Below are 57,465 nucleotides of genomic sequence, written 5' to 3'. Positions count from 1 at the left end.
AGGTGAACCGGATCGTGTCCGGCGACACCACGCTGTACGTGTGCTCCACCGGGATGACCTGCAACGACGGCACCCGCACCCAGGCCACCGCAACGGTGTGCGTGGTGCCCGGCGCCGCCCCGAGCAGGTTCAGCCGCCGGATCGGCAGCGTGTTGGTCAGCGCCGTGCACTCCAGGTCCACGTCGTACGCGTCGGCGAGCCGGTCCGAGTCGACGATGCCGGGCAGCGACGCCGAGCCGAAGCGCCCCTGCTCGCTGGTGACCACGCGCCAGCCGCGGTCGGAGCGTTCGAGTTTGACCTCGCGCTGCCAGCCGGCGCCCTCGGTCTCCACCGTCACGGCGTCGGTGACGAAGCCCTCGCCGGTGGTGAGCTGGTAGCGGCAGGAGTGGGCGACCGGTTCGGCGGCCACCGCCTGCCCGTGCGCGAACAGTCGGTCGGGTCGCAGGTCGACCAGGGCGATGTCGGCTCCGACCTCGACCATCCGGTCCCACAGCAGGGCGCGCGGCAACGGGCTCATGCCCTGAGGTTAGGGGAAGGAAGGGCACCTTCTGATCGCTTTGCGAGGTAAAGGTGCCCTTCCCCCGGTGGCCCGCACTGCGGATGCGAGCATGGGAGCCGTTCGCCGAACGGGGGAGGGTTCATGGGCGTGCTGGTGGTCGGGGACGAGGTCCTGGTCCGGCTGGTCAAGCAGGGCCGGGAGAAGATCAGCTACGCGGCGCGGGTGCTGCACGACGACGGCGTGCACCTGGTGGTGCAGGCGCCGTTCGCCGGGGACGGGCCGCGTGACTTCGGGTTCGTCAGCTTCGACCCCGGCGACCTGTTCACCGAGCACTACTGGCGCGACCGCTGGTACTCGGTCAAGGAGGTCAGCGGCCCGGACGGGCCCAAGGGCTGGTACTGCGACGTGACCCGCCCGGCCGAGACCGGCACCGCCGGGCTCGTCGTGGAGGACCTGGACCTGGACCTGTGGGTGTCGGCTGACCGCGCCCTGGTGCTGCGCCTGGACGAGGACGAGTTCGTCGCCAGCGGCATCGAGCAGCGCGACCCCGAGGCGGCCGCGCAGGCCAGGCTGGCGCTGGAGGAGCTGGTCGAGCTGTCCGGCGACGGCTTCGCCGGGCTCGGATAGGCGGCGTCGGCAACTTTTCCCGTGCGGCGGGAACCGGGGCGGCCCGCGGACGGTCACAGCAGGCATGAAGGCAACTCTTGCAGTCCGAGCGGCGCTCGCGTCGCTGCTCGTGCTCGGCGCCGCGGGCTGCGCACAGGCCGCCGACGGTGCCGGTAAAGGCTCCGACGACCAGTTCGCGTTCCCCGGCGGAGACACCGTCGCGCTGCGCGTCGAGCAGGTCGGCGGGTTCGTGCCCCCGGCTTACCTGGCCAGCCGCATCCCGATGCTGACCGTGTACGCCGACGGCCGGGTCATCACCGAGGGCCCCGTCACGATGATCTACCCCGGTCCCGCGCTGCCCAACATCCAGGTGCGCCGCATCTCCAGCGGCGACGTGCAGAAGCTGGTCGACCAGGCCGTCAAGGCCGGGATCGGCACGAAGCAGGACCTGGGCCAGCCGGGCGTCACCGACATGCCCGACACCGTGATCACGGTGCACACCGCCGACGGCGACAAGAAGACCACGGCGTACGCGCTGAACGAGGAGATCCGCACCGACGGCCTGTCGGCCGATCAGGTGGCGGCCCGCCGCAAGCTGCTGGACCTCGTCAAGGCGCTGACCGATCTGGACACCACGCTCGGCAAGGGCGCGGTCGGCCAGTCGGAGCCGTACCAGGCGAAGACCGTCGCCGGTCTGGCCAGCACCTACCAGGCCAACCCGGACGCGGGCAAGCAGGCCGAGGTCGCCTGGCCCGGCCCGGCGCTGCCCGGCAAGGCGTTCTCCGAGGGCCTGGACCTGGGCTGCGTCGCCGCGACCGGCGACCAGGCCACGGCGGTGCTGGCGGCCGCCGCGAAGGCGAACCAGCTGACCCCGTGGACCTCCGGCGGCAAGACGTACTCGGTGGCGATCCGGCCACTGCTGCCCGACGAGGCGGACTGCGCCGCGCTGGCCTGGTGACCCCCGGCCGCTGACGCACGCTGGCCCGCGCGCTCCCCTCCTTCTGCCATGGGGAGCGCGCGGGCCGGACGTGTCAGGCGCGGGTGCCGCGACGCTGGTAGAGCAGCGCGCCCGCGCCCATGGCCAGCGGCCACAGCAGGTACCAGCCGGTGGTCAGCGCCAGGGCGGTCACCGCGACCAGCGCCACCATCGCGCTGCGGTGCGCGGCGGTGCCGCGCGGCAGCAGCTTCAGCGCCGAGGCGGTGCCCAGGGCGTACACGGCGACGAAGGCCCCCGTGGCCAGCAGCACCAGCGGCTTGGCCCCGGTGCCGGTCACCGCGACGGCCACCATCGCCAGCGCGGACAGGCTCGCGGTGACGGCCAGGCTGCGCCGCGGCACGTCCCCGGCGCGCGCGCCCCGGGCCAGCCACCCCGGCAGGGCCCCGTCGCGTCCCAGCGCCGCGCCGAGTTTGGCGGCGCTGGCGTAGTACGCGTTCATGGTGCCGAAGGTGAGCAGCAGCGCGGCCGCGGCCGCCAGCGCCCCGGCCGGGCCGCCGAGGCCGATCTCCAGCAGCCGCGCCAGCGGCGCGCCCGTGCCCGCCTGCGGGCCGAGCACCAGGATGCCGACCCCTGCCACGGCCAGGTACAGCACCCCGACCACCACCACGGCGATCCCGGCGGCGCGGGGCAGGTCGCGCTGCGGGCGGCGGAAGTCGGCGGCCAGGTGCGTGATCGCCTCCCAGCCCGCGAAGCTCCACACCAGCAGTGCGGCGGCCGGGGCGACGGCCAGCCAGCCGTGCGGGGCGAACGGGTGCAGGTTGGCCGGGTCGCCGTGCGGTGCCGCGGTGACCACGGCCGCCACCAGCAGCGTCACCAGCAGCACCGCGAGCACGAGCTGCACCCGGCCGGAGACGGTGACGCCGAACAGGTTGGTGACCGTGACGGCCAGCATCAGCGCGGCGGCGGTGAGCAGCACGGTGCGCTGCCCGCCGCCGACGGCCGCCTCGACGTACGCGCCCGCGAAGACCGCCGCGGCCGGTGCCCCGGCCGGGACCGCGAAGTAGAAGCACCAGCCCACGGCCGCGGCCCAGCGGGGCCCGAACGCGTTGCGGGCGTACGTGGAGACCCCGCCCGCGTCGGGGAAGCGGGCGCCCAGCGCGGCGAAGGTCAGCGCGAGCGGGGCGGACAGCAGCACCAGGCCGAGCCAGGCCAGCAGCGACGCCGGTCCGGCGGCCTGCACGGCCAGGGCGGGCAGGGCGATGACGCCGGTGCCCAGGACGGCACCGACGTAGAGGGCGGCGCCCTGGGGGAGGGTGAGGCGGCCGTGCGCGGCGGGGGAGCGGTCGGCAGCGGCGGTGTCAGGTCGCTGCAGGGTTTCGGTCATTACGTCACTCTCGGGTACGGCAGCTCGGCGCACCAGTGGCAGGAATGCCGCAGTGCGATAGGATCCTGCCATGGCGTCCAGCACCGCCCGGCGGCACGCGGTCGCCGTCGCGATCACCGACGATCTGCCCGTGTTCGAGCTCGCCGTGCCGTGCGAGGTGTTCGGCATCGACCGCGCCGACCTCGCCGACCCGTGGTACGAGCTGCGCCTGTGCGCCGCCGAACCCGGCCCGCTGCGGGTGCGCTCCGGCCTGCTCGTGCAGACGCAGTACACCCTGGATGACCTCGTCGCGGCCGACACCGTGCTGATCCCGGCGTGCAACCGTGCCGTGCAGTGCGGCCCGCCCCCGGCCCTGATCGAGGCGGTCCGCGCCGCCCACGCCCGGGGCGCCCGCATCGCCTCCATCTGCAGCGGGGCGTACGTGCTGGCCGAGGCGGGGCTGCTCGACGGCCGCCGCGCCACCACGCACTGGATGAACGCGCTCGACTTCGCCCACCGCTACCCGCAGGTCCGCGTCGACCCCGAGGTGCTCTACGTCGACGAGGGCGACGTGCTCACCTCGGCGGGCACCGGCTCGGCCATCGACCTGTGCCTGCACCTGGTGCGCCAGGACCTCGGCGCCGCCGTCGCCAACGAGGTGGCCCGCCGGATGGTGGTGCCGCCGCACCGCGAGGGCGGGCAGGCGCAGTTCGCCCAGCCGCTGGCCCGCGGCGAGGCCCGCTCGGACATCGCCCCGGTGCTCGGCTGGGCCCGCGAGCGGCTCGACCAGCCGCTGAGCGTGGCCGACCTGGCCCGCCAGGCGCATCTGAGCCCGCGTACGTTCGCCCGGCGCTTCCGCGACAGCCTAGGCGTCAGCCCGTTGCAGTGGCTGCTGGAGCAGCGCATCCGGCGTGCGCAGGAGCTGCTGGAGACCACCGACGAGCCGGTCGAGCGGATCGCGGCGCGGGTCGGGTTCGGCACCGCGGTCAACATGCGCGCCCACTTCCGCCGGTTCACCTCGGTGCCGCCGCAGACATACCGGCAGGTGTTCCGGCGCGGCACGACCGTCCCACCCGTCGCCGCAAGATAAGTAAAGAACCTTTAGAGTTGCGACAACCGGCCCCGCGATCTCGGGCGTTCAGGCTCGCATGAGGACAATCACCACCGCCCTGCTGCGCCGTACGCTCGCCGCCACCGCCCTGATCGCCGTCGCGCTCACCGCGGGCTGCGGCAGCGGCGGCGCGACCGGCACGGCCTCGCCGTCCCCGCTCGACCCGACCGCCGCCGCCCGCCAGCGGGTGCTGGACGAGGCCAACGTCGCCTGCCTGGCCGACCGCAGCCCGCTCGTCGTGATCACCGACGTCAAGCAGAACATGACCGCCGCGATCGAGGTCGGCACCGGCGACACCGGGGTGGTGCTGCTGCACCAGGCCGAGAGCAGCGCCTGCCAGTGGTACCCGTTCGCGCTCACGCTGCGGCAGCAGGGATACCGGGCCCTGTCGCTGGACATCAGCTCGCGCGACGCGGTCGAGGTGGCCCAGGCCGGGATCGCGCACCTGCGCGCCGAGGGGGTCAAGCGGGTGTTCGTGTTCGGGGCGTCGCGGGGCGGCACCATCGCCCTGGCCGCGTCGGCGGGCACGGTCCCGCCCGTGGATGGGGTGGTCAGCCTGTCGGCTCCCACGGTGTACGACGCCGACGCCCGTACCGCGGTGAAGTCGCTGGCCGTGCCGACGATCTTCGCGGCGGGGGAGCTGGAGGGCGGGTTCACCGACCAGGCCAAGGAGCTGTACGGCTTGTCGGTGTCCCAGCACAAGAAGCTCGTCATGCGCCCCGGGGCGGACCACGGCGTGGCCCTGCTCGGCGGCGACCTGGACGCCCTGCTCCTGTCCTTCCTGACCGACCCCGCAACGGCGACCCGCTGACCGCCTGATCAGCACTGCACCCACCCCGTCAGCCCCGCCCCGCCGTCGCCCCGTCCCGCCCCGTCCCGCCGTCGTCCCGCCCCGCCGTCGCCCCGTCCCGTTTTTCATAGACGTTGGCCTATCTCAGCGAATACGAGTAGATCGAACTCGATGGGATAGGCCAACGTCGATCAAAAAAGGGGGCGGGACGGAGCGCGCCAGAGTGAGGGCGTGGTGCGGTCAGGCGGGAGTCCGGGCTCGCTCCCAGTCGGAGCGCAGCAGCTCGTACTCCACGTCCCCCTGCTCCCCGCCCGCGATCTGGTCCGGCCACTCCAGGAAGTACGTCCGCACATACCGCAGCCCGCACTTCTCCATCACCCGCCGCGACCTGATGTTCACCGTCATCGTGTTCGCGGTGACCCGCTCCAGCCCCAGCTCGCCGAACCCCTTGCCGATCAGCGCCAGCGACCCCTCCGTTGCGTACCCCCGCCCCCAGGCCTCCCGCCGCAGCCGGTACCCCAGCTCCGCCTCCCCGGCCGGCGTCTGCTCGGTACGCGTCAGCGCGAACCACCCCAGGAACGCTTCACTCGCCCGCTCCACCGCGGCCCACCACCCGAACCCGGGGAACCGCCGGTACGCCGCCAGCAGCTCCGGCAGCCGCCGGTCACGGATCTCCTCGCGCGCCGTGGCCCGGCCGCCGGTGAGGAACTCCATCACCGCCGGGTCGAGGTCCAGGCCGTACAGGTCGTCGACGTCGGCTGCCGACCCGGTGAACGGCCGCAGTTCCAGCCGCTCGGTACGCAGGTAGATCTCCACCGGGGCATGGTCGCACGGTCCCCGACCCGCCGGCCCCGGATTCGCCGCCCGGACGGCCCAACCGGCGTCCCGCGACGCGGCGCAGGCAGCCCCGCGCCGGTGCGGGTCACCAGCCGTCGAGCCGCCCGGTGTGCCCGTCGCAGGTGGCGCTGACCCAGCCGCCCGGCGTGCCGTAGAAGTTGGTGCTCTCGACCTGGCCCTGGCCGTCGCCGTCGACGCGCACCGTCACCGTCCCGAACACGTCCGGCCCCTCGGTGCTGTCGAGGGTGCAGCGTACGGTCGTGTCAGCGTCGAAATCGGACAGCGATACGCCGATCTTGTGGCAGGCGCTGCCGGGACAGCGGTTGTCGTGCGGGTCGCCGCCCTGGAACACCGTGACGGCCGGCTTGGGCGTGAACGGCGGCCACTTCACCGCGGCGGCCAGCGACAGGTACGCCAGCAGCGTGCCGAGCAGGGTGCCCGCGATGGTGACGATGGTCGCGGTCTTGCTCAGGCCCGACGATTCCTCGGTGGACATGCGGGGGTGCTCCTACGGCCGGGGGCGGTTGCCGGAATCGTAGCCAGCCGACCGTCGCCGACCGTGAGCGGGCGGTGGCTCAGAAAGCGGAACGGCGGGCGTCCTGGAGTGGACGCCCGCCGTTGCGCGGCAACAGCCGGGTGGATCAGCCCAGGCCGCTGCGCATGGCGGTGATCAGTTCACCGCCGGTGGTGTCGCCGGACAGCTCCCAGAAGAAGCTGCCGCCGAGACCCTGCGTGTTGGCGTAGGACATCTTGCCGTTGATGGTGCTGGGGGTGTCGTAGCTCCACCAGTTGCTACCGCACTTGGCGTACGCGGTGCCCGCGACGGTGCCGGTGACCGGGCAGCTGTTCTTGAGGACCTTGTAGTCCTCGATGCCCGCCTCGTAGGTGCCAGGTGCCGCGCCGGTGGCGGTGCCGCCGGGGCCGGCCTGGGTGACACCGGTCCAGCCGCGGCCGTAGAAGCCGATGCCGACCAGCAGCTTCGAGGAGGGCACGCCCTTGCTCTTCAGCTTCTGGATGGCGGCGTCGGTGTAGAACCCGGCCGTCGGGATGCCCGCGTACGACGTCAGCGGCGAGTGCGGGGCGGTGGGGCCCTGCGCGGCGAAGGCGCCGAAGTAGTCGTACGTCATCACGTTGTACCAGTTGATGTACTGCGAGGCGCCGCCGTAGTCGGCCGCGTCGAGCTTGCCCCCGTTGGAGCCGTCGGCGCTGATGGCCGCGGTCACCAGGTAGCTGGAGCCGAAGCGGGTGCGCAGCGCCGACATCAGGGTCTTGAAGGAGGCCGCGCCGCTGGTGTCACAGGACAGACCGCAGGCGTTGGGGTACTCCCAGTCGATGTCGATGCCGTCGAAGACGTCCGCCCAGCGCGGGTCCTCGACCAGGTTGTAGCAGGAGTTGGCGAACGCGGTCGGGTTGGCCGCGGCCTGGCCGAAGCCGCCGGACCAGGTCCAGCCGCCGAAGGACCAGAGCACCTTGATGTTCGGGTACGCCTTCTTGAGCTTGCGCAGCTGGTTGAAGCTGCCGCGCAGGGCGCCGGCGTCCCAGGTGTCGGCGACACCGTCGACGCTGCCGGCGGCGTCGTACGCCTTGTCGTAGTCGGCGTAGGCGTCACCGATGGCGCACTGGCCGTTGGTCACGTTGCCGAACGCGTAGTTGATGTAGTTCAGCTTGCTGGCCGAACCGCTCGTCACGATGTTCTTGACGTGGTAGTTGCGCCCGTAGATGCCCCACTCGGCGAAGTAGCCGAGGATCTTCTTGCCACCGGGCGGCGGCGGGGACTGCGACACCGTCGGCGACGGCGACGGGGAGGCCGAGCGTGACGGCGACACCGACGGGCTCGGGGTGGCCGACTTCGACGGCGACGCCGACGGGGACGCGGGCGGCGACGACGGCGGGACGCCGGGGCCGTCCAGCGAGAAGTCGTCGGCGTAGTACGTGCCGGTGCCGTACCAGCCGTGGACGTTGATGGTCAGCGACGTCTGCGAGGCACCCGTGGTCAGGTTGAGCGACAGCTGGGTGTACGCGTTGGCCGAGGCCGGGTTCCACGTCTCGGTGCCACCGGTGTAGCCGAGGTACACGTAGCCGCCGCCCCCGCGCACCCAGGCGCTGAGCACGTACGCCGTGTTCGGCAGGACGGTGACGGTCTGGCTGCACTGGGCGTGGTCGGACGCGCTTGCCGCGCCCGCCAGCGCCTTGGTGCCGCCGTGCACAGGAGTGCTCACGACGCTGCCGAGACCGCCGGAGCAGGCCCAGGGGGAGAGACTGCCTGTCTCCAGGCCGGGGTTGCTGACGAGGTTGGCTGCCGACGCCGCGGTCGAGATCGCGAGCGAGGCACCCATCGCCATCAGCGTGGCGGCGGTGGCCGCCAGCACCCGGTATCGGGTGCTCTGAGCTGGGCGTTTCATGAGGTTCCACCTACCTTGGAGTTCGCAGGCTTTCATGTACTCGTCAACGTAAATTAAAGAAACCTAATAGTAAAGACTCCTATCAATGATCGTTAACGTTCTACGCCCGCCGGAGCGGTGCCCGAGACGGCGCCCGGCGCTCCCGGTGGCAACATGGTGAGGTGCGGGAAGTGGCGATAGATCGGCTGGCCGACCTCGTCGGCGGCGGCGACGTGACGGTGCTCAGCGGCGCGGGGCTGTCCACCGAATCAGGTATCCCCGACTACCGGGGCCCCGACGGCGTGCAGCGCCGCGGCGCCCCGATGACGTACCAGACGTTCACCCGCGAGGCCTTCGCCCGCCGCCGCTACTGGGCGCGCAGCCATCTGGGCTGGCGCAGCATCGCCCGCGCCAGCCCGAACGACGGCCACCGCGCCGTCGCCGCGCTCCAGGAACGGGGACTGCTCGCCGGCATCGTCACCCAGAACGTCGACGGCCTGCACCGGGCCGCCGGTGCCGACGAGGTGGTCGAACTGCACGGCAGCCTCGACCGGGTCGTCTGCCTGGGCTGCGGCGAGCTGAGCACCCGCCAGCGGCTGCACCGCCGCCTCGACACGGCCAACCCCGGCTACACCGCGCAGATCACCGCGATCCACCCCGACGGCGACGTCGAGCTCACCGACGATGAGGTCGCGGGCTTCGCCACGGTCGACTGCGAGGGCTGCGGCGGCATGCTCAAGCCCGACGTCGTGTTCTTCGGCGAGACGGTCCCGGCCGTGCGCGTGCAGCACTGCTTCGACCTGGTCGAGCGCTCCCGGCTGCTGCTGGTGCTGGGCAGCTCGCTGACGGTCATGTCCGGCCGCCGCTTCGTCATCCGCGCGGCCAAGCACGGCATCCCGGTCGCCATCGTCAACCGCGGCGCCACCCGCTCCGACGACACCGCCACGCTCCGCCTCGACGCCCCCCTCGGCACCGTCCTCCCCACCCTCCTGACCCACCTACCCCGCCCCTCCACCACCCCCGTGTGAGCCCGTACGCCCCAACACCGGCCAAGTTGCCGGGCAGTCGGGCGAAAGTGGGGACGTGATCCGCCCGACTCGCCGGCAACTCGGCGGATCTCGGGGCGCTCCGGTCCCGGCAACGCGGCGCCCACCGGCACACCCCCGGGTCCGACATAGACGTTGGCCTATCACATCGACTGAGACGAGATCGGACTCGATGTGATAGGCCAACGTCTATGTAAAGCGGGGTGGGCAGCCGGGCGGCCGGGCAGCGGGGCAGCGGGGCAGCCGGGCAGCCCGGCGGGTCGCTGCGGTCAGAGAAGGTAGCGGTCGGTGAAGGAGTTGCGGAAGCGGCCGTGGGGGTCGAGGGCGGTGCGCAGGGCCAGGAAGTCGGGTAGGCGCGGGTAGGACGCGCGAACCTGGGCCGGGTCGAGGGTGAAGACCTTGCCCCAGTGGGGGCGGGGGGAGAAGGGGGAGAGGGCCGCCTCGACCGCGGCCAGGACCGGGGCGACAGCGGCCGCGTCCGCGATCCAGGTGAAGTGGAAGGCGACACTGTCCCGGCCATACGCCGGACTCAGCCACAGCTCGTCGGCGGCCACCGTACGGATCTCGCTGATCTGCAGCACCGGCGCGATCAACGGCGCGATCGACGACAGAGCCGCGTACGCCTCCACCGCCCGCCCGCGCGGCACGAAGAACTCCGACTGGAGCTCGTCCCCGCTGCTCGGGGTGAAGTCGAGCCGGAAGTGCGGCAGCCGCTCATGCCACGGCCCGGCCAGCCCCTGCTGGTCGGTGCAGTTGACCGGAGACATGCTCGCGATCGGATGGCGCGCGCCGTCGGCCGCAACCGCGCCGTGCCAGCGGCCCGGGGCGGCGAACCCGTCCCCGGCGCTCTTGACCCACACCTGGTCGATCCCGCGCCCCGACCACGAGGTGAACAGGCTCACGCTGTACGCCGCGTCCAGCACCTCGTCGAAGCAGTCCGCGACGGCGGCGGCGGGCAGGCCGTCGTACACGAACTGGCGCACCTCGAACGTCGGCACCAGGTCCAGGGTCAGGTGGGTGACCACTCCGAGCGCGCCCAGGTGCACCACCGCCCCGGCGAACCGGTCGTCGGCGGGGTCCAGGGCCAGCTGGTCGCCGGTGCCGGTGACCAGCTCCAGGCCGGAGACCGCGGTGGCCAGGTTGCCGTTGCGGCGGCCGGAGCCGTGGGTGCCGGTCGCGCAGGCCCCGCCGACGGAGATGTGCGGCAGCGAGCCGAGGTTGCGCAGGCCGAACCCGGCCGCGTGCAGGATCGTGGCCAGCTCGCCGTAGCGGGTGCCGGCCGAGACCCGTACCGTGGCGGCTTCTCGGTCGATCTCGGCGACGGGCGGCAGCCCGGCGACGCTGACCAGCTCGCCGGTCGTGTCGGCGAGCTCGTTGAACGAGTGCCCGGTGCCCAGTGCCCGGACCCGGTCGGATCCGGCGACCAGCGCCCGCAGCTCGTCCACGGACGACGGCCGGCGCACCTGTCCGGCCTGGAAGACGACGTTGCGGGCCCAGTTGGTGACAGTCACCTGAGCAGCGTAGATCGGGGCGGGCCCGGCGCCATGAGAGGTGACGCCCGACCCGCCCCGTGGGACTCCCCGCGGTGGTGGGGAGTCAGCCCGCGATGCCACCAGCCCTAATGACCTCGCGGTACCACAGCGCGCTGTCCTTGAGGATGCGCTGCTGCGTGTCGTAGTCGACCCGGACGATGCCGAAGCGTTTGCCGTAGCCGAAAGCCCATTCGAAGTTGTCCAGCAGCGACCAGACGAAGTAGCCGCGCAGATCGACTCCGGCCGCCAGCGCCTCGTGCGCGGCGGACAGGTGCAGCCGCAGGTACTCGGTGCGGTCGCTGTCGCGGACCCGGCCGTCGGCGTCGACCTCGTCGACGTAGGCTGCGCCGTTCTCGGTGACGTACAGCGGCAGGCCGGGGTGGTCGCGGTGCAGGCGCAGCAGCACGTCGCGCAGGCCGGTCGGGTCGACCGTCCAGCCCATCTCGGTGCGCGGCCCCGGGGTCTGGTGGAACGCGATGTCGGTGGTCGCCGGGTAGGGCGAGTTCTCGTCCGGCGGCTGAACGCCCGCGCTGACCAGGTCGGGGGCGTAGTAGTTGACGCCGAGGGCGTCGATCGGGGCGGCGATGGTCGCCAGGTCGCCGTCGTGCACGAACGACCAGTCGCTGACCGCTGCGGTGTCGGCGACGACGTCGGCCGGGTACTGCCCGGTGGTGATCGGGTCCAGGAAGATCCGGTTGAGCAGGCCGTCGATGCGGCGCGCGGCGGCGAGGTCGCCGTCGGCGCCGGTCAGCGGCCGGACCGCGCCCTGGTTGAGCGCGATGGAGACCTGGGCGCCGGGCACCGCGGCGCGCAGGGCGCGGGTGGCCAGGCCGTGGGCGAGCAGCAGGTGGTGGGTGGCTTTCAGGCCACCATCAGCGCTGGTACGGGCCGGAGCGTGGTGCCCGGAGCCGTACCCGAGGAACGCCGAGCACCAGGGCTCGTTGAGGGTGCACCACAGCTTGACCCGGTCGCCGAGCTTCTCGGCCATGACCGCGGCGTACTCGGCGAAGCGGTAGGCGGTGTCGCGGTCGAGCCAGCCGCCGCGGTCCTCCAGCTCCTGGGGCAGGTCCCAGTGGTAGAGGGTGGCGGTGGGGCGGATGCCCGCGTCGAGCAGCTCGTCGACGAGCCGGTCGTAGAACGCGACGCCGGCCGCGTTGACGGCCGGTCCGCCGCCAGGCTTGATCCGCGGCCAGGAGATGCTGAACCGGTACGCCGACAGTCCGATCTCGCGCATCAGCGCCACATCGTCGCGGTAGCGGTGGTAGTGGTCGGCGGCGACGGCGCCGGTGTGCCCGTCGGCGACGCGGCCGGGCGTGGCGCAGAAGGTGTCCCAGATCGACGCGGTGCGGCCGTCCTCCGCCACGGCGCCTTCGATCTGGTACGCCGCCGTCGCCGCGCCCCACCAGAAGTTCTGGGGGAACTGCAGCGTCTGCCGCGTGGCGGCGGCGGGTTCCTCGGTCTGCGTGGGCATGGATTACCTCTCGATGTGCCGGGCAGCGATGCGGGAAACGCAATGGAGAGCGCTCTCCCACTTGGCCAAGGCTCCCGGTTGGACGGCTCGGATGTCAAGAGCCCAACGGCTCTTCTCGTAACGGTCTTGCCAAATCCATCGGTCAAAACGGATTGATCCGGGCGAGTCGGCACCGATGATCGTCGCCGTCTTGACACTGAGGAAATTTGGGCGTAACACTCGGAGAGCGCTCTCCATCGTGGCCCGAACGGGCCCGGAAACCGACTCCTCCGAACGCCCCGATGAACAGGTAGGAGCTCCATGACACCCGCCCTCACCAGCCCGGGCGCGAGGCGACTGCCCCGCCGGTGGCGGATCGCGATCCCCGTCGCGATCTCCACCATCGTCTCGTCCCTGGTCCTGATCGTCCCCTTCGCCACGGCCAACGCGGCCGACACCCTCATCTCGCAGGGCAAGCCCGCCACGGCCTCCTCCGTCCAGGGCGCCGACCTGACCGCGGCCAACGCGGTCGACGGCAACGCCGGCACCCGCTGGGGCAGCCAGTGGAGCGACCCGCAGTGGCTGCAGGTCGACCTGCAGGGCAACGCCACCATCAGCCAGGTCGTGCTCCAGTGGGAAGGCGCCTACGGGACCGCGTTCCAGATCCAGACGTCCAACGACGCCACCAACTGGACCTCGATCTACAACACCACCACCGGCACCGGCGGCACCCAGACCCTGAACGTCACGGGCTCGGGCCGCTACGTGCGCATGTACGGCACCGCCCGCAACAGCGGCTACGGCTACTCGCTGTACGAGTTCAAGGTCATCGGCAGCATCGGCGGGACCAACCCGTCGCCGTCGGCCGGTGCCTGCGGCACCACGAACGTGGCCCAGGGCAAGACCGCCACCGCGTCCTCGGTCGAGGTCGGCACGCCCGCTGAGGCGTTCGACGGCAACACCGCCACCCGCTGGGGCAGCCTGTTCGCCGACCCGCAGTGGCTGCGGGTGGACCTCGGGCAGTCGTACGCGATCTGCAAGGTCGAGCTGGTGTGGGAGGCGGCGTACGCGACCGCGTTCCAGATCCAGACCTCGCCCGACGGCAGCAACTGGACGTCGGTCTACTCCACGACCGCCGGCACCGGCGGCACGCAGAGCCTGACCGTCAACGGCACCGGCCGCTACGTGCGCATGAACGGCACCGCCCGCGTCGGCGGCTACGGCTACTCGCTGTGGGAGATGCGCGTCTTCGCGGGCGGCACCCCGCCGAGCCCGAGCGCGTCGCCGAGCACCTCGCCGAGCACCTCGCCCAGCCCGTCCGGCAACTGGACGACGGTGTGGGAGGACAGCTTCGACGGTGCGGCCAACACCTCGCCGAGCGCGGCCAACTGGCTGCTGCGCACCGGTACGCAGTACCCGGGCGGTGCGGCGAACTGGGGCACCAGCGAGATCGAGACCGCCAGCGCGTCGACCGCCAACGTCTACCTGTCCGGTGACGGCAAGCTCAACATCAAGGCGATCCGCGACGGCGCGGGCAACTGGACCTCGGGCCGGCTGGAGACCCAGCGCACCGACTTCACCCCGGCCGCGGGCGAGCTGACCCGCTTCTCCGCGGTGATCCAGCAGCCCAACCCGGCCAACGGCCTGGGCTACTGGCCCGCGTTCCGGTCCACCGGCGCGGCGTACCGGGGCAACTACAACAACTGGCCCGGCGTCGGCGAGACCGACATCATGAGCGGCGTCAACGGGCGCAGCCAGCTGTCGAACACGCTGCACTGCGGCACCGCCCCGGACGGGCCCTGCGGTGAGTACAACGGCCGCACCTCGGGCCTGGCCAGCTGCATGGGCTGCCAGACCGCGTTCCACGAGTACGCGCAGGTCATCGACCGCACCAAGACCGACGAGGAGATCCGCTTCTACCTCGACGGGGTGCAGACCTACGTCGTGCGCGAGAGCCAGGTCGGCGTCGCCGCCTGGGACGCGGCCGTGCACCACGGCTTCTACCTGCGGCTCGACCTGGCCATCGGCGGCCTCTACCCGAACGCGATCGCGGGCGAGACCGTGCCGACCCCGGACACCAGCTCCGGCGGCGTCCTCGCCGTGGACAAGGTGACCGTGTCGCGGCAGGTGGGCGCCACCGCCCCGGCGATGACCGACCCGGCCGTCCCGGCCGGTCCGAGCGTCGTCAAGGTCACCGGCACCCAGGGCAACTGGCAGCTCCAGGTCAACGGCGCGGCGTACCTGGTGAAGGGCCTGACCTACGGTCCGCCGCAGGGTGCTGCCGACGGCTACATGCGCGACCTGAAGAACATGGGCGTCAACACCATCCGCACCTGGGGCGTGGACGACACGCAGACCCCGGTGCTGCTGGACACCGCCGCCCGCCAGGGCATCAAGGTGATCGTCGGCCACTGGCTCAACCAGGGCGCCGACTACGTCAACGACACCGCGTACAAGACCTCGGTGAAGGCCGAGATCGTGGCCCGGGTCAACACGCTCAAGAACCGCCAGGGCGTGCTGATGTGGGACGTCGGCAACGAGGTGCTGCTCACGATGCAGGACCACGGCCTGCCGGCCGCCGAGGTCGAGGCGCGGCGCAACGCGTACGCGGCCTTCGTCAACGAGGTCGCGATCGCGATCCACGCCGCCGATCCGAACCACCCGGTCACCTCGACCGACGCCTGGGTGGGCGCCTGGCCGTACTACAAGAACAACGCTCCGAACCTGGACCTGTGGGCGATCAACTCCTACGGCGCCATCGGCGGAGTGAAGCAGGCCTGGATCAACGGCGGCTACAACAAGCCGTACGTGGTGACCGAGGGCGGCCCCGACGGCGAGTGGGAGGTGCCCAACGACCTCAACGGGGTGCCGACCGAGCCCACCGACGTGCAGAAGAAGGCCGGTTACACGGCCAGCTGGAACGCCATCCTCAGCCACCCAGGCGTGGCGCTCGGGGCCACCGAGTTCCACTACGGCCTGGAGAACGATTTCGGCGGCGTCTGGCTCAACACGCTGACCGGCGGCTGGCGCCGGCTCGGCTACCACGCGCTCAAGCAGGCGTACTCCGGCACGGCCTACGCCAACACCCCGCCGGAGTTCTCCAGCCTGACGCTGTCGAACCAGACCACGGTGCCCGCGGGCGGCACGTTCACCGTGTACGCCGGGGCGTCGGACCCCAACGGTGACGCGATCCGGTACAACCTGATGTTCAGCAACAAGCACATCAACGGCAACACCGGCTTCTCCAACGTCCGGTTCACCCAGCTCGGCAGCAACGAGTTCCAGGTGACCGCGCCGGAGCAGCTGGGCGTGTGGAAGGTGTACGTGTACGCCTTCGACGGCTACGGCAACGTCGGCATCGAGCAGAAGTCGTTCAAGGTCGTGCCGCCGACGGTGCCGGGCACCAATATCGCGCTGAACAAGCCGTGCACCGCGTCGACCTACCAGCCGACCGGCACCAACGGCCCGCAGCTGCCGTCGTACGCCACCGACAACAACTACGGCACCCGCTGGGCGAGCGAGTGGGTGGACACGGCGTGGCTCCAGTGCGACCTGGGCTCGGTGAAGTCGTTCAACAACGTGCTGCTGGCGTGGGAGACGGCCTCGGCCAAGTCGTACCAGGTCCAGGTCTCCAACGACGGCACGAACTGGACGACGGTCTACTCGACCACCAACGGCAACGGCGGGTTCGACGTGATCCCGGTCAATGCCAGCGGCCGGTACGTACGGATGAACGGTCTCACGCGCAACACCGCCTACGGCTACTCGCTGTGGGAGTTCGGGGTCTACCAGGGCTGACCTGGTCGGCGTAGAGTGCGGCGGGCGGTCCGCGAGGGCCCCCGCCGCACCATTCTGCGCAGGTGGGGGAGGGAGAGCGCTCTCCGCCTGTGCTATAAATTCGCTCATGAGCAGTGACCGACCCCCAGCGCCGCGGCTGCCCACCCTAGAGGACGTCGCGCAGGTCGCGGGCGTGTCCCGGGCGACCGTCTCCCGCGTGATCAACAACATCCGCAACGTGGATCCGGCGCTGCACAAGACGGTCTGGGACGCGGTCACCGCCACCGGCTACGTGCCCAACCGGGCGGCCCGCTCGCTGGTCACCGGCCGCACCGGTGCCATCGCGCTGGTGGTCTCCGAGGCGGAGAGCCGCACCGCGGACGACCCGTTCATGGGCCGGTTCTTCTCCGACCCGTTCTTCGGCCGCGTGGTGGGCGGCGTGCTCAGCGTGCTGCGCCCGGTCGGGGTGCACCTGGCGCTGACTTTGGCCGGGGACGAGGACGCCTGCCAGAAGATCGTCGCCGACGTGCGCCAGGGCCAGGTCGACGGGGTCGTGGTCATCTCGCTGCACCCGCACGACCCGCTGCCGGGGCTGCTGGCCGAGGCCGCGGTGCCCGCGGTGCTGTACGGCCGCCCCGCCTCGCCCATGCCGATCAGCTATGTCGACGTGGCGACGTACAACGGCACCCGGCAGGCCGCCGACCACCTGGCCTCGCGCGGTTGCCAGCACGTGGCGACGATCTCCGGCTCGGTGGACATGCCCGCCGGTGCGGACCGCCTCAACGGTTTCCGGGAGGCGATGGCCAAGCACGGCTTCGCCTACGTCCCGTCCTACGACGGGGGCTTCACCCAGGATGGCGCCGAGCAGGCCGTGGAACAGCTGCTGCGGGAGTATCCCGAGGTCGACGGCATCTTCGTGGCCAGCGACGTGATGGCCCAGGGCGCGCTGATGGTCCTTCGCGATCATGGGAGACGTGTTCCCGAGGACGTTGCGGTGATCGGCTTCGATGACTCCAGTGCCGCGACCACGGGCAGGCCGCCGCTGACGACCGTGCGCCAGCCGGTCGAGGACATGGCGGCCGAGATGGCGCGGCTGCTGCTGGCCCGGATCGACCAGCGCGGGCACCGCACCACGTCGGTGATTTTCGAGCCCGAACTCGTGGTCCGCCAGTCCGCCTGAGCATCGACGAAACAGCCTAAGGCCTGGTCGTTCCAGGTCTTTTCGGCGTGCGCGCCCGAGGCGCGTAACGGAACGGTAATGGCCCCTTGACACGGGCGGGGCAGGAGAACATGCTCCTCTGTGGGAGAGCGCTCTCCAATCGCACTACCGCACCACCTCCGCGCAACTGCTTGAAACACCCCCTAAACCTTCCTGTCTGGAGGACACTCCATGCATTCCGCGTTTTCCCGCCGGCGGTTGACCGCCGTCGCGGCGCCGCTGCTCGCGGCCGCGCTCGCGCTGACCACCGCCGCTTGCGGCGGTAGCGACGACCCGGCGAAGCCGGGTGGCAAGGTCAAGCTGACCATCGCCACGTTCGGCGAGTTCGGTTACAAGGATCTGTACAAGGAGTACATGCAGCTCAACCCGAACGTCGAGATCACTGAGCGGATCACGAAGGCTGAGGACCACCACAAGAACCTGGCGGCTCACCTGGCGACGAACACGGGTGCGGCTGACATCGAGGCGATCGAGGAGGGCTGGGCGGGCCAGTTCACCGCGAACCCCGGCAAGTTCTACAACTGGGCCGACTACGGCGCGGCGGAGATCAAGGCGCAGTGGCCGGCGTGGAAGTGGCAGCAGGGTTCGGCCGCCTCCGGTGAGGTCATCGGCCTGGGCACCGACGTCGGCGGCATGGCGATGTGCTACCGCCGCGACATCTTCGAGAAGGCCGGCCTGCCGACCGACCGCGAAGAGGTCACCAAGCTGTGGCCGACGTGGGAGGACTACATCAAGGCCGGCGAGCGCTTCAAGGCCGCCAACGTCAAGGGCTCCTCGTGGATGGACGGCCCGACGGTCATGTACCGCTCCGTCCTCGGCCAGCAGCCGGTCGGCATCTACGACGGCGCCAACGTCGTCGTGGAGACCAACCCCGGTGTGAAGAAGGCCTGGGACCTGACGATCGACGCGATCAACAAGGGCCTGTCGGCGAAGATCGCCGCCTGGTCGGCGGACTGGAACGCGGGTATGGCCAACGGTTCGTTCGTCACGCTCGCCTGCCCGTCGTGGATGATGGCCTACATCCAGTCGCAGGCCAAGGACTCCTCGGGTAAGTGGGACATCGCCGGTATCCCCGGTGGTGGCGGTAACTGGGGTGGTTCGTTCCTGACGCTGCCCAAGCAGGGCAAGAACGTTGCTGAGGCGTCGAAGCTGGCCAAGTGGCTGGTGGCGCCGGAGCAGCAGGCGAAGGTGTTCCGGGCCCTGGGCAACTTCCCGTCGACGGTGTCGCTGTACGAGCAGCCGGTGATCAAGGACTTCAAGAACCCGTTCTTCAACAACGCGCCGGTCGGCCAGATCTTCTCGAAGTCTGTCAGCACCATGGTGCCGCAGTACATGGGCCCGAAGTCCGGTGACATCAACACCGCGATCCAGAACGGCCTGACCCGGGTCGAGCAGGGCAAGCAGAAGCCGGACGAGGCCTGGACCCAGGCTGTCAAGGACGTCAAGGCTCTCCTGTGAACCACGGCCGGGGCCCGGCCGCCGCGAGGACGCGGCGGCCGGGCCCCGGCCACATTCCCGGTAGTCGAAGGGACCGCTCGACCATGAGAAACGCGTTCTACCGCCTTGACCTCAAGGCATCGCCCTACCTGTACGTGCTGCCGTTCTTCGTGCTGTTCGCCGCGTTCGGGGTGTTCCCGCTCATCTACACGGCGTGGGTGTCGCTGCACGACTGGAGCCTGCTCGCGGATACGCACCCGTTCGTGGGCATCCAGAACTACAAGGACCTGTTCGCCGACGAGTACTTCTGGAACGCGCTGCGCAACACCGCCCAGATCTGGGTGATGTCCACCGTTCCCCAGCTGATCATGGCCCTCGTGCTGGCGCACGTGCTCAACCAGCGCCTGCGGGCGCCCACGTTCTGGCGCATGTCCGCGCTGCTGCCCAACATCACGTCCGTCGCGGCCGTCGCCATCATCTTCGGCCAGATCTTCGGCAAGGACTACGGCCTGATCAACTGGCTGCTGGACTCGCTCGGCCTCGGCCGCATCGATTGGCAGGCCGGCACGGCGTCGTCGCAGATCGCGATCTCGGTCATGATCATCTGGCGGTGGACGGGCTACAACGCCCTGATCTACCTGGCCGCGATGCAGGCGGTGTCGAAGGACCTCTACGACGCGGCGTCGCTGGACGGTGCGAGCAGCTTCCAGCAGCTCACCCGGATCACGGTCCCGGCGATCCGCCCGACGATCATCTTCACGGTCATCATCTCCACGATCGGCGGCATGCAGGTCCTGGCCGAACCGCTGCTGTTCGGCGGGGCGTCGGTGACCGGCGGTTCGGACCGGCAGTTCCAGACGCTGTCGCTGTACCTGTACGAGGTCGGCTTCTCCCGTTTCGACTTCGGCTACGCCTCGACCGCGGCCTGGGTGATGTTCTTCATCATCGTCATCGTCGCCGCGATCAACTACCTGCTGACCAGCCGTGTGCGGAGTTCGCGATGACCACGACCCTGAGCCGCCACTCGACCGAGCCGGCCGCGGTCCGGGCGCCCGAGGCGCCGCGCCGCCGCCGGGTGTTCAACGCCGAACGCCGCCCCGGCAAGCTCACCTACCTGTCGCTGCTGGCCCTGGCCTTCTTCGCGGCGTTCCCGCTGTACTGGATGCTGGTGGTCGGTTCGCACGACAACGGCGTCCTCGGCCAGGTTCCGCCGCCGCTCGGCCTCGGCGGCAACCTGTGGGCCAACGTCGAGCGGGCGTTCGGCACGGTCCCGTTCTTCAAGGCGCTGGCCAACTCGTTCATGGTCTCCGGTGCGATCACGATCAGCGTGGTGCTGTTCTCGACCCTGGCCGGGTTCGCGTTCGCCAAGCTGACCTTCAAGGGCCGCAACGCGATGCTGCTCATCATCATCGCCACGATGATGATCCCGAACCAGCTGGGTGTCATCCCGCTGTACATGCTGATGGCGAAGATCGAGTGGACGGGCCAGATCTACGCGGTCATCGTGCCCGCGATGGTCAACGCGTTCGGCGTGTTCTTCATGACGCAGTACCTGTCGGAAGCGGTTCCGACCGAGCTGCTGGAGGCGGCGCGCGCCGACGGCTGCACCACCATCCGGATCTTCTGGCACGTGGTGCTCCCGGCGGCGAAGCCCGCCGCCGCGGTGCTGGGCATGCTGACCTTCATGACGGCCTGGAACGACTTCTTCTGGCCCCTGGTCGTGCTCACCCCCGAGGACCCGACGGTGCAGACCGCACTGTCGACCCTGGCCAGCGGGTACGTGGCGGACTTCTCCCTGACGCTGACGGGCGCCTTCATCGCGACCGTCCCGCTGCTGGTGGTGTTCGTCGTGCTGGGACGCCAGATCATCGGCGGCATCATGCAGGGCGCGGTCAAGGGCTGACCCTGCCGGGCCGGGCGGCCGTGGTCGGGCACTCGACCGCGGCCGCTCAGCCGTGCCCGCCGTTCGACCGATTCCCGGCGGCGGCGTTGATCCCTTTTGTAAACTTCTTTCATGATCAGGGCGGGTATGGTCTCGCTCGCGGTGTGCTGGGCGCTCGTGGCCGGGTGCGCGGCACGGCCGTCGGCACCGGCGACCTCGGCGGCCCGAGCCGAGGAGCCGTCCGCTCCGCACGCCGAGGCGGCGCTGTATCCGGGGATGCCGCAGTACCCGCCGACCGGCGACGTGTACGCCGCCGCGGGGCCCGGCATGCTGCTGCCCGAGGTGGCCAAGGACCGCGAGCTGGTCTACGTGCCCACCACCATCGACGACCAGCTGTTCGTCATCGACCCGAAGACCTACCGCGTGATCGCGACGTATCCGGGCGGGGCCGAGCCGCAGCACGTCGTGCCGTCGTACGACCTGCGCACCCTGTACGTCACCGGGAGCCGGGTCCCGGGCGGCTCGATCCTGCCCGTCGACCCGCGCACCGGCAAGCCCGGCACCATGCTCCCCATCCAGGACGTCTACAACCTGTACTTCACCCCCGACGGCAGGCAGGCCATCGTCGTCGCCGAGGAGTACCGGCGCTTGGACTACTACGCCCTGCCGGGCTGGACCCCGGTGAAGTCGCTGCGCTATCCCAAGTGCGCCGGCATCAACCACATGGACTACACCCGCGACGGCAGGGTCATGCTGTTCAGCTGCGAGTTCGCCGGGCGGATGCTGGCACTCGACGCCGTCACCGGCCGGCAGCTGCGCCTGTTCGACCTCGGCCCGCCCGAGCACACCATGCCGCAGGACACCCGGCTGGTCCCGGACGGCACCGCGTTCCTCGTCGCCGACATGCATGCGGGCGGCGTCCACATCTTCGACGGCACGGCCACCAGGCGGACCGGCTTCGTCAAGACCGGCGACGGCGCGCACGGCATCTACTTCAGCCGCGACGGCTCGGTCGCGTACGTCTCCAACCGGGGCGAGGGCACCGTCACCGTGCTGGACCTGGCGACGATGAAGCCGCGCACCACCTGGCAGATCCCCGGCGGCGGCAGCCCCGACATGGGCGGCGTCTCGGCCGACGGCAGGACCCTGTGGCTGGCCGGCCGCTACCACGGCGAGGTGTACGCGCTCAGCACCGAGACCGGCAAGCTGCTGGCCCGCATCCCGGTCGGCGACGGCCCGCACGGCCTGGCGGTATGGCCCCAGCCCGGCCGCTACAGCCTCGGCCACACCTCCAACATCCGCTGAGCCGCCCACGTCCGCCCAGAAGCCCGGCTCCGGCCACACCGGACTGCGGGTCACACCACATGAGTTGTGGTCACACCACATGTGGTGTGACCCGCGCCGACCACCACCCTGCCCGCCGGACGCACCGGAATGCCGAGTGCCCCGGCCGCGGCGGCTGCGGCTCAGGGCACTCGGTGTCTGCGGTCAAGGCTGCCGCGGGGCGGTCACTGCGTGACGGCCGGCGTCTTCCACATCGCCGCGAACCCGGCGGCCTCGCCGAACAGCCAGCGGGAGATCTCGCCGACCCGGCCCGGCTCGACCCGGTGGGTCACCCCGCGCCGCACGTCGACCAGCACCGGCGTGCCGTGCGGAAGGATCTGGTCCATGTTGGCCCGCATCAGGTGCAGCGTGGCCGTGACCAGCTCGGTGGTCGGCGGCTCCTCGTCGAAGTGCAGCCGGACCGCCTCGACTCGGCCGTCGTCGTAGCGCAGTCCGAAGTGGGCGCTCACCCGCACGGGCAGGTCGGCGATGACCGCCAGCGCGTCGTTGACCTGGGTCAGGTGGGCGGTGTGCGGCTCGCCCAGCGACCGCAGGTAGCGCGTCGCGCCCGCGGTCAGCGCGTCGTAGAGCCTGCTCCAGCGGGGGTTGACCGCCTTGCGCACCGCCGCCAGATGGGTGCCGTCCATGCCGAACTCGATGTCGTTCTTCAGGGCCTTGACCAGCTGGCTGTGCGGGTTGAACCCGCCGCCGGTCTCGCGCTGGCGGCGCAGCTTCCCGACGAACACGGCCTTGGCCGGTCCGGTCCGGTCGACGTAGCGGGTGAACGCGAGCAGCGTCGCGTAGGGCAGCGCGGCGCGGGTGTCGGTCGATGTATCCAGGGCAGCGGCATGGGTGGTCATGGCGGCTCCATTCGCAGGTCAGCGGCCTTGATTCGAACACACATTCTAATACGCCGGGCCGACTTTTCCCATGCCCTCCCACCGCGGACCGCACTCCAGCACATCGACACTGACCGATCACGCCGACCGCGCGCAGGGGGTTCGGGCAGTTTCGGGGAACTGCTGGAAAGCCGGCCGGGATTCGAGCACTTTCCCGGAAACTGCAACCACTTCGGGGCGCGGGGCGGCCCGAGGTGTGACGTGTATCTGTCCGGATGGGCGGGTGTACCCGGGCGGGCGCGGTTGCCAGAATCTCCGTCGTGTATCTGCTGCGACGGCTGACCAACTCGCCCCAGGCACTGCTGGTCAGCTACCTGATCCTGATCGTCGTCTCGGGCGGCCTGTACCGCATCTTCGAGCGCGGCAAGTCGCTCGGCGACGCGCTGTGGTGGGCCGTGGTGACCGCCTCGACGGTCGGCTACGGCGACACGTACCCGACCACCACCGCCGGCCGCATCCTGGCGGGGCTGCTGATCTCCATCATGGTCCTGTTCGTGATCCCGCTGATCACGGCGCACTTCGCCAGCAAGCTGATCGTGAACAACGACGCGTTCGTGCACGAGGAGCAGGAAGAGATCAAGCACCAGCTCCGCGAGATCCGCGCCATCCTGGAAGCGGCCCGCACGGCCCCCGCCCCTGCCCCCGCCCCGCCGACCGCCGCCGCCGCCGAACCGGTCCTGGAGCCGGCCGGGCGCTGATCGCCGTCAGCGGTCACATCCTGACCGCCGAGGCCACCACGCGACCGCAACTCGCGATCATCAGGCCGCGAGCTGTTCGAAGCGGAACTCGCGGATGAAGCAGTCGCGGGGCTGGCCGACCGCGAACAGCACGCAGTCCACGACCGACTGCGCGGTCAGGTCGTGGTCGGCGGTGCGCGGCCCGTCCTGCACGAAGTCCGGCGGGTACAGCGCGATCACGCGGATGCCCTCGGGCCGCAGCCGGTGCGACAGGATGTCGGCCAGCCCGGCCTGGGCGTGCTTGGCGGCGTAGAACGCCGGGTGCGCCTGGGAGCGGTGGTTGCCGGTCTCGCCGCAGCCGGACACCAGCGTGACGACGTCGGCCCGGTCCGAGGCGCGCAGCAGCGGCAGCAGGTGCTTGGTGAGCAGCACCGTGCCGGTGCCCGCCCCGGCGATGGTGTTCTCGATGGCGTCGTCGGCGGCGTCGAGCAGGTCAGGCCCGTCCAGGTACGCGGCCCCGTTGTGGACGAGCACGTCGAGCCGGCCGGTCCGCTCGGCCAGCGCGGCGGCGAGGGCGCGTACGTCGTCGGGCCGGGCGAGGTCGCAGCCGAACGCCTCGGCACTGCCGCCCGCCAGCGCGATCAGCTCGGCGGTGCGGGCGGCGTCGGCCTGGCGGCGCGCGGCGGCGTACACGTGGGCCCCGCGCTCGGCGAAGGCCAGGGCGAGGCGGCGTCCGGTGTCACGTCCGGCGCCGGTGACGGCGACGCGGAGTCCCTGGAGGTCCATCACGAGATCAGATCAGAGCGCCGGTGGTATGGCCAGCGTGCCGCCGCTCACGCCACCAGGTGCCGCACCCACGTGTCCCTGTCCGCTGGGCCGCCCCGGTCGTTGACGGCGTTGGCGATGGTCCCGACGCCGCCCAGGGACACGATGACGACGTGCCGCAGCCGCACCCCGGGCACCTCGGGCACCTGGAACGACCGCTCGTTGACCACACCCGGATCGGCCTGGAAGAAGCAATAACTGCCCAGGCCCCATGCCTCGTGCTCGGCGACCCCGTCGGCCACCCGGTACGCCGGGAAGCCGCGCACGTCGCCGTCGAGCCAGGCCTGCTGGTGCGGTGGGTCGTACGGCTTCTCGTTCTGGAAGAAGTAGGTGCGCCCGCGCTCGCCGCGCCACAGCACCTCGGTGGCCTGGAAATGCTCGACGAACAGCCCGTAGCAGGTGACGTCGGCGCCGTCGACGACCAGGCCGGTGGCGGCCGGGTTGACGTCCCAGCCGCAGCCGTCGCCGTGGTCGGCGCGCCAGATCCAGGTGTGGTCGCAGATGACGTCGCTGCTGTTGATCGCGAGGCTGGTCTCGGCGCGGCCGGGGCCGGTGCCGCCGATGCGGAAGAACACGTCGTGCAGCGAGATCGGATCGGCGGCGTGGCTGCGCCGGCTGCCGGGCGGTCCGACCTCCATGAGCAGCGGGGACTGCTCGGGCCCGGCGTCGAACATGACTCCGGCCACGATGATCCCGTCGGCGTCGGCCAGCCGCAGCGGGACGGCGCCACCGACGGGCACCAGCGTCGGCAGGCCGATGCCGAGCACGACGGTGCCGGGCCGGGTGACCTCGACGGTGGTGTCGATCTCGTACACGCCGGGGGTGAGCAGCAGGTGGCGGCCCTGCGCCAGGGCAGCGTTCAGGTCGGCGGCGGTGGTGCCGGGGGTGGCGACGTAGAAGTCGGCCAGCGGCAGCGACCGGCCCGGGGTCGGGCCGTGTGCCCAGCTCGTACCGGTGCTGTCGGTGCGTGGGTCGGGCACGAGCACCGCGAACGCGCCGTCGGCGTCCACGTACAGGAACGGCTTCTCCCGGACGACCGGAGTGCGCTCGATGACGGTGTGGGCGGGGTCGGGGAACCCCGGCGCCGGGGCGCCGTGCACGCCGACGAAGACCATGTTCCAGTTGGCCCCGGTCCACTGCCCGAACTCGCAGTTGCGCGAGAGCCACTGCTGCTGGGTGCCGGACAGCACCTCGCCGTCGATCACGGTGTCGGCGAAGAAGCCGCCACTGGCCCAGCCGTCCCTGCCGTCCCACAGCCGCACGCTGCCGCGCAGGTGCATCCGCCGGTACGGCGCGGCCTGGGACACCGCCCAGCGGTCCCAGCCGTCGGGCGGCTGCACGGCGAGGTTCTCGGCGCCGCGCCAGAAGTTGTGGGTGGCGTTACCGTCGAACCAGTCCGCCTCGACCCGCACCCGCCCGTCGATGACGGTGTCGTCGGGGGACAGGACGAGCCCGGCGATGGAGGTGAAGAACCCGATGTTGGCGTCTACGGCGTACCGGCCCGGTTTGAACAGCAGCGCGACCCGGCCGGGTCCGAACTGGGCGGTCTCCTGCCGGGCGAACACCTCGTCGAGCACGGCCTGGATCCGCTCGGCCGGCATGGACGGGTCGAACACGTACGTGTTCGGGCCGAGGTCGACGGGCGCGGTGGGCGGGCCTTGGTCCACGGTGACTCCAGACCGGGTGAGGTGCCGGTGCCCCGGGCGGGCGCCGCGGTGCGCCGTCGATGGTCGCACGCGGGTCGCGCCGGGCAGGGCGGCCCGCGTGCGGATGGTTCGGACGGAGCGGGTGTGCACCGGCACCGCCCGCCCCGGAGGAGAAGAGCGGTGCCGGCGGTGGAGAGCGCTCTCCACGCCGAGGAGTGTTACGCGGTTGTTGCCGGTCGTCAATACCCGGGCTGAATGGTGTCCATATTGCTCATCAAGATGACGGTTCGCGAAGCCTTGCATTGACAGTAGATGGGACCGCCCGGAGACTCGATGGGCGGATAACGCTCTCCCACGATCATGACGTGTTGCGCCCGCCCAGGAGGTCGGTCATGAACCCCACCCTCGCCCCCACCCTCTCCCGGCCAGGCTCCAGCCCTGGCCAGCCCTATCGCGACGAGCGGGTCGAGCCGTCCGGCAGGCGCCGCCCGGCGTGGCCCGCGGCGGCCGCGCTACTGGCGGTGCTGCTAGCCGGTTCGGCCTGCGCCGGCCCCGCTCCGGCGCCGGTCCCGCCCCGCCCGGTGGCCTCACCGCTGCTGCTCCAGGGCGCCGACGTCGCCTGGCTCCAGATCATGATCTCGATGGACGGGCAGCTGCTCGCCCTGCTGGAGCGTGCCGAGCGGCGCGGCTCCGACGCCGCCGTCCGCGACCTGGCCGCCGCGCTGCGCCGCGAGCACACCCCGGAGCTGTCGCGGCTGGTCGACCTGCGGACCAGAGCCGGGCTGCCGACCGAAGACATCCACAAGGGTCACGACATGCCGGGCATGGTGACCGACGCCGACCTGGCCGAAGTGGACGCGGCGGCCGCGTCCGGGTTCGACGCGCTGTTCCTGACCCGGGTGCGCGAGCACCTGGACCAGTGCGTGTCACTGGCCAAGTCGGAGCAGCAGGCCGGCACGGAACCGGCGGTCCGGGACGCCGCCGCTGCCGTCGAACGGGAACGCGCAGCTCAGCGTGCCGAGTTCGACCAGGTCGCGAAGGGACGTATTGACGTAGCGGCAACCGGGGCGTAAAACTCTTGGAGAGCGCTCTCCATCGTACTGCGGTGTGAGGCGGCCATGCCCGCCAGCAGCTCGCGGTACGGCCCGTCCCAGTTCGGCCGCCTCCGCCTGCCCAGGGCGTGGGCGTGCCCCCACCTCCCGGGAGATCGCATGACAACCTCCGGCCAACTCCGGCCGAGCCGCAAGCTGGTGCGACGGGGCGTCCTCGCCACCGCCGCACTGGCCGCCTCGCTGCTGGTGGCTCCGGCCCCCGCCGCGCACGCCGCCACGCAGCTGCTGTCGCAGGGCAAGCCCGCGACGGCTTCGTCGGTCGAGAACGGCGGCACCGTCGCGACCGCCGCCGTCGACGGCAACCCCACGACCCGCTGGTCCAGCGCGTGGGCCGACCCGCAGTGGCTGCGCGTCGACCTCGGCACCTCTGCCGCCATCAGCCAGGTGGTGCTCCAGTGGGAGTCGGCGTACGCGAAGTCGTTCCAGATCCAGGTGTCGGCTGACGGCAACGCCTGGACCTCGATCTACTCCACCACGACCGGCCCCGGCGGCACCCAGACGCTCAACGTCTCGGGCACCGGCCGCTACGTGCGCATGTACGGCACGCAGCGCGCCAACGGCTACGGCTACTCGCTGTTCGAGTTCCAGGTGTACGGCGACAACGGCACCACGCCCCCGACCTCCGGGTACGTGCTCGCCAACCCGCAGGTCACGGGCGTCACCCCGTCGACCTACAACCCGCCGCACGCCTACTTCCACGAGTTCCAGGCCAACTGCGCGTTCAGCCACGACAAGCCCGACGACCCGATCGTGTTCGCGGGCCTGCCCGGCGCGTCGCACATGCACACGTTCATGGGCAACCGCACCACGAACGCGGCCAGCACCATCGCCTCGTTGCAGGCCGGCACCTCGACCTGCACCGCGCCGGACGACAAGTCGGGCTACTGGATGCCGACGATGTACAACGGCAACACGGTGATCACGCCGGTCGGTCCGCAGGTCATCTACTACAAGACGGGTGTCAACGACTACACCTCGGTCCGGCCGTTCCCGGTCGGCCTGCGGTTCGTCGTCGGCAGCCCGTCGGCCACGGCCGACCAGTTCCTCTACGGCTCGGTCGAGGGCTGGGAGTGCGGCGAGAGCTTCCACAACGCCGACTTCCCGGCCACCTGCCCCGGCTACTCGCAGCTCAACGTCCGCTACCAGGCGCCGAGCTGCTGGAACGGTCTGTACCTGGACACGCCGGACCACAAGAGCCACATGGCGTACCCGGTGAACCTGGTCTGCCCGGCCAGCCACCCGATCGCCCTGCCGATGATCGAGTTCAAGATGGCGTTCCCGGTCAACGGGGACATGTCGCAGGTGCGGCTGTCGAGTGGGCGAGGCTACTCGTTCCACTACGACTTCTTCAACGCCTGGGACCCGGCCACGCAGGCCGCACTGATCACCCACTGCATCAACGGCGGTCTTCAGTGCAACGCCCGCGGCTACGACGAGACCCAGCCCGGTCGGGGTGCGGCGCTCGGCACGAACTACCGCCTGCCGGCGTAGTACGGAACACGGCGGTCGGCCCCGGCATGGTGGGGCCGACCGCCTCTCCGCGTCCGGGACGGCACGCGGCGGGGGTTGACTTATCCCCGTACGTCGATGAAAGTACGTCATTGGAGAGCGCTCTCTGACATGATTCTCCACCGCCGTGGCACGTCCGCTCCCCACGTGACGCGCCTCGGCCTGTCCTGTCAGGAGCAGCCATGTTCCGCAGAACCGCCACCGCCAGGCTGCGCCGCAGCCGAGCGGTGCTGATGACGGCAGTCGCCGCCGTCGCCGTACTAGTCGCGCAGTCACTGGTCTCCTCCGGCCCCGCCCAGGCCGCCGGGCCACTGATCTCGCAGGGCAAGCCCGTGCTCGCCTCCTCGTCGGAGAACGCCGCGTTCCCGGCCACGGCCGTGGCCGACGGCGACCTCGGCACCCGCTGGTCGTCGGCGTTCACCGACCCCCAGTGGGTCCGCGTCGACCTCGGCGCCACCGCCGCGATCGACCAGGTCAAACTGGTCTGGGAGGCGGCCTACGCGACCGCGTACCAGATCCAGACCTCGCCCGACGACAACACCTGGACCACGATCTACAGCACGACCACCAGCACCGGCGGCACGCAGACGCTCGCCGTCAACGGCAGCGGCCGCTACGTGCGCATGTACGGCACCGCCCGCGCCCTGGGCTACGGCTACTCCCTGTGGGAGTTCCAGGTCTTCGGCACCATCGGGGGCGGCGGAGGCGGCGGCGGGGCCACCATCTCCGAGTACAAGAAGGTCGACGCCTCGTCGTACGAGGGCGGCAACGCCCCCGGCGCCGCCGTCGACGGCCGCACCACCACCCGCTGGTCCTCGGCGTTCAGCGACCCGCAGTGGATGAGCATCGACCTCGGCGGCACCGCCACCATCACCAAGGTCGTCCTGAACTGGGAGGCGGCGTTCGCGCGCGCCTACCGGATCGAGACGTCCAACGACAAGGTCACCTGGACGAGCATCTACTCGACCACGACCGGCGCCGGGGGCATCGAGACGCTGAACCTCAGCGGCACCGGCCGCTACGTCCGGCTCTACGGCACCGCCCGCGCCACCGGCTACGGGTACTCGCTGTGGGAGTTTCAGGTGTTCGGCAGCGTCGACACCGCCTCGTCCACCGCGCCGCTGCTGTCCGGCCCGACCAAGGCCCCCGCCACCACCGGCCAGTTCGCGCTGACCGCACCCGCCGACGCGGCCATGGTCACCACCACCCGCCGACCCGTTCTGAGCTGGAACGCCGTCTCCGGGGCCGCCCGTTACCAGGTATGGCTCAACGTCAGCCGCACCGACTACGACTTCACCCAGTCCGGCAACCTCATCGACCTGTACACCAAGGTCGCCGAGCCCACCGGCACCACCTACACGCCCACCTGGGACCTGCCCGACCGGTGGACGTACAAGTGGTACATCACCTCGGTCAACGGCTCCGGGGCGACCACCACCTCCAACATCCGCAAGTTCAGCGTCTACGTCCCCGTCCTGGAGACCGTCGCCGACGGCGTCAACATCGTCAACGGCAGCCGCGACCTGAACAAGAACGGCACCATCGAGCCGTACGAGGACTGGCGCCAGCCCGTCGACACCCGCGTCAACGACCTCCTGAGCCGCATGACGACCCAGGAGAAGGCGTACCAGATGTTCTACAACGCCCAGACGTTCAACCAGTCGGGCTGGCACTTCGGCCCCGCCGAGGGCCCGGACCTGCACAACTACCTGCTGTCGTCGGCGGCGACCCGGCTGGGCATCCCGTTCGTCTCCGCGGGCGACACCATCCACGGGTACAAGACGACCTACCCCACCCAGAGCGCCCTGGCCGCGGCGCGCGACTACCCGCTCGACTACAAGCTCGGCGACATGCAGCGCCGCGAGCAGCTCGAAGTCGGCACCCGCGGCGTGCTCGGCCCGCTGGCCGAGGTCGGCACCAAGGTCCTCTACCCGCGCATCCAGGAGGGCAACGGCGAGAACGCCGACGTGGCCGCCGCCCAGGTCCGGGCGCTGGTCGCGGGCCTGCAGGGCGGTCCCGAGCTCAACCCGCAATCGGTGCTGGCCACGGTCAAGCACTGGCCGGGCGAGGGCGCGGGCGGCGAGGCCCTGATCGTGTACGACGCCGTCACGATCAAATACCACATGATCCCGTTCCGGGCGGCGATGGAGGCCGGCGCGGTCAACATCATGCCCGGGTACGCGGGCAGCTCGCTGCTGGACCCGGGCGGTCCCGGTGCCGGCGACAGCGCCAAGATCCTGGCGTACCTGCGCAACAACATGGGCTTCACCGGCCTGATGACCACCGACTGGCTGCCGTCCGGCTCCTGGGTCGGCGCCGCCAACGCCGGTTCCGACGTGATGGGCGGGGCCGACCCGGGCGCCCCCGGCTACACCATCGACACCTTCGTGGCCGGAGTGCCGGTGGCGCGCATGGACGACGCGGTGCGCCGCATCCTGAAGCTGAAGTTCCAGCTCGGCATCTTCGAAACTCCCTACGGCGACCCGGTCAACGGCCCGTACCGGTTCCACCAGCCCGCGTACACGGCGCTGGCCAACCAGGCCTCCCGCGAGGCGATGACGCTGCTGAAGAACAACGGCATCCTGCCGCTGCGCCTGAACGCCGGCGACAACATCGTCGTCGCCGGGCCCCGCGCCGCGGACTCGCTGGCCTGCTGCATCTGGACCAGCTACTTCCATCAGGAGTACGGCTCGAAGAACATTATCGACGCCGTGCGCGCCCGCGCCGCCACCGCCGGGGTCAACGTCTACCAGGACACCGGCCCGAACCCGAAGCTGGCCATCGTGGCGGTCGGCGAAGGCTCCTACACCCACGCCACCAGCTGGGTGAAGGAGCAGCCGTACCTGCCCGCCGACCAGCTCGCCGTCATCCAGAACTTCCGCAACCAGAACATCCCGGTCGTGGTGGTGCTGGTCCTGCCCCGGCCGTACGTCATCACCGAGTGGGACGCCCTGCCCGCCGCCACCGTGGTCACCTACCGCGGCGGCGAGGAGATGGGCCCGGCGCTGGCGAGCCTGCTGTTCGGCGACTACACCCCCGGCGGCCGCCTGCCCTGGCAGCTACCGCGCAACCTGACCGACGTCCTGCGCGCCGGTGGCACCGACATCCCCGCCGACGCCACCGAATCCTGGGACCTGCCCTACGACCTGGGCGCCACCGCCGCCCAGCGCACCGACATCCGCGCCAAGATCGACGCGGGCCAGCCCGTCCCCGCCACCTACGGCAACCCCCTCTACCAGTACGGCGCCGGCCGCATCGGCTGGTGACCCGCCCCGACGCCCGTTGACCCGCTGACCCGCTGACCCGTTGAGGGCGAGGGGCCCCAAGATCGGCCAAGTTGCCTGGCAACTGGGCGTATCTTGGGGCCCCTTTCGCCCGATTGCCCGGCAACTTGGGTGATCTTGGGTGATCTTGACTGGGTGGCCGGGTGGGAGGGTCGCCGGGACCTGGGAGACTGGGCGGCATGCGGGTGGGGATCCTCGGTCCGCTGGAGGTGACCTCCGGCGGGCAGCATGTCGAGCTCGCGGGTGCGCGGCTGCGCGCCCTGCTGATCCGGCTGGCACTGGACGCGGGCCGGACCGTCAGCGTGCCCGCGCTCGCCGACGCGCTCTGGGGCGACGCCGCGCCCGCCGACCCCGCCAACGCCGTGCAGTCGCTGGTCTCGCGGCTGCGCCGGGCCCTGCCCGACGACACCGTCAGCTACGGCCCCGGCGGCTACCGGCTCGACATGCCCGCCGACGCCGTCGACGCGCTGCGCTTCGAGCAGCTCGCCCGGCAGGGCCAGCGCGAGCTGCGCGCCGGAGACCCGGCCGGCGCCGGGCGGTCGCTGGCCGCCGCGCTGCGGCTGTGGCGCGGGGAGCCGCTGGCGGAGGTCGCCGACGCCCCGTACGCGGCGGCGCCCGCCGCTCGCTGGGCCGAGCTGCGCCTGTCCGCGATCGAGGACCGGATCGAGGCGGACCTGGCCGTCGGCGGCGGCGAGCACCTGGTCGCCGAGCTGGAGGAGTTGACCCGCGCGCATCAGCTGCGCGAACGTCCGCACGCCCTGCTGGTGCAGGCCCTCTACCAGGCTGGACGGCAGGCAGAGGCGCTGGCCGCGTACGACGCGCTGCGCGACCGCCTCGCCGACGAGCTCGGCCTCGACCCGTCCCCGCAGTTGCAGGAACTGCGTACCGCCGTGCTGCGCGCCGACCCGGCCCTGGCCGGGCGCCGACCGGCCCGGCGCGGCAACCTGCGCGCCGCGCTGACCAGCTTCGTCGGCCGCGAACCCGAACGCGCCCGGATCGAGCAGCAGCTGTCCGCCGGGCGCCTGGTGACCCTGGTCGGGCCGGGCGGGGCGGGCAAGACCCGCCTGGCCACCACGGTCGCCGCCGAACACGCCAAGCGCGGCGACGGCGCCGTATGGCTGGTCGAGCTCGCCGCCGTCGTCGATCCCGTCGACCTCACGCAGACCGTGCTGGCCGCGCTCGACCTGCGCGAGCTGCCGCATCTGGACAGCGCGGCCAAGCCGCCCGCACCTCGCGACGCCACCAGCCGGCTGGTCGAGGTGCTGGCCGCCCCCGGCACGCTGGTGGTCCTCGACAACTGCGAGCACCTGGTCGCGGCCGTCGCGCAGCTCGCCGACGACCTGCTCAGCCGCTGCCCCCGGCTGCGGATCGTGGCGACCAGCCGCGAACCGCTGGGCATCCTCGGCGAGAACCTGTGCCCGGTCGCCCCGCTGAGCCTGCCCGAACCCGGCGCCGACGTGGCGCGGGCGCTGAGCTTCCCGGTGGTGGAGCTGCTGCGCGACCGGGCCGTCGCGGTGCGCCCCGACTTCGCCGTCGACGAGGGCAACGTCGCCGCCGTGGTCGAGATCTGCCGCCGCCTCGACGGGCTGCCGCTGGCGATCGAGCTGGCCGCCGCGCGGCTGCGTACCCTGTCGCCGCAGCATGTGGCGGCCCGGCTGGACGACCGGTTCCGGCTGCTCACCGGCGGCAGCCGTACCGCGCTGGCCCGGCACCGGACCCTGCGCGCGGTCGTGGCCTGGAGCTGGGACCTGCTCGGCGAGCAGGAGCGGCTGCTGGCCGAGCGGCTCGCGGTGTTCCCGGCCGGGATCGCCCACGACAGCGCCGCCGGGGTGTGCGCGGGCCCCGACCTGCCCGCCGCCGAGGTGCCCGACCTGCTCGACGCGCTGGTCGACCGGTCGCTGCTGCAGATCGTCGACGACACCGAGCCGCGCTACCGCATGCTCGACACCATCCGGGAGTACGGCCTGGAGCAGCTCGCCGCCGCGGGCACCCTCGCCGCCACGCGTGATGCGCACCTGGCCTGGTTCCTGGGACTGGTCGAGGCCGCCGAGCCGAAGCTGCGCGGCCCCGAGCAGATCGTCTGGACCGCCCGGCTCATCGCCGAACGGGAGAACCTGCTCGCCGCGCTGTACCACGCGTGCGACACCGGCGACTCCGACTCCGCCGTGCGGATGGGCGCCTCGCTCGGCCTGTTCTGGACGGTGCTGGGCGACAACGCCGAGGCGGCGACGTGGCTCGGGCAGGCGCTCGCGGTGCCGGGGCCGTCGCCGGCGCCGACCCGTACCCTCGCCCGGGTCTTCCACCTGGTCAACAAGGCCGCGGTGGAGCCGCCGCGCGACGGGCTGGCCGTGATGGAGGAGTTCGCCAAGATCGCGGGCGAGGTCGATCCGGCCTGGGACCACCCGCTGTTCGCGCTGGTGGAACCGGCGCTGGCCATGATGAGCGACGACACCGCGGCCGGGCTGGCCTCGATCGAGCGGCGGCTGGGCCACCCCGACCCGTGGGCGCAGGCGATGCTGCTGCTGGGGCGGGCGTTCATCCGCGACAACGCCGGCGACGCCGACGGCATGTACGCCGACATGACCGACGCGGTCGCCCGGCTGCGCGCCATCGGCGACCGCGGCGGCCTGTCGATCGCGCTGACGGCCCTGGCAGAGGCCGAGCTGGTACGCGGGCGCGGCGAGAGCGCCGTCGCCATGCTGCACGAGTCGATCGCGCTGGTCCGCCAGCTCAGCTCCGACGACGACAGCGGGTACGCCCGGATGCGGCTGTCCGCCATGCGCGTGCACCTCGGGGAGTACGACGCCGCCCGCGCCGACCTGTTGGACCTGGCCCGCAGCGGCAACGGCCGCGACGCGTGCGGGGCGCTGCTGACCCTGGGCGACCTCGACCGCTACCAGGGCCGGCTGGACGAGGCCGGGGAGCACTACGCGGCCGCCAAGGCTCAGGTCGCCGACACGTTCATGGTGTCGCCGCAGTTCCTGGCGCTGATCGGGACGTCGGTGGCGCACCTGGCGGTGGCGCGGGGGGAGCTGGCGGTCGCGCGCGAGGAGCTGGCGGCGGCCACTGCGGCGGGAATGCAGGTCAAGGACATGCCGGTGGTGGCGAAGGTAGGGGTCGCGGTGGCGGACTACTGGCTGGCGGCGGGCGAGCCGGAACGGGCCGGGCAGGTGCTCGGGGCGGCGGACCGGATCCGGGGCGTGGCCGACCAGGGCAGCCCGGACGCGGTGCGGGTGGCCGCGGCCGTGGCCGGGGATCCGGCCGCTGAGAGAGGTCATGCTCGGGGCCGCGAGCTGGACCGGGTGCAGGCGCTGGCGGCGCTGGAGGTCGATGCCGGCGCGGGCGGCCGCCGACTGCCCTGACCGCCCTGTCGTCTAGGCGCCTTCCAGTATCCAAAAAGGACGCTACAATCAGTCCCTTGCGGTGATTTATATGTCCCGCATGTGGTTTTTATGCCTGTCGGACGCTTCGGCTGACCGGAATCGGGTGGATGCATGAAGTCGCAAGAGCTGCTGGTGCGCGTTCTCGCCGAGGACGCGGACGATGCCGCGCTCGCGAAATACACCTGGCAGCTGCGCGGAGCGCTGCTCCAGCTCGACGTGGACTCGGTCTCGCCGCTGGCCGAGGCGCTGCCCGTCGGCACCAAGGGCGTCGGCGAGGTGCTGGGTGCGCTCGTCGTCCGGCTGGGTGCGGCTCTGGGCACGCTGGCGGGGCTGCGCCTGGTGCTGGAGACCGTGCGGGACTGGTCCGTGCTCTCCGGCCGTACCGTCGAGGTCGCCTACGGCGACGATGTGCTGAAACTGACCCGGGCCACCAAGCAGGAGCAGAAGAAGATCGTCGATGACTTTCTCGCCCGGCACGCGCCAGCCGAGTAGGCTGCCCGACGCCGGGCGCCGGTATGCGCTGGTCATCGCGACGTCCGCGTACCACGAATCGCTGTCCGCGCTGCGGTCGCCGCGAGCCGACGCGGCCGCGATGGCGGCGATGCTGGCGGATCCGAGCCTCGGCGGCTGCACCGTCACGCGCAGGGACGATCTGCCCGCACGCGAGTTCAAGCTGGCCATCGCCACCTTCCTGAGGGAACGGCGGCCCGATGACACCGTGCTGCTGTACCTGTCCGGTCACGGCCTGGTCGAGGAGCAGCACGACCCGTCGGCCCAGCTCTACTTCGCCGCCCGTGACACCGTCAAAGACCAGATGAGCTCGACGGGGGTCCCGTCCACGTTCGTGATCGCGGAGCTCGGCCACTGCCGGGCCAAGCGCCAGATCCTCGTCGTGGACAGCTGCTTCAGCGCGGCGTTCCATCCCGGCGGCAAAGGCGACGCCGAGGTGAACGCACCGAGCCTGCTGAAGGCGGCCCTCGACAGATCCGCCGTGCCGGAGGGCCGCGGCCGCGTCGTGCTCACCTCGTCCGGCGCCAACCAGTTGTCGTACGAGGGCGATCACGTCCCCGGTGGGGACCCCAGCCTCTCGGTCTTCACGGAAGCGCTGCTCCACGGGGTCCGGTCCGGCGCCGCCGACCGTGACCACGACGGTCTGATCTCCGTCAACGAGGCCTTTGACCATGCGTCTGAGCGGCTCGCCGCCAGCGGCGCCCACCAGCGACCGCAGATGTGGGTCTTCGGGGGCGAAGGCAAGCTGATACTGGCGCTGAGCCACGAGGTGACACCGGCGACCATTCCGGACGAGATCCTGGCGGGATTGAATAACCGGCAGCTCCCCATCCGGATCGGCGCGGTGCGGGCGCTGGTGGCGTGGGCGAGCGACGGCGATCCGGCGAAGGTGCTCGCCGCCACGATCGAGCTGCGGAGCATGGCCGAACATGAGCGGCCCGAGATGAAGCAGGTCATCGACAGCGCGCTGTTGTTGCTGGGCACGGTCGTCCAGCCTCACCCAGTTTGGAGCACTCTGGCAGCACAGGCGTTGCGGGTGGCACGGGCGGTGCGCGGCTGGGTGCGGGCACTGCCCGAGCGGTGGCGCCGACTGGGGCCACGCCTTCGATGGCAGTCGATGGCTGGCCCCGTCGCCGTCACACTGGCCGTGGGGCTGCTGTGCAGCGCCGACCTGGGCGGGGCCGCGCAGGCGTCCTGCGGCTTTCCGCCGGTCGTCGGCATCGTCGCGTCGCCGGAGATGGCGGGGCTGGCGCACACCCTGACAGCCGCCTACGAGCGATCGACCGCCGCGGCGAACGACGGCTGCCGGACCTCCCGGCTCTACGTCACCGAGCAGGGATCCGCGGACGTGCTGGAGGCGCTGCGGCAGGCCGATGCCGCCCCGTCGCCGGGCGGAGCCTCGACCGCGCGGTACAGCCTCGAACCGGACGTATGGCTCACGGAATCCGCGGAGGAGGCCATCGGTCTGGCAGCCGCCCGGACCCGCGACACCGTCCCGCGCGTGCCGCTGGGGATCTCGCCGATCGTGCTGGGCGTCGTCTCCTCCAAGGTCGGCCCGGATGCCCCGCAGCCCAACGGCCGCGACCCGCAGGCCGCAGGAAAGCCGGCCCTGCGCTGGGCCGACCTGCTCGACCGGGCCTCCCGTCCGATCGGGTCCAACGGAGGCTACGGCGACTGGGGCGGAGTGATCAGGCCGAACCCGAAGGAGTCGGTCACCGGCGAGCTGGCCACGGTGGGCCTCTACGGGCTCCTGGCAGGCGGTGAGCCGACCGCCCCGGGCTCGTCCGCGGTGCTCCGCGAGCGCGAGCTGGAACGGGGACTGCGGTCTGCCCAGGACCGGGGGCACTATCCGTTGGGGGACGTCGGCACGATCCTGTGCTATCAGCTGACCAAGGCGGCCCGCTTCGCGATCGTCCTGTCCGAGCGGGCTCTGATCGAGTACAACACCACCGGTCCGCGCTCGGGCACCTGCGCGCGGGACGCGCCGCCGACACCGGAGAACAGGCTGGTCGCCTTCTACCCCGGCGATACGCCGGTGCTCACCCCGCAGGCGATCCAGCTGCGCCGCTCCGACCGGACCCAGAACCCGGCGCGGTTCGCGGCGGCGGGTGACTTCCTGTCCTGGCTGCGGTCCGGTCCCGGACGGCAGGTCCTGCAACTGGCCGGACTGCGGTCCGCCGACGGCGGCACGGTGCAGCCCCTGCCCGCCCGCCAGGGCATCCGGGCGCAGTGGCCGTTCGCGGCCCCGACCGCGCCGGCAGCCCTGGACGACGCCGGACGTCTCGTGCTGCGGCAGCAGATGGCGGCCGCGTCGCGGTCGGCGAAGGTCGCCCTGGCGCTGGACCTGTCCGGATCCATGACGACGCCGACCTCCGGCAGGAACGCCAACCGGTTCACGGTGGCGGTCGACGGCGTCGAGCGGTTGCTGGGCTCCATCGGGACGGCGGACCAGTTCGGCCTGCTGGTCTTCTCCGGGCAGCCGGGGATGAAGCCGGTGCGGCAGATCCGGCAGATCGCGCCGCTGACCCCGCTGCAACCCGCCGCCGTGGCGGCCGACCTGCGCAGGCTATGGCCGAACGGGGACACGCCGCTGTATCGGGCGATCGCCGAGTCGGCGCAGGTGGTGCGTGCGGCGCCGGGCGAGCCTGACGATCTTCGGGCGGTGGTCGTCCTCACCGACGGCCGGGACACGTCGAAACCCAGGCCGGCCGCCATCGAGGTGCCGACCGGGGTGCGGGTGTTCGTGCTCGCCATCGGTGAGGCGAGCTGCGCGGACCAGCTGCTGTCCGACGTCACGGAAGGCAGCGACGGGGACTGCGTCGAGGTCCGCTCCGTCGACCTGGTCGGAGCGGAACTGGTCAGGATGTTCGACAGGCTGTGGGGAGAGGACGGCAGATGACGGACCGGGCGACGTGGCCTCTGGCGAACCGTCGGCAGTTGATGTGGTCGGCTGCGTCCCTCGCCGTCGGCGCGGCGGCGGGCGCACTGGCCGGCCGACTCTGGGCCGGCCCGGCCGAGAGCGGGCCGGTCGACGACGACCTGGAGAAGGGTGAGCTGGTCATCGCGACCGGGCCCGACGAGAGTCCGGGCAGGCAGCGTGAGCAGCTGTTCGAGATGTGGAACCACCGGCATCCGGAGCAACGGGTGCGGACGGTGACGGTCCGGCCGGGCGCCGAGGACGCCTTCCTCGACATGACGGCGCTGGCCACCAGCGGCGTCCAGGTCGACGTGTTCAACCTGGACGTGGTCTTCCTCGCCGGATTCGCCGCGGCCCGGTACATCCAGCCGGTCGACGTCGGGCTGCTGCCCGCGGGTTTTCTCGACGGCTTTCTCGAAAAGCCGAAGACCACCTGCTATTACCGGCACCAATCGTTCGGGGAGCAGCTTTTCGGGCTTCCGTTCAATACCGACGCGGGGCTGCTCTTCTACCGCGGCGACTGGGCCCTGGCGGAGCCGTTCAGCTGGAAGAGCATCGGCGATGCGGCCGGCCGTGAGGTCGGCGCCGCTCCGGGGGTCGCCGCAGGTCTGGCCTTGCAGCTGGCGGACGCGGAGATCTTCACGATCAGCGCGCTGGAGGCGCTCTGGTCCCAGGAGATCAGCGTGGTCGACGATGCGGGCCGCGTCGTCGTGGACATCCCCCGGTGGACCAAGGCGCTGAGCCGGTTGAGTGAGCGGCCGACGGTCTATGCCGAGTCCCAGAACCAGGACGAGAGCGCCAGCCGCGACGCCTTCATCCAGGGCAAGACGCTCTTCATGCGCAACTGGCCGGTCCACAGCCGCTGGATCAGGGAAAGGGTCAGCGAGAAGGACTTCCATTTCAAGGTGACCGGTCTGCCGTGGTCCAGCGCACTGGGCGGGCAGAACCTCGCGATCGCGACCAAGACCAGGTCTCCCAGGGCCGCGCAGCGGCTTATCGAATTCCTGACGAACGACGAGAGCCAGTTCCGGCTGTTCTCGGCGGGTGGCTTCGCCGCGACCCGGGAAAGCCTCTACTCAGATGAGACGATCAAGGAGAAGTACGACTACGCCGAGGTGCTCAAGAGTGCGATCGCGAATGCGAACAGCAGGCCGGTCACGGCCCACTACGCCGAATTCAGCACCGCTTTCCGCGCCGCCGTCCGCCCACTGGTCGTCAAAGGCACAGCGCTGCCCGCGAACCTCGCCGAGCTGCTGAACGACGCCATGGCGGGCAAGACGGCGCCATAGTGCGGTCCCGGCCCGCGAGCGGCGGAAAGCCTTGCCGCTGTGGCAGGCCCGGGTCCGGCACCGGGGGCGAACCCCGCCGACGGACCCGGGCCGGCCTGCTGCGGGCGGGTCAGGTGCGGCGGCGGTAGGCGCGGACCGCGAGCGGGGCGAACACCACCAGCAGGCCCAGCGACCAGGCGATGGTGTGCAGCACGGGCCCGGCGGTCGGGCCGCCGAGCATGAGCGCCCGCGACGCCTGCATCACGTCGGTCACCGGATTGAGCTTCACCCACGCTTGCAGCCAGCCGGGCAGCGTGCTGGTCTGCACCATCATGTTGGTGCCGAAGGTCAGCGGGAACATGAGCACGAACGAGATGCCCTGCACCGCGCCGGGCTCGCGTACCAGCATGCCGATGAGCACCGACGCCCAGCTCAGGCAGAAGCTGAACAGCAGGACCAGCAGGCAGGCCGACAGGCCGAGCAGCGGCGACGTGCCGAACCGGAAGCCGAGGGCGAACCCGAGCCCGAGCAGCACCACGATCGACACCACGAACCGGATCACGTCGCCGACGACGGCGCCGATGAGCGGGGCCGAGCGGGCGATGGGCAGGCTGCGGAACCGGTCGAAGACGCCCTTCTTGATGTCGGTGTTGAGGTTGACGCCGATCGCGGTGGACGCGAACATCGCCGTCTGCACCATGATCGCCGGGAGCAGGAACTGCAGGTACTCGTGCTGGCTGCCCGCGATGGCGCCGCCGAGCAGGTACACGAAGATGACCACGAAGATCACCGGCTGGAGCGTGACGTCGAGCAGCTGCTCGGGCGTACGCATGGTCTTGGTCAGGCTGCGCCCGGCCAGCGCGAGGCTGTGCCGCAGCAGCGCGAACGGCCGCCGGGCCGGGGTCGCCGCGCCGGTCCCGCCGGGGCGCGGGGCAGGGGCGAGAGCGGTGGTGGTCATGCGCGCGACTCCTCGGGCGACTTGTCGGCGCCGTGGCCGGTGAGGGTGAAGAAGACCTCGTCGAGGCTGGGCAGCCGCAGCGACAGCTCGACGACGGAGACGCCCGCGGCGTCGAGGCGGCGTACGACCTCCGTGAACGCCTTGTCGCCGGGCACCGGCACGGTGAGCACGCCGCGGCTGGGCGATTCGGCCTGGTGGCCGCTGACCTCGGTGAGGACGGCGGCCGCTTCGGCGAGGCGGGCCGGGTCGGCCGGGCGGACCACGACGGTCTGGCCGCCGACGATCCGCTTCAGGTCGTCCGGGGTGTCGTGGGCGATGACCTTGCCGTGGTCGATGACGGTGATCTCGTCGGCGAGCGCGTCGGCCTCCTCCAGGTACTGCGTGGTCAGCAGCACCGTGGAGCCGTCGTCGACCAGCGAGCGGACCATGTTCCACACGTCGTCGCGCTTGGCCGGGTCGAGGCCGGTGGTCGGCTCGTCGAGGTAGATGACATCGGGGCGGCCGACCAGGCTCGCGGCCAGGTCGAGGCGCCGGCGCATGCCGCCGGAGTAGGTGCGGGCCGGGCGGCCGCCGGCCTCGGTCAGGTCGAAGCGGGCCAGCAATTCGGCGGCGCGGGTGCGGGCGTCGGCGGTGCGCAGGTCGAGCAGCCGCCCGATCAGCACCAGGTTCTCGGTGCCGGTCAGGTCCTCGTCGATGGAGGCGTACTGGCCGGTGAGGCCGATGCGGCGGCGTACGGCGTCGGCGTGGCGGACCACGTCGAGGCCGCCGACGGTGGCGCGGCCGGCGTCGGGGCGCAGCAGAGTGGCCAGGATGCGTACCGCGGTGGTCTTGCCGGCGCCGTTGGGGCCGAGCACGCCCAGCACGGTGCCGGGGCGGGCGGCCAGATCCACCCCCGCCAGCGCGGTCGTGGCCCCGAACCGCTTGACCAGGCCCTCAGCCTGGAAAGCGAAGGTCATGTTCCCTCTTCCGTCGTTGCAGTGTGCGACGGAACCACTGTCCGGCGGGCCGCTGCCAGCGCGCGCACATGCCGCTGTCACGCCCGTGTCAGCGGAGATCTGGCAGCTCAGGACCCTTATCGGGTACGTTGCAAGGCCCCCCGCCTCCCGCGAGGTCCCCCGATTTCGGCGAGGTCAGCATGCAGCACCGGTGCGGCAAGCACGTCGTCCTGTCCGCGCCCGCGTCCGCGGGCTCCCAGTGGGTCGGCTGCGCCGTCCACTACCTCGGCAGCGGCCACCTGCGCGAGCGCTTCACCCGCATCGTCGCCCTGGAGTACGGCGGCGAGGAGATCCTGATGCTCGGCTGGATCATCGACCACGCCATGCTCGACCCCGCCTGACGGGTCCGCGCGAACGTGGCTTGATCACCGTCTCCGGTCAGGAAGTCCACTGCCAGGGCAGTTGTCGACCGGAACCGGCGATCACCCACCCCGGCCAGCTGCGGCAAAGTCGGGCTATACCGGCGCGAAACGGATATCGTTCGGCGCATGGGCGGTAGTGGGTTTCGCGGGTTCGTGCCGTGGATCATCTTCTGGGTGGTCGCGGGGCCGAGCACCTGGGCGTACGCAGCAGGCGGCGCCTTCGTGGCCGCGCTGATCCTGCTCCTGCCGCTGCGGCACCACAGAACGGTCAAGCTGCTGGAGATCGTCTCGGTCGCCTTCTTCGGCGCGCTGACGATCGCGGGCCTGCTGCTCGACCCCGGCCAGCTGGAGTGGCTGGAGCGCTACTCGCAGGCGATATCGAGCGGGATCCTCGCGCTGGTGGTGCTGGGTTCGCTGGCCTTCACCCCGTTCACCGAGCAGTACGCGCGCGAGCAGACGCCGCCGGAGGTCTGGCAGCGCCCCGTCTTCAAGCAGGTCAACCGCAGACTGACCTTGATCTGGGGCCTGGTCTTCGCCGCCTGCGCGGTCCTGGGCGTGCTGTCCCAGCAGATGAGCACCGGCAGGGCGTGGCTCAACTGGATCCTGCCCATCGCGCTGATCGCCGGGGCGTTCCGGTACAGCATGTGGTACCCGCAGCAGGTCCGCGCCCGCGAGCACCCGGCCCCGGCGGCCTGAGCATCGGCCGCGCCGGGTCAACCCCGCTGCGTCAGCCGCCCAGGGTGCTGTCGTCGCGGGCGTCCATGTAGATGTCGGAGGCGATCTTCCAGCCGTCCGGCTCGCGCGTGAACACCTTCAGCGAGAAGTTGCGGCGCACCGCCATGGTCGCGCCGTCGGCGGTCTGCTGCCCGGCCCGTTCCAGGTAGGTCTTCGCCACGGCAACGTCGGCGGTGAGCAGGCGGATGTCGGCCTGGGGCGGCCCGAGCGGCTTGCCCGCGGCGAAGTGCCGGTCGGCGAACAGGCCCGCCAGGTACGCCTCGATCTGCGCGCCGCCCTTGCGGGAGGTGCCGAACGCGTTGGTCCAGTCGGCGTCGGCGGTGTAGAGCTGCGCGACGCCGTCGGGCGACAGGGTCGCGAAGGCCGCGCCCAGGCGCCCCATCACCTCGCCGATCGCGGCCAGATCCTGCTCATGTCCATTGCCCCCGGTCATGCCGCCAGCGTACGGCGCGGGCGCGGCCGCCGGGCCGACCTGGACGAACACACCATCGGTGGCGCGCTCAGCTCCAGGGCAGGCCGGCGCGGTGGCGCCAGTAGGCGTCGGCGGGTTCGGCCAGCGCGTCCAGGCTGTCCAGGTGCGCGGCGGCCAGCGGCAGCGCGGCGGCGGCCAGGTTGCTGCGCAGCTGGTCGACGGTGGCCGCGCCGGACAGGACGATGTCGGCCCAGGGCTGGGCGAGCGCGGCGGCCAGCGCCACCGCGTCGGGGGTGGTGCCCAGCTCGCGGGCCAGTTCGGTGACCGGTCCGGGGGCGGCGGTCCCGGCCAGGCGGCCGTTGGCCATGCCCTCCTTGACGATGATGCGGCAGCCGCGGTCGCGGGCGCGGGCCAGCGCGGGCCCGGCCGAGGGTTCGAGCAGGTTCCAGGTGGCCTGGACGCTGCCGAACAGCGGTGCGCCGCCGGCCTCGACGGCCAGCGCGGCGTCGACGGTGGCGGCCTGGTGCGGCCCGCTGGTGGAGAACCCGACGGTGACGCCGCTGTCGCGCAGCTCGGCCAGGGCGCGGTGCAGGGCGGTGTCGGCCAGTGCCGGGCTGTCGGGGGTCATCGAGTGGATCTGGTACAGGTCGAGCCGCCCGTCCAGCACCGCCCGCGTCTCGCCCAGCTGCCGCGCGTACGTCGCGAGGCTGTGGTCCTTGGTCTCGTGCACGTCGGCGTCGACCCGCCATCTGGCGGTGTAGGTGTAGCCCCACTTGCTCCCGACCACCACATCGGACCCACCGCGCTCGCGCAGCCAGGTGGCCAGGAACTCCTCGGCGCGGCCGTAGGAGCGGGCGGTGTCGACGTAGCGGACCCCGGCGGCGTACGCGGCGTCGAGCAGCTCGTGCGTGCGGGCGGCCAGCGCGCCGACGCTGCGGTACGGCGGCAGGTCCGCGCCGCGGCCCAGGTTGATGTAGCCGGGGCGGCCGACGGCGGCCAGCCCGAGCCCGAGTGCGGGGCGGTCGGCGGGCATCCGCTGTAGTGCCATGTTGCGTCCAATCCGGGCGGTACGGGCGTACATCGGTGCTCCTACATCATCTCCCGCCGCAGGTCAGGAAGTCAGCCGAACCTGTACGCGCTTTCTACCAGCGGTTACACAGATCCGGTTTAGTTTTTGCATTGATCTGTGGACTTCTAGCCGCACCCGCCTTAAGGTTTTGCTACCACAGCCAGAAACACCGATGACTCGGGCCGGTAACACGGCTCCTGTCCTGGTGCCTCCTCGACCGCCGCGTCCCCCGCGCGAAAGCGCAGGTGACGCGACCCCGCTCCGGTCGAGTCGCCGCCTGGGCTCCGGTGTGCACCGTCGCGTCCCGACGGTGCCCCGCACGGCCTTGGCGGTTGCACCCCATAGGAACGGAATGTGCAGGGAGGAGTGCAATGCAAACCACGAAGAACCGCAGCCTGCGGCTGCTCGCCGGCCTGGTGGCGACCAGCCTCATGGTCTTCGGCGCCCCGGCGCTGACAGCGCATGCGGCAGGCGGTCCGAATCTGTCGCTCGGTAAGACCGCGAGCGCGAGCAGCACCAACAACGGCTTCGTCACCGGCAACCTCAACGACGGCAACCAGGGCAGCTACTGGGAGGGCACGAACAACACGTTCCCCCAGTGGGCCCAGATCGACCTGGGGGCCGCCACCAGCATCGACCAGGTGGTGCTGAAGCTGCCGGCGAGCTGGGAGCAGCGCACCCAGACGCTGTCGGTGCAGGGCTCGACCAACGGCTCGACCTGGTCGACGCTGATCAACTCCGCCGGGTACACGTTCAGCCCCGGTAGCGCCAACACGGTGACGCTCAACTTCACCGCCTCCAGCCAGCGGTACGTGCGGGTCAACATCACCGCCAACACCACCTGGGCGGCGGCGCAGCTGTCCGAACTCGAGGTCTACGGCGCCGGCACCGGCAACGGCTCGGGCAACCTGGCCCAGGGCAAGGCGACGACCGAGAGCGGCCACGCCGACGTCTACGGCTCGGGCAACACGGTCGACGGCAACCAGGGCACCTACTGGGAGAGCACGAACAACGCGTTCCCGCAGTGGGTGCGCGTCGACCTCGGCTCGGCTGTCAGCGTGAACAAGGTCGTGGCGAAGGTGCCGACCGGCTGGGGCGCTCGTACCCAGACGATCACGGTGCAGGGCTCCACGGACGGGTCGAGCTTCGCCGACCTGGTCGCCTCGACGGTGTACAGCTTCGCTCCGTCGGCGAACACGGTGACGATCAACTTCTCGGCCGCGACCGTCCGCTACGTGCGGCTGTGGGTCACCTCGAACTCGGCGTGGCCCGCCGCGCAGATCTCCGAGTTCGAGGTCTACGGACCGACGACCGGTGACACGGTGGCCCCGTCCACCCCGGGCAGCCTGGCCTACACCCAGCCGGCCCAGGGCCAGATCAAGCTGACGTGGAACGCCTCCACCGACAACGTGGGCGTCACCGCGTACGACGTCTTCGCCAACAACGCGCTGCTGACCAGCGTCAGCGGCACGACGCTGACCTACACCGACGCGCGTTCCGACAGCGAGACCGTCAGCTACTACGTGCGGGCCCGCGACGCCGCCGGCAACCAGTCGGGCAACAGCAACACGGTGACCCGCACCGGCCAGACCGGTGACCAGGTCGCGCCGACCGCGCCGGGCAGCCTCGCCTACACCTCGCCCGCCTCGGGTCAGATCAAGCTGACCTGGACCGCGTCGGTCGACAACGTGGGCGTGACGAACTACGACATCTACGCCAACAGCTCGCTGCGGGCCACCGTGGCCGGCAACGTGCTGACCTACACCGACAGCCAGCCCGACACCGCCACGGTCAGCTACTTCGTGCGGGCCCGGGACGCTGCCGGCAACATCTCGCCGATGAGCAACACGGTGACCCGCACCGGCACCGGCACCGGCGGCACCAACCAGGCGCTGGGCAAGCCGGTCACCGACAACGGCCACACCTGGGTGTATGCCCCGGAGCTGGCCGTCGACGGCGACCTGACCACGTACTGGGAGGGGAGCACCTCCCCGAACCAGCTCACCGTGCAGCTGGGTTCGAACGTGACCCTCAGCTCGGTCGTGGTGAAGCTCAACCCCGACGCCGCGTGGGGTGCGCGTACCCAGACCATCCAGGTCCTGGGCCGTGACCAGAACTCCAGCTCGTTCGTCAACGTCGTGTCGGCGCAGACGTACAGCTTCAACCCGGCGTCCGGCAACACGGTCACCATCCCGGCGTCCGGTAACTACGCCGACGTCCGGCTCCAGTTCACCGGCAACTCCGGCGCCCCCGGCGGCCAGGTGGCCGAGTTCCAGGTCATCGGCACCCCGGCGCCGAACCCGGACCTCACCGTCACCGCGGCGACCTGGAGCCCGGCCTCGCCGATCGAGACCGACACCATCACCGCCACGGCGACCGTGAAGAACAACGGCACCGCCACCGCGGGCGCGACCGACGTCAACTTCTACCTCGGCACGACCAAGGTGGGCACGGCGAGCGTCGCTTCGCTGGCCGCGGGCGCGCAGTCCAACGTCTCGGTGAGCATCGGCACGCAGAACGCGGGCACGTACGCGCTGACCGCCAAGGTCGACGAGTCGAACGCGGTCATCGAGCAGAGCGAGACCAACAACAGCTTCACCAACCCCACCAACCTGGTGGTGGCGCCGGTGCAGACCTCGGACCTGGTCGCCGCCGCGGTGGCGTTCAGCCCGAGCAACCCGTCGGCGGGCAACACCGTCACCTTCTCGGTGTCGATCAAGAACCAGGGCGTCATGGCCTCGGCCTCCGGCGCGCACGGCATCACCCTGACGGTGAAGGACGCCGCCACCGGCGCGACCATCACCACCAAGACTGGGTCGTACACCGGGGTCATCAACGCCGGGGCGACCACGTCCCCGGTGAGCCTGGGCACCTGGACGGCCGTCAACGGCAAGTACAACGTCACCACGGTCATCGCGGTCGACGGTAACGAGCTGCCGGTCAAGCAGGGCAACAACACCAGCACGCAGGGCTTCTTCGTGGGCCGCGGCGCCAACCTGGGCTACGACATGTACGAGGCCGAGGACGGCACCACCGGCGGCGGCGCGGGCGTGGTAGGCCCGAACCGCACGATCGGCGACCTCGGCGGTGAGGCGTCCGGCCGCAAGGCCGTCACGCTGAACACCAACGGCTCCTACGTGCAGTGGACCACCAAGGCCGACGCCAACGCGCTGGTCACCCGGTTCTCCATCCCGGACAACGCGGGCGGCACGGGCACCACGTCGACGCTGAACATCTACGTCAACGGCGTCTTCCACAAGGCGATCACGCTGACCTCCAAGCACTCGTGGCTGTACGGCGCCGAGGCCGCACCGAGCAACTCGCCCGGCGCGGGTCCGGCCCGCCACCTGTACGACGAGGCCAACATCCTGCTGGACAGCACCATCCCGGCCGGTAGCACGATCAAGCTCCAGAAGGACGCGGCGAACTCCGGTACGTTCGCGATCGACTTCATCAACCTGGAGAAGGTGTCGCCGAAGGCGAACCCGGACCCGGCCCACTTCAAGGTGCCGACCGGTTTCACCCACCAGAACGTGCAGGACGCGCTCGACGCGGTCCGCATGGACACCACGGGCACCTGGACGGGTGTGTACCTGCCGGCCGGCACGTACACCACCGCCCAGAAGCTCTCGGTCTACGGCAAGCCGGTCCGGATCACCGGTGCGGGCATGTGGTACACCCGCTTCGAGACCCCGACCACGCAGGAGAACACCGACGCGGGCTTCCGGGTCGAGAGCAGCGCGAACGGTTCCACGTTCGACAACCTCGCGTTCTTCGGCAACTACACCATCCGCCAGGACGGTCCGGGCAAGGTGTGGGGCGAGCTGAAGTCGGTCAACAACCTGACCTTCGACAGCGTCTGGGTCGAGCACACCGTCTGCGGTTTCTGGGGCGTCAACATCAGCGGCTGGACCGTGAAGAACAGCCGCATCCGCGACACCTTCGCCGACGGCATCAACCTGACCAACGACTCCACCAACAACCTCGTCACCAACGTCGAGGGCCGGGGCAACGGCGACGACGCGTTCGCGCTGTTCTCCGCCACCGACAGCGGCGGCTCGGTCGGTGACCACGGCAACGTCTTCGAGAACCTCTCGGCGACGCTGACCTGGCGCGCGGCGGGTCTGGCGGTCTACGGCGGCTACGACAACACGTTCCGCAACCTGTACATCGCGGACATGCTGACGTACGCGGGTATCACGATCTCCTCGCTGGACTTCGGCTACCCGTTCGTCGGGTTCGGCAACCCGCCGACGAAGTTCGAGAACATCTCGCTGGTCCGGGCAGGTGGCCACTTCTGGGGCAACCAGACGTTCCCCGCCATCTGGGTCTTCGCGGCCACCCACACCTTCCAGGGCATCCGGGTGACCGATGTGGACATCATCGACCCGACGTACTCGGGCATCATGTTCCAGAGCAAGTACCCGGAGCAGAAGCCGGTGACCGACACCATCTTCACCAACGTCCGCATCAGCGGCGCGGTGAAGAGCGGTGACGCGTACGACGCGAAGTCCGGCGTCGGCATCTGGGCCAACGAACTGCCGGAAACGGGTCAGGGGCCGGCCATCGGCTCCGCGACGTTCAACAACCTGACCTTCAGCAACAACTTCCAGAACATCAAGAACACGACCACCACGTTCACCATCACCGTGAACTAGTCCCACCGCACCACCGGTCGGCGCCGCCGGCGGGCCTCACGGCCTGCCGGCGGCGCTGCCGCTTTTCCGGGGGTCGGCCCGGACATAAGGCGATCATGGGAGAGCGCTATCCCAGAGTGCAGGACCATGTACCCGCATGGATGGATCTCTGCGTACGGTGGCGTCGCCGCGATCGGCGCGGCGTCCGCACCGGCGGGCGGGCATGCCTTCAAGCAGGAGGAAGTTCATGCGCAGATTCAAGACACTGGTGCAGCTGTCCGCGATGGTCGCCGTGGCCGCGCTGCCGGTCCTCGCGATGCAGGCCCCCGCGCACGCGGCGGGCTGCTCCGGCTCGTACGGCGACTCGGGCCGCTCGTACACCGCCTACGGCTGCACCGGGTACCCGTCGAGCTTCAGCATGCAGGCCCGCACCAAGTGCACCCCGACCGGCGGCGGCGGATCGGTGTACTACGCGTACGGCCCGAAGGTCGGCATCCTCGGCAGCTCGCGGGCCCTGTGCCAGTCCGGCTACGTGGCCCTGGCGGGCACCGCGCTGATCTTCTCCGTCTGATGCGGACGGGCACGGTGGGCGGCCGCAGCGGCCCACCGTGCCGTCACGTCCGCCCTGGACGGTGCGCAGCTCGCGCCGACCGGTCGATGGCACGGCGCTGACGGTCTGGCTACGCTGCGCCGATGTTGATCGTGGATGGGCAGTCCAATGAGCGCCTGGTGCTCGACGGCGAGTGGTTCGAGAAGCTGCACGGCGGGCAGTCCAAGACCCGGGTCCCGGCGTCGTCGTTCCGCGGCGCGACCTGGCAGGACATCGACCGGCGGGTGAAGATGTTCAGCAAGGAGCGCGAGCAGCTGGTCTCGGTGACCCTGGCCTTCGACGGCGGCCCGTTCGTCGGCTTCGTCGCCCCGGCCGAGAAGCGCCCCCAGCTGGAGGCGATCGTCGCCGGCCTGGAAGCCGCCCGCCCCGCCTCCTGACCCCTCCGCGCCGTCGTTCGGTGCAGTTTCGGGGAAAGTGCTGGAATCGTGTCCAAGATTCGTGCACTTTCCCCGAAACTGCACGCACCGCACGCACCGCACGCACGCACCGCGCGAGGCTCGCGGTGGCGGCGGGGTGCGGGGTCACTCCGCCGTGAGGGCGTCGAGGACCGCCGTCAGGGCGGCGGGGGCGTCGTCGCCGGTGGCGCGGACGGTGACGGTCTGGCCGGCGGTGGCGCCCAGGGCCATGAGGGCGAGCACGCCGCGGGCGGGGGCCGTACGCCCGGCGAAGATGATCTCGACGTCGGCGCCGAAGCGGGCCGCCGCCGCGACCACCCGCCCGGCGGGCCGGGCGTGCAGGTGGGCGGGCAGCACGAGCTCGGCCTCACAGCTTTCGGGCATCCCAGGCCTCCCGTGCCGCGGCGACCACGGTGTCCAGATCGGCGCCGGTGGCGGCGATGACCGCGGCGGCCAGGGCGCCCTCCACGAACGGCGCGTCGACCAGCACCACCTTGTCGCGCGGCTCGTCGTCGAGCACCGCGCGGGCGGTCAGCACCGAGCTGCCCAGATCCGGGATGATCACCACCCCGAGCGCGTCGTCGGCGTCGTCGATCGCGGTGCGCACCAGGTTGTAGCCGGTGCCCAGGCCGCCGTCCTCGGTGCCCCCGGCGGTGTAGACGCCCACGCCGTCCCCGGCGACCTGGCGCAGCAGTTCCCGTACGCCCGCCACCAGCAGCGCGCTGTGGGAGATGAGCACGATGCTCACAGTGCTGGTCATGATGCGCATGCTACGCCGCGCAGACCGGGCGGAACCGGGGCAAGATTGACATGGTGTCCCGTGGCGCGTACGGGCCGACCGGGAAGGGAGCTCCGTCGTGAAGAAGTTCATCAACCATCCCGACGCGGTCGTCCGGGAGGCGCTGGTCGGCCTGGCCGCCGCCCACCCCGACCTGCGGGTCGACCTCGACGGGCAGTACGTGGTCCGCGCCGGGGCCCCGCTCGCGGGCAAGGTCGGGCTGGTCTCCGGCGGCGGGTCCGGGCACGAACCGATGCACGCCGGGTTCGTCGGCCTGGGCATGCTCGACGCGGCCTGCCCGGGGGAGGTGTTCACCTCGCCGGTGCCCGACCAGATCCTCGCGGCGAGCAAGGCCGTCGACGGCGGTGCGGGCGTGGTCCACATCGTGAAGAACTACACCGGCGACGTGATGAACTTCCAGCTCGCGGCCGAGATGGCCGGCGACGAGGGCATCGACGTGCAGACGATCCTGGTCAACGACGACGTGGCGGTGGAGGACTCCACCTGGACCGCCGGGCGGCGCGGCACCGGCGCCACGATGCTGGTCGAGAAGATCGCCGGGGCGCTGGCCGAGACCGGTGCGAGCGCGGTGGCGGTGGCCGAGGTCGGCACGCGGGTCAACGAGGCCAGCGGGTCGTTCGCGATCGCGCTGACGGCCTGCACGACCCCGTCGGCGGGGCGGCCGGGGTTCGACCTGCCCGAGGACGAGATGGAGGTCGGGGTCGGCATCCACGGCGAGCCGGGGCGGCGGCGCGAGAAGCTGCGCCCGGCGCGCGACATCGCGGCCATGTCGCTGGAGGCGATCATGGCGGCCAAGCCGGTGTCGGCGGGCGAGGACGTGATCGTGCTGATGAACGGCCTGGGCGGCACCCCGCTGATCGAGCTGTACCTGCTCTACGGCGAGGTCGCCGGGATGCTGGAGTCGGCCGGGGTGCGCATCGCGCGCAACCTGGTCGGCAACTACGTGACCAGCCTCGACATGGCGGGCATGTCGCTGACGGTGTGCCGGGCCGACCCGCAGCTGCTCCAGCTGTGGGACGCGCCGGTGCGCACCCCGGCGCTGCGCTGGGGGGTATGAGTGGACGCCTCCCAGGCGCGGGCCTGGCTGTACGCGGTCGCCGACGTGATCGCGGCCCAGGCGGAGCAGCTGACCCGGCTCGACGCCGCGATCGGGGACTCCGACCACGGCGTCAACATGAACCGGGGCTTCACCGCGGTGCGCCAGGCGCTGGCCGCGGCGCCGGCCGACGGGGTGCGCGGGGTGTTCACGCTGGCCGGGTCGACCCTGGTGTCGCGGGTCGGCGGGGCGTCCGGGCCGCTGTTCGGCAGCGCGCTGCGGGCGCTGGGCAAGGCCCTGCCGGAGGAGGGCGACGCCGACACCGCCGAGCTGGCCCAGGGCCTGCGGGCCGGACTGGACGCGGTGTGCAAGCTGGGCGGGGCGGCGCCGGGCGACAAGACCATCGTGGATGCGTACGCCCCGGCGGTGGACGCGTTCGAGCTGGCCGCGCAGGCGCACTCCGGCGACCGCGACGGCGGCCTGGCCGCGGCCGCGCGGGCGGCCGCCGACGCGGCCCAGCAGGGCATGCGTGACACCATCCCGTTGCAGGCGCGGCGCGGCCGTGCCTCCTACCTGGGCGAGCGCAGCGTGGGGCACCAGGACCCGGGGGCGACCTCGACCTGGTTGATCTTCCAGGCGCTGGCCGAGACCGTCTCCGCCCGGCCATGACCGGCGACGGCACCGTCTACACCGGCACTCCCGGCGCGGCCGGGGTGGCGGTCGGGCGGCTGCACCTGCTGGCGCCCGCCGCGCCGGGCGTGGACGCGCCGGACGTGGCCGGGCCGGACAAGCTGCGGGCGGCGTTCGACGCTGTCGCGGCCGGGCTGCGTGACCGCGCGGCGGCCATCCGCGCCGCCGCCGAGGGCGACGGGGCGGCGCGGCCGGGGGTCGGTGAGGCCGGGCAGGCCGCCGACATCCTGGAGGCGGTCGCGCTGATCGCCGACGACCCGGACCTGCGGGCGGCCGCGGCGGCCGAGTGTGCGGCGGGCGAGCGTGCCGACCGGGCCGTGGTGGAGGCTGCCGCCCAGTACGCGGAGCTGCTGGCGCGGCTGGACGACCCGACCCTGGCCGCGCGCGCCGCCGACGTCCGGCTGGTCGGGCAGCGGGTGGTGCAGGAGCTGCGCGGCGGGGCGCGGGCGCTGCCGGACGGGCCGGTGCTGCTGGCCGCCGCCGAGCTGGGCGCCGACGACCTGCTCGACCCGCAGGCCGACGTGCTGGGCGGGGTGTCGTCGCGGGGCGGCCCGAACGCGCACGTCGCGATCGTGGCGCGGGCGCTGGGCGTGCCGCTGCTGTTCGGGGTGGACCTGCCCGCCGCCGACGAGGGTGCTGAGGCGGTGCTCGACGGCGGCGCGGGCGTCCTGACCGTACGGCCCGGGGCGGCGGTGCTGGCGGCGGCGCTGGCGGCGGCCGAGTCGGCGCGGCAGCGGCGCCGGCGGCTGGCGGGGCAGCGGGACCGGCCCGCCGTCACCGCCGACGGGCAGCCGGTGACGCTGCTGGTCAACGTGTCGACGGCCGCCGACGCCGAGGCGGGGCTCGCGGCGGGCGCGGCCGGGGCGGGACTGATCCGCACCGAGCTGCCGTTCCTCCAGGCGGCCCGGTGGCCCACCCGGGCCGAGCACGTGGCGGCGCTGCGGCCGGTGCTGGCGGCGCTGGCGGGACGGACGGCGACCGTACGGGTGCTGGACTTCGCGCCGGACAAGCTGCCGCCGTTCTTGGCGGCGGCGGCGCTGGCGCACCGGGGCCTGCAACTGCTGCTGGCGCACCCGGTCGCGTTCGCCGACCAGCTGGCGGCGATCCTGGACACCGGTGCCGACACCCGGCTGAAGATCATGGTGCCGATGGTGGCGTCCGCCGACGAGCTGGTCCGGTGCCGCGAGCTGCTGGTCGAGGTCGCGGGTGAGCACGGGGCCGGGGTGCCGCCGCTGGGGGCGATGATCGAGCTGCCGCAGGCCGTACGCGACATCGACGCCATCGCCGCGGCGGCCGACTTCCTGTCCATCGGCAGCAACGACCTCACCGCCGCGCTGCTGGGCCTGGACCGGCGCGACCCGGCGCTGACCCCGGCCCGTGCCGCCGAGCCGCCGGTGCTGGACGCGATCGCGCGGGTGGTCGCGGCGGGGGCGCGGCACGGCCGGGACGTGTCGGTGTGCGGGGACGCCGCCGGGGACCCGGCGGTGGTCCCGGCGCTGCTGGCGGCCGGGTGCCGGATCCTGTCGGCGGCGCCGACGGCGCTGGACGAGGTGCGGGCGGCGGTTCGTGACACGACGCTGACGCCGTCCGGCCACGGCTGACGCCGCCCGGCCACGCCCCGGGCGGATAAATGCCGCATTAGGTCCTGATCAGCATGCGGCCCGTCATATCCGGCAGCGACCGAATCAGACCGCTCTACGCTGGAACGTGGTTACGCCGATCGGGTAACACCGGAACGAGATCGCCATAGACGCGGTGGTCGGCGGCGACCCGATGCCGACCCGGCGGACGTCCCGCCCGGCCTCGCTTCGCTCGCAGGCACCCGCAGAGGGGGCCGAAACAGCCATGGCGGAATCGAAGACCAGTTGCATCTGGCGCGAGATGAGCGCCGAGTTCGCCGGCACCATGATCCTGATCCTGTTCGGCGTCGGTGTGGTGGCCCAGGTCGTCGCCGGTGGACTCGGCGACCACGACAGCATCGCCTGGGCGTGGGGTCTGGGCGTGACGCTCGGCGTCTACACCGCGGCGCGCATCAGCGGCGCGCACCTCAACCCGGCGGTCACCCTGGCGCTGGCGGCATTCAAAGGATTCCCCTGGCGCAAGGTCGTGCCGTACTGGGTGGCGCAACTGCTCGGGGCGTTCGTCGCGGCGCTGATCGTACGGTGGAACTACAGCGAGGTGCTGAACAAGGTCGACCCCGACCACACCATCAAGACGCAGGGGGTCTTCTCCACCCTGCCCGGCAACGGCTCGCTGCCGATCGGCACCTGGGGCGCCTTCCGCGACCAGATCATCGGCACGGCCATCCTGCTGTTCCTGATCCTGGCGCTGACCGACGTGCTCAACCTGCCGCCGCTGGCCAACCTCGCCCCGTTCGTCATCGGCCTGCTGGTGGTCGCGATCGGCATGGCCTGGGGCACCGCCGCCGGATACGCGATCAACCCGGCCCGCGACCTCGGGCCCCGGGTCGCCTCCTACCTGACGGGTTACGACACCGCCTTCAGAGACCAGTACGGGCACCTCTACTTCTGGGTGCCCATCCTCGGCCCGTTCATCGGCGGACTGCTGGGCGCGTGGCTGTACCACCTGCTGATCGGACGGCACCTGACGCCGGAGGCCGCGGTCGAGGGCACCCCGACCGGAACCGTGGCGCTGGACGCCACGAGCTCCCCGCCGGTTACCTCGGAAGGCGAAAGCGAGGGCAAAAACGAGCCGGATAAGTGAAATGATCGACCCGGACCGTTGTGGAGAGGACGCGCGAGATGGCTGACTTCGTCGGTGCGGTGGACCAGGGCACGACCAGCACCCGCTTCATGATCTTCGACCACGGTGGCAACGAGGTCGGCAAGCACCAGCTCGAACACAAGCAGTACCTGCCGCAGGCCGGCTGGGTCGAGCACAACCCGGTCGAGATCTGGGAGCGCACCAGCGCGGTGATCAAGACGGCCATGGCGCAGCAGAAGATCCAGGCCTCCGACCTCGCCGCGCTGGGCATCACCAACCAGCGCGAGACCACGGTGGTGTGGAACCGCAAGACCGGGCGCCCGTTCTACAACGCGATCGTCTGGCAGGACACCCGCACCGACCGCATCGCCTCCGCGCTCGACCGCGACGGCCGCGGCGACGTCATCCGGGCCAAGGCCGGGCTGCCGCCCGCGACCTACTTCTCCGGCGGCAAGATCCAGTGGATCCTGGAGAACGTCGGCGGCGTACGCGAAGCCGCCGAGAACGGCGACGCCCTGTTCGGCAACACCGACACCTGGGTGCTGTGGAACCTCACCGGCGGCGTCGACGGCGGCGTGCACATCACCGACGTCACCAACGCCAGCCGCACCATGCTGATGAACCTGGAGACCCTCGACTGGGACGACGAGCTGCTCGGCTTCTTCGGCGTACCGCGCCAGATGCTGCCGCAGATCCGCCCGTCGTCCGACCCGAGCCTCTACGGCAGGACCAGGATGAACGGCCCGTTGGCGGGCGAGGTGGCGCTGCCTGCCTCCCTCGGCGACCAGCAGGCCGCCACCGTCGGGCAGGTGTGCTTCAGCCCCGGCGAGGCCAAGAACACCTACGGCACCGGCAACTTCATGCTGCTCAACACCGGCACCGAACTCGTCCGGTCCAGGAGCGGCCTGCTGACGACCGTCTGCTACCAGTTCGGCGACCAGCCCGCCGTGTACGCCCTCGAAGGGTCCATCGCCGTCACCGGCTCGGCCATCCAGTGGCTGCGCGACCAGCTCGGCATCATCAGCGGCGCCGGGCAGAGCGAAGCCCTGGCCCGCCAGGTCGACGACAACGGCGGCATCTACTTCGTGCCCGCGTTCTCCGGCCTGTTCGCACCGTACTGGCGCTCCGACGCCCGCGGCGCGATCGTCGGGCTGTCCCGCTTCAACACCAACGCCCACCTGGCCCGCGCCGCCCTGGAAGCCATCTGCTACCAGTCGCGCGACGTCGTCGAGGCGATGGAGAAGGACTCCGGCGTCAAGCTCGACTTCCTCAAGGTCGACGGCGGCATCACGGCGAACAAGCTGTGCATGCAGCTACAGGCTGACATCCTGGGAGTGCCGGTCAGCAAGCCGGTGGTCGCCGAGACGACCGCGCTCGGCGCGGCGTACGCGGCCGGGCTCGCCGTCGGGTTCTGGAAGAACACCGACGAGCTGCGCCAGCACTGGCACGAGGACCAGCGCTGGGACCCGACCTGGACCGAGCAGCAGCGCACCGACGGCTACAAGGGCTGGAAGAAGGCGGTGGAGCGGACGCTGAACTGGGTCGACGTCGAGTGACAGCCCGATAGGGGAGACACAGCACAGCGGGGGAGGCTGCCGTGGAGGCTTCAGCCATGTCCGCCCAGGCGCGCCGGCAGGCGCTGGCCGACATGTCGGCCCGGGAATTGGACATCCTGGTCATCGGCGGCGGCGTCGTCGGCGCCGGGGCCGCACTGGACGCCGTCACCCGCGGCCTGTCGGTCGGGCTCGTCGAAGCCCGCGACTGGGCCTCGGGCACGTCCAGCCGGTCCAGCAAACTCATCCACGGTGGTCTGCGCTACCTGG

Annotated in this window: 46 protein-coding genes (2 of these 46 only partly in view); 30 read left to right on the top strand and 16 right to left on the bottom strand. The window is 71.4% G+C overall.

The window, feature by feature from the left end; genetic code table 11:
- Positions 1-517 carry the 5' portion of a putative glycolipid-binding domain-containing protein gene (locus Cs7R123_RS28410; protein ID WP_212830898.1) on the bottom strand. Its footprint begins 83 nt before the window's first position, so 517 of the gene's 600 nt are visible here — the first part of the coding sequence; its start codon is at positions 515-517; its stop codon lies beyond the left edge, outside the window.
- Between the two features lie 123 nt (positions 518-640).
- On the opposite strand from Cs7R123_RS28410, the gene Cs7R123_RS28405 reads away from it, so the two are divergent.
- Entirely contained in the window at positions 641-1,126 is a 486-nt protein-coding gene (locus Cs7R123_RS28405; protein WP_212830897.1) for a DUF402 domain-containing protein, read from the top strand.
- Between the two features lie 64 nt (positions 1,127-1,190).
- Positions 1,191-2,063 (top strand): hypothetical protein, encoded by an 873-nt coding sequence (locus Cs7R123_RS28400; RefSeq protein ID WP_212830896.1) that lies wholly within the window; start codon positions 1,191-1,193, stop codon positions 2,061-2,063.
- A 73-nt stretch (positions 2,064-2,136) separates the two neighbouring features.
- On the opposite strand, the gene Cs7R123_RS28395 is transcribed toward Cs7R123_RS28400, so the two are convergent.
- Positions 2,137-3,426, bottom strand: coding sequence for an APC family permease (locus Cs7R123_RS28395; RefSeq protein WP_212830895.1), 1,290 nt, complete (start codon positions 3,424-3,426; stop codon positions 2,137-2,139).
- Positions 3,427-3,496: 70 nt separating this feature from the next.
- On the opposite strand from Cs7R123_RS28395, the gene Cs7R123_RS28390 reads away from it, so the two are divergent.
- Complete coding sequence (locus Cs7R123_RS28390; RefSeq protein ID WP_212830894.1) at positions 3,497-4,495, top strand: GlxA family transcriptional regulator; 999 nt, start codon at positions 3,497-3,499, stop codon at positions 4,493-4,495.
- 58 nt (positions 4,496-4,553) lie between these two features.
- Positions 4,554-5,327: an alpha/beta hydrolase gene (locus Cs7R123_RS28385; protein ID WP_212830893.1), complete on the top strand. Its 774-nt coding sequence runs from the start codon at positions 4,554-4,556 to the stop codon at positions 5,325-5,327.
- 219 nt (positions 5,328-5,546) lie between these two features.
- Here the strand turns inward: Cs7R123_RS28385 and Cs7R123_RS28380 are convergent, their stop codons facing one another.
- The 3 genes from Cs7R123_RS28380 to Cs7R123_RS28370 form a co-directional block, all read right to left on the bottom strand.
- Positions 5,547-6,122 carry a GNAT family N-acetyltransferase gene (locus Cs7R123_RS28380; RefSeq protein ID WP_212830892.1) on the bottom strand — a complete coding sequence of 192 codons (576 nt, stop codon included), beginning with the start codon at positions 6,120-6,122 and terminating at the stop codon, positions 5,547-5,549.
- Between the two features lie 106 nt (positions 6,123-6,228).
- Entirely contained in the window at positions 6,229-6,639 is a 411-nt protein-coding gene (locus tag Cs7R123_RS28375) for a hypothetical protein (RefSeq protein WP_212830891.1), read from the bottom strand.
- Positions 6,640-6,784: 145 nt separating this feature from the next.
- Positions 6,785-8,545: a glycosyl hydrolase family 18 protein gene (locus Cs7R123_RS28370; RefSeq protein ID WP_244872200.1), complete on the bottom strand. Its 1,761-nt coding sequence runs from the start codon at positions 8,543-8,545 to the stop codon at positions 6,785-6,787.
- A 161-nt stretch (positions 8,546-8,706) separates the two neighbouring features.
- Here Cs7R123_RS28370 and Cs7R123_RS28365 point away from each other — a divergent pair, with 161 nt between their 5' ends.
- Entirely contained in the window at positions 8,707-9,552 is an 846-nt protein-coding gene (locus tag Cs7R123_RS28365; protein ID WP_212830890.1) for an NAD-dependent protein deacetylase, read from the top strand.
- Positions 9,553-9,839: 287 nt separating this feature from the next.
- On the opposite strand, the gene Cs7R123_RS28360 is transcribed toward Cs7R123_RS28365, so the two are convergent.
- Both Cs7R123_RS28360 and Cs7R123_RS28355 read right to left on the bottom strand, forming a co-directional pair.
- Positions 9,840-11,081 (bottom strand): FAD-binding protein, encoded by a 1,242-nt coding sequence (locus Cs7R123_RS28360; protein WP_212830889.1) that lies wholly within the window; start codon positions 11,079-11,081, stop codon positions 9,840-9,842.
- An 85-nt stretch (positions 11,082-11,166) separates the two neighbouring features.
- Positions 11,167-12,573 (bottom strand): GH1 family beta-glucosidase, encoded by a 1,407-nt coding sequence (locus tag Cs7R123_RS28355; protein ID WP_212830888.1) that lies wholly within the window; start codon positions 12,571-12,573, stop codon positions 11,167-11,169.
- A gap of 300 nt (positions 12,574-12,873) precedes the next feature.
- Between Cs7R123_RS28355 and Cs7R123_RS28350 the strand changes: the two genes are divergently transcribed.
- The 6 genes from Cs7R123_RS28350 (at position 12,874) to Cs7R123_RS28325 (ending at position 22,172) form a co-directional block, all read left to right on the top strand.
- Positions 12,874-16,350 carry a discoidin domain-containing protein gene (locus Cs7R123_RS28350; RefSeq protein WP_212830887.1) on the top strand — a complete coding sequence of 1,159 codons (3,477 nt, stop codon included), beginning with the start codon at positions 12,874-12,876 and terminating at the stop codon, positions 16,348-16,350.
- A 106-nt stretch (positions 16,351-16,456) separates the two neighbouring features.
- The gene (locus Cs7R123_RS28345; RefSeq protein WP_212830886.1) at positions 16,457-17,509 is read left to right on the top strand and encodes a LacI family DNA-binding transcriptional regulator; all 1,053 of its coding nucleotides are present in this window, start codon (positions 16,457-16,459) and stop codon (positions 17,507-17,509) included.
- A gap of 210 nt (positions 17,510-17,719) precedes the next feature.
- Positions 17,720-19,006 carry an extracellular solute-binding protein gene (locus Cs7R123_RS28340; RefSeq protein WP_212830885.1) on the top strand — a complete coding sequence of 429 codons (1,287 nt, stop codon included), beginning with the start codon at positions 17,720-17,722 and terminating at the stop codon, positions 19,004-19,006.
- 83 nt (positions 19,007-19,089) lie between these two features.
- Positions 19,090-19,989 (top strand): carbohydrate ABC transporter permease, encoded by a 900-nt coding sequence (locus Cs7R123_RS28335; RefSeq protein WP_212830884.1) that lies wholly within the window; start codon positions 19,090-19,092, stop codon positions 19,987-19,989.
- The gene (locus tag Cs7R123_RS28330) at positions 19,986-20,888 is read left to right on the top strand and encodes a carbohydrate ABC transporter permease (RefSeq protein WP_212830882.1); all 903 of its coding nucleotides are present in this window, start codon (positions 19,986-19,988) and stop codon (positions 20,886-20,888) included. The genes Cs7R123_RS28335 and Cs7R123_RS28330 overlap by 4 nt, the downstream gene beginning before the upstream one ends.
- A gap of 111 nt (positions 20,889-20,999) precedes the next feature.
- Positions 21,000-22,172: a YncE family protein gene (locus Cs7R123_RS28325; RefSeq protein ID WP_244872198.1), complete on the top strand. Its 1,173-nt coding sequence runs from the start codon at positions 21,000-21,002 to the stop codon at positions 22,170-22,172.
- Positions 22,173-22,375: 203 nt separating this feature from the next.
- Here the strand turns inward: Cs7R123_RS28325 and Cs7R123_RS28320 are convergent, their stop codons facing one another.
- Positions 22,376-23,050: a hypothetical protein gene (locus Cs7R123_RS28320; protein WP_212830881.1), complete on the bottom strand. Its 675-nt coding sequence runs from the start codon at positions 23,048-23,050 to the stop codon at positions 22,376-22,378.
- Positions 23,051-23,349: 299 nt separating this feature from the next.
- Between Cs7R123_RS28320 and Cs7R123_RS28315 the strand changes: the two genes are divergently transcribed.
- Positions 23,350-23,787: a potassium channel family protein gene (locus Cs7R123_RS28315; RefSeq protein ID WP_244872197.1), complete on the top strand. Its 438-nt coding sequence runs from the start codon at positions 23,350-23,352 to the stop codon at positions 23,785-23,787.
- Between the two features lie 60 nt (positions 23,788-23,847).
- On the opposite strand, the gene Cs7R123_RS28310 is transcribed toward Cs7R123_RS28315, so the two are convergent.
- Positions 23,848-24,552, bottom strand: coding sequence for an SDR family oxidoreductase (locus tag Cs7R123_RS28310; protein WP_212830879.1), 705 nt, complete (start codon positions 24,550-24,552; stop codon positions 23,848-23,850).
- Positions 24,553-24,599: 47 nt separating this feature from the next.
- Complete coding sequence (locus Cs7R123_RS28305) at positions 24,600-26,258, bottom strand: coagulation factor 5/8 type domain-containing protein (protein ID WP_212830878.1); 1,659 nt, start codon at positions 26,256-26,258, stop codon at positions 24,600-24,602.
- 371 nt (positions 26,259-26,629) lie between these two features.
- On the opposite strand from Cs7R123_RS28305, the gene Cs7R123_RS28300 reads away from it, so the two are divergent.
- From Cs7R123_RS28300 to Cs7R123_RS28270, 7 genes are all read left to right on the top strand, one after another.
- The gene (locus Cs7R123_RS28300; RefSeq protein WP_212830877.1) at positions 26,630-27,310 is read left to right on the top strand and encodes a DUF305 domain-containing protein; all 681 of its coding nucleotides are present in this window, start codon (positions 26,630-26,632) and stop codon (positions 27,308-27,310) included.
- 138 nt (positions 27,311-27,448) lie between these two features.
- A complete protein-coding gene (locus tag Cs7R123_RS28295) occupies positions 27,449-28,840 on the top strand; it encodes a DUF1996 domain-containing protein (protein WP_212830876.1) in 1,392 nt (463 codons plus the stop codon).
- Between the two features lie 200 nt (positions 28,841-29,040).
- Positions 29,041-32,124 carry a discoidin domain-containing protein gene (locus Cs7R123_RS28290; RefSeq protein ID WP_244872196.1) on the top strand — a complete coding sequence of 1,028 codons (3,084 nt, stop codon included), beginning with the start codon at positions 29,041-29,043 and terminating at the stop codon, positions 32,122-32,124.
- A 197-nt stretch (positions 32,125-32,321) separates the two neighbouring features.
- Entirely contained in the window at positions 32,322-35,504 is a 3,183-nt protein-coding gene (locus Cs7R123_RS28285; protein WP_212830875.1) for a BTAD domain-containing putative transcriptional regulator, read from the top strand.
- 132 nt (positions 35,505-35,636) lie between these two features.
- Entirely contained in the window at positions 35,637-36,017 is a 381-nt protein-coding gene (locus Cs7R123_RS28280) for a hypothetical protein (RefSeq protein WP_212830874.1), read from the top strand.
- On the top strand, positions 35,983-38,934 hold the full coding sequence (locus Cs7R123_RS28275) for a caspase family protein (RefSeq protein WP_212830872.1): 2,952 nt from the start codon (positions 35,983-35,985) through the stop codon (positions 38,932-38,934). Before Cs7R123_RS28280 ends, Cs7R123_RS28275 begins: the two co-directional genes overlap by 35 nt.
- Positions 38,931-40,241 (top strand): extracellular solute-binding protein, encoded by a 1,311-nt coding sequence (locus tag Cs7R123_RS28270; RefSeq protein WP_212830870.1) that lies wholly within the window; start codon positions 38,931-38,933, stop codon positions 40,239-40,241. The genes Cs7R123_RS28275 and Cs7R123_RS28270 overlap by 4 nt, the downstream gene beginning before the upstream one ends.
- Before the next feature lie 109 nt (positions 40,242-40,350).
- Here Cs7R123_RS28270 and Cs7R123_RS28265 read toward each other — a convergent pair whose 3' ends face one another.
- Positions 40,351-41,178: an ABC transporter permease gene (locus tag Cs7R123_RS28265; protein ID WP_212830868.1), complete on the bottom strand. Its 828-nt coding sequence runs from the start codon at positions 41,176-41,178 to the stop codon at positions 40,351-40,353.
- A complete protein-coding gene (locus Cs7R123_RS28260) occupies positions 41,175-42,134 on the bottom strand; it encodes an ATP-binding cassette domain-containing protein (protein ID WP_212830866.1) in 960 nt (319 codons plus the stop codon). Before Cs7R123_RS28260 ends, Cs7R123_RS28265 begins: the two co-directional genes overlap by 4 nt.
- A 179-nt stretch (positions 42,135-42,313) precedes the next feature.
- On the opposite strand from Cs7R123_RS28260, the gene Cs7R123_RS28255 reads away from it, so the two are divergent.
- Together Cs7R123_RS28255 and Cs7R123_RS28250 are read left to right on the top strand one after the other, a co-directional pair.
- Positions 42,314-42,514: a hypothetical protein gene (locus Cs7R123_RS28255; RefSeq protein WP_212830864.1), complete on the top strand. Its 201-nt coding sequence runs from the start codon at positions 42,314-42,316 to the stop codon at positions 42,512-42,514.
- Between the two features lie 147 nt (positions 42,515-42,661).
- On the top strand, positions 42,662-43,231 hold the full coding sequence (locus Cs7R123_RS28250) for a hypothetical protein (protein WP_212830862.1): 570 nt from the start codon (positions 42,662-42,664) through the stop codon (positions 43,229-43,231).
- A 31-nt stretch (positions 43,232-43,262) separates the two neighbouring features.
- Here Cs7R123_RS28250 and Cs7R123_RS28245 read toward each other — a convergent pair whose 3' ends face one another.
- Positions 43,263-43,703: an SgcJ/EcaC family oxidoreductase gene (locus tag Cs7R123_RS28245; RefSeq protein WP_212830860.1), complete on the bottom strand. Its 441-nt coding sequence runs from the start codon at positions 43,701-43,703 to the stop codon at positions 43,263-43,265.
- Positions 43,704-43,770: 67 nt separating this feature from the next.
- Positions 43,771-44,763 carry an aldo/keto reductase gene (locus Cs7R123_RS28240; protein WP_244872195.1) on the bottom strand — a complete coding sequence of 331 codons (993 nt, stop codon included), beginning with the start codon at positions 44,761-44,763 and terminating at the stop codon, positions 43,771-43,773.
- A gap of 359 nt (positions 44,764-45,122) precedes the next feature.
- Between Cs7R123_RS28240 and Cs7R123_RS28235 the strand changes: the two genes are divergently transcribed.
- The 3 genes from Cs7R123_RS28235 to Cs7R123_RS28225 all read left to right on the top strand — a co-directional run bounded on the left by Cs7R123_RS28235 (position 45,123) and on the right by Cs7R123_RS28225 (position 50,375).
- Positions 45,123-49,409 (top strand): discoidin domain-containing protein, encoded by a 4,287-nt coding sequence (locus Cs7R123_RS28235; RefSeq protein WP_212830858.1) that lies wholly within the window; start codon positions 45,123-45,125, stop codon positions 49,407-49,409.
- Between the two features lie 226 nt (positions 49,410-49,635).
- On the top strand, positions 49,636-49,959 hold the full coding sequence (locus Cs7R123_RS28230) for a hypothetical protein (RefSeq protein ID WP_212830856.1): 324 nt from the start codon (positions 49,636-49,638) through the stop codon (positions 49,957-49,959).
- A 122-nt stretch (positions 49,960-50,081) separates the two neighbouring features.
- Positions 50,082-50,375: a hypothetical protein gene (locus Cs7R123_RS28225; RefSeq protein WP_212830854.1), complete on the top strand. Its 294-nt coding sequence runs from the start codon at positions 50,082-50,084 to the stop codon at positions 50,373-50,375.
- A 144-nt stretch (positions 50,376-50,519) separates the two neighbouring features.
- Here Cs7R123_RS28225 and Cs7R123_RS28220 read toward each other — a convergent pair whose 3' ends face one another.
- Both Cs7R123_RS28220 and dhaM read right to left on the bottom strand, forming a co-directional pair.
- Complete coding sequence (locus Cs7R123_RS28220; RefSeq protein WP_212830852.1) at positions 50,520-50,777, bottom strand: HPr family phosphocarrier protein; 258 nt, start codon at positions 50,775-50,777, stop codon at positions 50,520-50,522.
- Entirely contained in the window at positions 50,761-51,153 is a 393-nt protein-coding gene (gene dhaM / locus Cs7R123_RS28215; protein WP_212830849.1) for a dihydroxyacetone kinase phosphoryl donor subunit DhaM, read from the bottom strand. Before dhaM ends, Cs7R123_RS28220 begins: the two co-directional genes overlap by 17 nt.
- A gap of 97 nt (positions 51,154-51,250) precedes the next feature.
- On the opposite strand from dhaM, the gene dhaK reads away from it, so the two are divergent.
- From dhaK to Cs7R123_RS28185, 6 genes are all read left to right on the top strand, one after another.
- The gene (gene dhaK / locus Cs7R123_RS28210) at positions 51,251-52,249 is read left to right on the top strand and encodes a dihydroxyacetone kinase subunit DhaK (protein ID WP_212830847.1); all 999 of its coding nucleotides are present in this window, start codon (positions 51,251-51,253) and stop codon (positions 52,247-52,249) included.
- On the top strand, positions 52,250-52,897 hold the full coding sequence (gene dhaL / locus Cs7R123_RS28205; protein ID WP_212830845.1) for a dihydroxyacetone kinase subunit DhaL: 648 nt from the start codon (positions 52,250-52,252) through the stop codon (positions 52,895-52,897).
- Positions 52,894-54,519 (top strand): putative PEP-binding protein, encoded by a 1,626-nt coding sequence (locus tag Cs7R123_RS40870; protein WP_212830843.1) that lies wholly within the window; start codon positions 52,894-52,896, stop codon positions 54,517-54,519. Before dhaL ends, Cs7R123_RS40870 begins: the two co-directional genes overlap by 4 nt.
- A 244-nt stretch (positions 54,520-54,763) precedes the next feature.
- Positions 54,764-55,642 (top strand): MIP/aquaporin family protein, encoded by an 879-nt coding sequence (locus Cs7R123_RS28195; RefSeq protein WP_212830841.1) that lies wholly within the window; start codon positions 54,764-54,766, stop codon positions 55,640-55,642.
- Between the two features lie 38 nt (positions 55,643-55,680).
- Positions 55,681-57,198, top strand: coding sequence for a glycerol kinase GlpK (gene glpK / locus Cs7R123_RS28190; RefSeq protein WP_212830839.1), 1,518 nt, complete (start codon positions 55,681-55,683; stop codon positions 57,196-57,198).
- 41 nt (positions 57,199-57,239) lie between these two features.
- A protein-coding gene (locus Cs7R123_RS28185) for a glycerol-3-phosphate dehydrogenase/oxidase (protein ID WP_212830837.1) crosses the window boundary here: on the top strand, positions 57,240-57,465 show its start. The gene runs 1,475 nt beyond the window's last position; the window shows 226 of its 1,701 coding nt (coding positions 1-226); its start codon is at positions 57,240-57,242; its stop codon lies off the right edge, out of view.

It is taken from the genome of Catellatospora sp. TT07R-123, assembly GCF_018327705.1.
In the GTDB taxonomy this organism is placed as follows: Bacteria; Actinomycetota; Actinomycetes; order Mycobacteriales; family Micromonosporaceae; genus Catellatospora.
The sequence above is the reverse complement of the archived record's forward strand: the minus strand, read 5'-3'. Positions and strand labels throughout refer to the sequence as shown.

What these genes read in the sequence shown, in the direction of transcription:
- Cs7R123_RS28405 (WP_212830897.1), top strand. Translation starts at nt 641, where the DNA reads ATGGGCGTGCTGGTGGTCGGGGACGAGGTCCTGGTCCGGCTGGTCAAG.
- Cs7R123_RS28400 (WP_212830896.1), top strand. Translation starts at nt 1,191, where the DNA reads ATGAAGGCAACTCTTGCAGTCCGAGCGGCGCTCGCGTCGCTGCTCGTG.
- Cs7R123_RS28395 (WP_212830895.1), bottom strand. Translation starts at nt 3,426, where the DNA reads ATGACCGAAACCCTGCAGCGACCTGACACCGCCGCTGCCGACCGCTCC.
- Cs7R123_RS28390 (WP_212830894.1), top strand. Translation starts at nt 3,497, where the DNA reads ATGGCGTCCAGCACCGCCCGGCGGCACGCGGTCGCCGTCGCGATCACC.
- Cs7R123_RS28385 (WP_212830893.1), top strand. Translation starts at nt 4,554, where the DNA reads ATGAGGACAATCACCACCGCCCTGCTGCGCCGTACGCTCGCCGCCACC.
- Cs7R123_RS28375 (WP_212830891.1), bottom strand. Translation starts at nt 6,639, where the DNA reads ATGTCCACCGAGGAATCGTCGGGCCTGAGCAAGACCGCGACCATCGTC.
- Cs7R123_RS28370 (WP_244872200.1), bottom strand. Translation starts at nt 8,545, where the DNA reads ATGAAACGCCCAGCTCAGAGCACCCGATACCGGGTGCTGGCGGCCACC.
- Cs7R123_RS28355 (WP_212830888.1), bottom strand. Translation starts at nt 12,573, where the DNA reads ATGCCCACGCAGACCGAGGAACCCGCCGCCGCCACGCGGCAGACGCTG.
- Cs7R123_RS28350 (WP_212830887.1), top strand. Translation starts at nt 12,874, where the DNA reads ATGACACCCGCCCTCACCAGCCCGGGCGCGAGGCGACTGCCCCGCCGG.
- Cs7R123_RS28345 (WP_212830886.1), top strand. Translation starts at nt 16,457, where the DNA reads ATGAGCAGTGACCGACCCCCAGCGCCGCGGCTGCCCACCCTAGAGGAC.
- Cs7R123_RS28340 (WP_212830885.1), top strand. Translation starts at nt 17,720, where the DNA reads ATGCATTCCGCGTTTTCCCGCCGGCGGTTGACCGCCGTCGCGGCGCCG.
- Cs7R123_RS28335 (WP_212830884.1), top strand. Translation starts at nt 19,090, where the DNA reads ATGAGAAACGCGTTCTACCGCCTTGACCTCAAGGCATCGCCCTACCTG.
- Cs7R123_RS28330 (WP_212830882.1), top strand. Translation starts at nt 19,986, where the DNA reads ATGACCACGACCCTGAGCCGCCACTCGACCGAGCCGGCCGCGGTCCGG.
- Cs7R123_RS28325 (WP_244872198.1), top strand. Translation starts at nt 21,000, where the DNA reads ATGATCAGGGCGGGTATGGTCTCGCTCGCGGTGTGCTGGGCGCTCGTG.
- Cs7R123_RS28320 (WP_212830881.1), bottom strand. Translation starts at nt 23,050, where the DNA reads ATGACCACCCATGCCGCTGCCCTGGATACATCGACCGACACCCGCGCC.
- Cs7R123_RS28310 (WP_212830879.1), bottom strand. Translation starts at nt 24,552, where the DNA reads ATGGACCTCCAGGGACTCCGCGTCGCCGTCACCGGCGCCGGACGTGAC.
- Cs7R123_RS28300 (WP_212830877.1), top strand. Translation starts at nt 26,630, where the DNA reads ATGAACCCCACCCTCGCCCCCACCCTCTCCCGGCCAGGCTCCAGCCCT.
- Cs7R123_RS28295 (WP_212830876.1), top strand. Translation starts at nt 27,449, where the DNA reads ATGACAACCTCCGGCCAACTCCGGCCGAGCCGCAAGCTGGTGCGACGG.
- Cs7R123_RS28290 (WP_244872196.1), top strand. Translation starts at nt 29,041, where the DNA reads ATGTTCCGCAGAACCGCCACCGCCAGGCTGCGCCGCAGCCGAGCGGTG.
- Cs7R123_RS28285 (WP_212830875.1), top strand. Translation starts at nt 32,322, where the DNA reads ATGCGGGTGGGGATCCTCGGTCCGCTGGAGGTGACCTCCGGCGGGCAG.
- Cs7R123_RS28280 (WP_212830874.1), top strand. Translation starts at nt 35,637, where the DNA reads ATGAAGTCGCAAGAGCTGCTGGTGCGCGTTCTCGCCGAGGACGCGGAC.
- Cs7R123_RS28275 (WP_212830872.1), top strand. Translation starts at nt 35,983, where the DNA reads ATGACTTTCTCGCCCGGCACGCGCCAGCCGAGTAGGCTGCCCGACGCC.
- Cs7R123_RS28270 (WP_212830870.1), top strand. Translation starts at nt 38,931, where the DNA reads ATGACGGACCGGGCGACGTGGCCTCTGGCGAACCGTCGGCAGTTGATG.
- Cs7R123_RS28265 (WP_212830868.1), bottom strand. Translation starts at nt 41,178, where the DNA reads ATGACCACCACCGCTCTCGCCCCTGCCCCGCGCCCCGGCGGGACCGGC.
- Cs7R123_RS28260 (WP_212830866.1), bottom strand. Translation starts at nt 42,134, where the DNA reads ATGACCTTCGCTTTCCAGGCTGAGGGCCTGGTCAAGCGGTTCGGGGCC.
- Cs7R123_RS28255 (WP_212830864.1), top strand. Translation starts at nt 42,314, where the DNA reads ATGCAGCACCGGTGCGGCAAGCACGTCGTCCTGTCCGCGCCCGCGTCC.
- Cs7R123_RS28250 (WP_212830862.1), top strand. Translation starts at nt 42,662, where the DNA reads ATGGGCGGTAGTGGGTTTCGCGGGTTCGTGCCGTGGATCATCTTCTGG.
- Cs7R123_RS28245 (WP_212830860.1), bottom strand. Translation starts at nt 43,703, where the DNA reads ATGACCGGGGGCAATGGACATGAGCAGGATCTGGCCGCGATCGGCGAG.
- Cs7R123_RS28240 (WP_244872195.1), bottom strand. Translation starts at nt 44,763, where the DNA reads ATGTACGCCCGTACCGCCCGGATTGGACGCAACATGGCACTACAGCGG.
- Cs7R123_RS28235 (WP_212830858.1), top strand. Translation starts at nt 45,123, where the DNA reads ATGCAAACCACGAAGAACCGCAGCCTGCGGCTGCTCGCCGGCCTGGTG.
- Cs7R123_RS28230 (WP_212830856.1), top strand. Translation starts at nt 49,636, where the DNA reads ATGCGCAGATTCAAGACACTGGTGCAGCTGTCCGCGATGGTCGCCGTG.
- Cs7R123_RS28225 (WP_212830854.1), top strand. Translation starts at nt 50,082, where the DNA reads ATGTTGATCGTGGATGGGCAGTCCAATGAGCGCCTGGTGCTCGACGGC.
- Cs7R123_RS28220 (WP_212830852.1), bottom strand. Translation starts at nt 50,777, where the DNA reads ATGCCCGAAAGCTGTGAGGCCGAGCTCGTGCTGCCCGCCCACCTGCAC.
- dhaM (WP_212830849.1), bottom strand. Translation starts at nt 51,153, where the DNA reads ATGACCAGCACTGTGAGCATCGTGCTCATCTCCCACAGCGCGCTGCTG.
- Cs7R123_RS40870 (WP_212830843.1), top strand. Translation starts at nt 52,894, where the DNA reads ATGACCGGCGACGGCACCGTCTACACCGGCACTCCCGGCGCGGCCGGG.
- Cs7R123_RS28195 (WP_212830841.1), top strand. Translation starts at nt 54,764, where the DNA reads ATGGCGGAATCGAAGACCAGTTGCATCTGGCGCGAGATGAGCGCCGAG.
- glpK (WP_212830839.1), top strand. Translation starts at nt 55,681, where the DNA reads ATGGCTGACTTCGTCGGTGCGGTGGACCAGGGCACGACCAGCACCCGC.